The 56,711-nt window shown below is 65.6% G+C and carries 52 protein-coding genes and 1 riboswitch (1 of these 53 running past the window's edge); of the genes, 38 read left to right on the top strand and 14 right to left on the bottom strand.

The genetic code is table 11. From position 1 onward, the window contains the following. From ACFFJK_RS05920 to ACFFJK_RS05895, 6 genes are all read left to right on the top strand, one after another. A protein-coding gene (locus ACFFJK_RS05920; protein WP_379678230.1) for a DNA-binding transcriptional response regulator crosses the window boundary here: on the top strand, positions 1 to 51 show its final stretch. It extends 378 nt beyond the left edge of the window; only the last 51 of its 429 coding nucleotides appear in the window; the start codon falls outside the window, past its left edge; the stop codon is at positions 49 to 51. Between the two features lie 395 nt (positions 52 to 446). After that, positions 447 to 3,113 (top strand): DNA topoisomerase III, encoded by a 2,667-nt coding sequence (locus tag ACFFJK_RS05915; protein ID WP_379678229.1) that lies wholly within the window; start codon positions 447 to 449, stop codon positions 3,111 to 3,113. Between the two features lie 409 nt (positions 3,114 to 3,522). After that, the gene (locus ACFFJK_RS05910; protein WP_379678228.1) at positions 3,523 to 5,250 is read left to right on the top strand and encodes a methyl-accepting chemotaxis protein; all 1,728 of its coding nucleotides are present in this window, start codon (positions 3,523 to 3,525) and stop codon (positions 5,248 to 5,250) included. Between the two features lie 131 nt (positions 5,251 to 5,381). Next, positions 5,382 to 5,774 carry a hypothetical protein gene (locus ACFFJK_RS05905; RefSeq protein WP_379678227.1) on the top strand — a complete coding sequence of 131 codons (393 nt, stop codon included), beginning with the start codon at positions 5,382 to 5,384 and terminating at the stop codon, positions 5,772 to 5,774. 9 nt (positions 5,775 to 5,783) lie between these two features. Next, a complete protein-coding gene (locus ACFFJK_RS05900; RefSeq protein ID WP_379678226.1) occupies positions 5,784 to 6,548 on the top strand; it encodes an alpha/beta hydrolase in 765 nt (254 codons plus the stop codon). 40 nt (positions 6,549 to 6,588) lie between these two features. Beyond that, the gene (locus tag ACFFJK_RS05895; RefSeq protein ID WP_379678225.1) at positions 6,589 to 6,903 is read left to right on the top strand and encodes a Dabb family protein; all 315 of its coding nucleotides are present in this window, start codon (positions 6,589 to 6,591) and stop codon (positions 6,901 to 6,903) included. Between the two features lie 80 nt (positions 6,904 to 6,983). Here the strand turns inward: ACFFJK_RS05895 and ACFFJK_RS05890 are convergent, their stop codons facing one another. Genes ACFFJK_RS05890 through ACFFJK_RS05880 form a run of 3 tightly spaced genes read right to left on the bottom strand, consistent with a single transcriptional unit; the run spans position 6,984 to position 11,750 of the window. Then, complete coding sequence (locus ACFFJK_RS05890) at positions 6,984 to 7,190, bottom strand: addiction module protein (RefSeq protein WP_379678224.1); 207 nt, start codon at positions 7,188 to 7,190, stop codon at positions 6,984 to 6,986. A gap of 43 nt (positions 7,191 to 7,233) precedes the next feature. Continuing rightward, positions 7,234 to 10,812, bottom strand: coding sequence for an ABC transporter permease/M1 family aminopeptidase (locus ACFFJK_RS05885; protein WP_379678223.1), 3,579 nt, complete (start codon positions 10,810 to 10,812; stop codon positions 7,234 to 7,236). A 32-nt stretch (positions 10,813 to 10,844) separates the two neighbouring features. Continuing rightward, the gene (locus ACFFJK_RS05880) at positions 10,845 to 11,750 is read right to left on the bottom strand and encodes an ABC transporter ATP-binding protein (protein ID WP_379678222.1); all 906 of its coding nucleotides are present in this window, start codon (positions 11,748 to 11,750) and stop codon (positions 10,845 to 10,847) included. A gap of 194 nt (positions 11,751 to 11,944) precedes the next feature. Between ACFFJK_RS05880 and ACFFJK_RS05875 the strand changes: the two genes are divergently transcribed. Together ACFFJK_RS05875 and coq7 are read left to right on the top strand one after the other, a co-directional pair. Then, on the top strand, positions 11,945 to 12,379 hold the full coding sequence (locus ACFFJK_RS05875) for a hypothetical protein (RefSeq protein WP_379678221.1): 435 nt from the start codon (positions 11,945 to 11,947) through the stop codon (positions 12,377 to 12,379). Between the two features lie 85 nt (positions 12,380 to 12,464). After that, positions 12,465 to 13,109 (top strand): 2-polyprenyl-3-methyl-6-methoxy-1,4-benzoquinone monooxygenase, encoded by a 645-nt coding sequence (gene coq7, locus ACFFJK_RS05870; RefSeq protein ID WP_379678220.1) that lies wholly within the window; start codon positions 12,465 to 12,467, stop codon positions 13,107 to 13,109. 151 nt (positions 13,110 to 13,260) lie between these two features. Here coq7 and ACFFJK_RS05865 read toward each other — a convergent pair whose 3' ends face one another. From ACFFJK_RS05865 to ACFFJK_RS05850, 4 genes are all read right to left on the bottom strand, one after another. Continuing rightward, positions 13,261 to 13,683 carry an OsmC family protein gene (locus tag ACFFJK_RS05865; RefSeq protein ID WP_379678219.1) on the bottom strand — a complete coding sequence of 141 codons (423 nt, stop codon included), beginning with the start codon at positions 13,681 to 13,683 and terminating at the stop codon, positions 13,261 to 13,263. 74 nt (positions 13,684 to 13,757) lie between these two features. After that, a complete protein-coding gene (locus tag ACFFJK_RS05860; protein WP_379678218.1) occupies positions 13,758 to 14,942 on the bottom strand; it encodes an ABC transporter permease in 1,185 nt (394 codons plus the stop codon). Then, positions 14,939 to 15,670, bottom strand: coding sequence for an ABC transporter ATP-binding protein (locus ACFFJK_RS05855; protein ID WP_379678216.1), 732 nt, complete (start codon positions 15,668 to 15,670; stop codon positions 14,939 to 14,941). The genes ACFFJK_RS05860 and ACFFJK_RS05855 overlap by 4 nt, the downstream gene beginning before the upstream one ends. Positions 15,671 to 15,682: 12 nt before the next feature. Further along, entirely contained in the window at positions 15,683 to 17,140 is a 1,458-nt protein-coding gene (locus ACFFJK_RS05850) for an alpha/beta fold hydrolase (RefSeq protein WP_379678215.1), read from the bottom strand. Between the two features lie 303 nt (positions 17,141 to 17,443). Between ACFFJK_RS05850 and rplM the strand changes: the two genes are divergently transcribed. From rplM to erpA, 6 genes are all read left to right on the top strand, one after another. After that, positions 17,444 to 17,872, top strand: coding sequence for a 50S ribosomal protein L13 (gene rplM, locus ACFFJK_RS05845; protein WP_225239175.1), 429 nt, complete (start codon positions 17,444 to 17,446; stop codon positions 17,870 to 17,872). Between the two features lie 9 nt (positions 17,873 to 17,881). Continuing rightward, positions 17,882 to 18,274 carry a 30S ribosomal protein S9 gene (gene rpsI, locus ACFFJK_RS05840; protein WP_028102305.1) on the top strand — a complete coding sequence of 131 codons (393 nt, stop codon included), beginning with the start codon at positions 17,882 to 17,884 and terminating at the stop codon, positions 18,272 to 18,274. Positions 18,275 to 18,690: 416 nt separating this feature from the next. Further along, a complete protein-coding gene (locus ACFFJK_RS05835) occupies positions 18,691 to 19,758 on the top strand; it encodes a patatin-like phospholipase family protein (protein ID WP_379678213.1) in 1,068 nt (355 codons plus the stop codon). A gap of 96 nt (positions 19,759 to 19,854) precedes the next feature. Further along, on the top strand, positions 19,855 to 20,892 hold the full coding sequence (gene argC / locus ACFFJK_RS05830; RefSeq protein ID WP_379678212.1) for an N-acetyl-gamma-glutamyl-phosphate reductase: 1,038 nt from the start codon (positions 19,855 to 19,857) through the stop codon (positions 20,890 to 20,892). A gap of 183 nt (positions 20,893 to 21,075) precedes the next feature. After that, positions 21,076 to 21,480, top strand: coding sequence for a bactofilin family protein (locus ACFFJK_RS05825; RefSeq protein WP_379678211.1), 405 nt, complete (start codon positions 21,076 to 21,078; stop codon positions 21,478 to 21,480). Positions 21,481 to 21,552: 72 nt separating this feature from the next. Further along, a complete protein-coding gene (gene erpA, locus ACFFJK_RS05820) occupies positions 21,553 to 21,921 on the top strand; it encodes an iron-sulfur cluster insertion protein ErpA (RefSeq protein WP_379678209.1) in 369 nt (122 codons plus the stop codon). A gap of 143 nt (positions 21,922 to 22,064) precedes the next feature. On the opposite strand, the gene ACFFJK_RS05815 is transcribed toward erpA, so the two are convergent. Next, entirely contained in the window at positions 22,065 to 23,162 is a 1,098-nt protein-coding gene (locus ACFFJK_RS05815) for an anhydro-N-acetylmuramic acid kinase (RefSeq protein ID WP_379678208.1), read from the bottom strand. Positions 23,163 to 23,580: 418 nt separating this feature from the next. Here ACFFJK_RS05815 and ACFFJK_RS05810 point away from each other — a divergent pair, with 418 nt between their 5' ends. Next, positions 23,581 to 25,218 carry a methyl-accepting chemotaxis protein gene (locus ACFFJK_RS05810; RefSeq protein ID WP_379678207.1) on the top strand — a complete coding sequence of 546 codons (1,638 nt, stop codon included), beginning with the start codon at positions 23,581 to 23,583 and terminating at the stop codon, positions 25,216 to 25,218. Positions 25,219 to 25,703: 485 nt separating this feature from the next. On the opposite strand, the gene ACFFJK_RS05805 is transcribed toward ACFFJK_RS05810, so the two are convergent. Next, positions 25,704 to 27,068, bottom strand: a complete 1,365-nt coding sequence (locus ACFFJK_RS05805; protein ID WP_379678206.1) for a M23 family metallopeptidase — start codon at positions 27,066 to 27,068, stop codon at positions 25,704 to 25,706. A gap of 148 nt (positions 27,069 to 27,216) precedes the next feature. Between ACFFJK_RS05805 and tyrS the strand changes: the two genes are divergently transcribed. From tyrS to ACFFJK_RS05740, 13 genes are all read left to right on the top strand, one after another. Further along, entirely contained in the window at positions 27,217 to 28,482 is a 1,266-nt protein-coding gene (tyrS, locus tag ACFFJK_RS05800) for a tyrosine--tRNA ligase (protein WP_379678205.1), read from the top strand. Between the two features lie 10 nt (positions 28,483 to 28,492). Beyond that, complete coding sequence (gene dtd, locus ACFFJK_RS05795; RefSeq protein ID WP_379678203.1) at positions 28,493 to 28,951, top strand: D-aminoacyl-tRNA deacylase; 459 nt, start codon at positions 28,493 to 28,495, stop codon at positions 28,949 to 28,951. A 59-nt stretch (positions 28,952 to 29,010) separates the two neighbouring features. Continuing rightward, positions 29,011 to 29,670 carry a YbhB/YbcL family Raf kinase inhibitor-like protein gene (locus ACFFJK_RS05790; RefSeq protein WP_379678202.1) on the top strand — a complete coding sequence of 220 codons (660 nt, stop codon included), beginning with the start codon at positions 29,011 to 29,013 and terminating at the stop codon, positions 29,668 to 29,670. Between the two features lie 59 nt (positions 29,671 to 29,729). Then, complete coding sequence (locus tag ACFFJK_RS05785; protein ID WP_379678201.1) at positions 29,730 to 30,398, top strand: histidine phosphatase family protein; 669 nt, start codon at positions 29,730 to 29,732, stop codon at positions 30,396 to 30,398. A gap of 320 nt (positions 30,399 to 30,718) precedes the next feature. After that, positions 30,719 to 31,756 carry a tRNA dihydrouridine synthase DusB gene (gene dusB, locus ACFFJK_RS05780; RefSeq protein WP_379678200.1) on the top strand — a complete coding sequence of 346 codons (1,038 nt, stop codon included), beginning with the start codon at positions 30,719 to 30,721 and terminating at the stop codon, positions 31,754 to 31,756. Between the two features lie 92 nt (positions 31,757 to 31,848). Then, positions 31,849 to 32,082: a helix-turn-helix domain-containing protein gene (locus tag ACFFJK_RS05775; protein WP_027865797.1), complete on the top strand. Its 234-nt coding sequence runs from the start codon at positions 31,849 to 31,851 to the stop codon at positions 32,080 to 32,082. A 90-nt stretch (positions 32,083 to 32,172) separates the two neighbouring features. Then, positions 32,173 to 33,759: a bifunctional phosphoribosylaminoimidazolecarboxamide formyltransferase/IMP cyclohydrolase gene (purH, locus tag ACFFJK_RS05770; RefSeq protein WP_379678199.1), complete on the top strand. Its 1,587-nt coding sequence runs from the start codon at positions 32,173 to 32,175 to the stop codon at positions 33,757 to 33,759. A 231-nt stretch (positions 33,760 to 33,990) separates the two neighbouring features. Next, positions 33,991 to 34,527, top strand: a complete 537-nt coding sequence (ruvC, locus tag ACFFJK_RS05765; protein ID WP_379678198.1) for a crossover junction endodeoxyribonuclease RuvC — start codon at positions 33,991 to 33,993, stop codon at positions 34,525 to 34,527. Positions 34,528 to 34,546: 19 nt separating this feature from the next. Beyond that, complete coding sequence (ruvA, locus tag ACFFJK_RS05760; RefSeq protein ID WP_379678197.1) at positions 34,547 to 35,125, top strand: Holliday junction branch migration protein RuvA; 579 nt, start codon at positions 34,547 to 34,549, stop codon at positions 35,123 to 35,125. A 94-nt stretch (positions 35,126 to 35,219) separates the two neighbouring features. Next, a complete protein-coding gene (gene ruvB, locus ACFFJK_RS05755) occupies positions 35,220 to 36,287 on the top strand; it encodes a Holliday junction branch migration DNA helicase RuvB (RefSeq protein WP_379678196.1) in 1,068 nt (355 codons plus the stop codon). A 117-nt stretch (positions 36,288 to 36,404) separates the two neighbouring features. Further along, complete coding sequence (locus ACFFJK_RS05750; RefSeq protein ID WP_379678195.1) at positions 36,405 to 38,198, top strand: CIA30 family protein; 1,794 nt, start codon at positions 36,405 to 36,407, stop codon at positions 38,196 to 38,198. 32 nt (positions 38,199 to 38,230) lie between these two features. Beyond that, positions 38,231 to 39,361, top strand: a complete 1,131-nt coding sequence (locus ACFFJK_RS05745; RefSeq protein WP_379678194.1) for a sensor histidine kinase — start codon at positions 38,231 to 38,233, stop codon at positions 39,359 to 39,361. 8 nt (positions 39,362 to 39,369) lie between these two features. Beyond that, a complete protein-coding gene (locus tag ACFFJK_RS05740) occupies positions 39,370 to 39,975 on the top strand; it encodes a response regulator transcription factor (protein WP_379678193.1) in 606 nt (201 codons plus the stop codon). Here ACFFJK_RS05740 and ACFFJK_RS05735 read toward each other — a convergent pair. The 3 genes from ACFFJK_RS05735 to ACFFJK_RS05725 all read right to left on the bottom strand — a co-directional run bounded on the left by ACFFJK_RS05735 (position 39,942) and on the right by ACFFJK_RS05725 (position 41,391). Continuing rightward, the gene (locus tag ACFFJK_RS05735) at positions 39,942 to 40,415 is read right to left on the bottom strand and encodes a hypothetical protein (RefSeq protein ID WP_379678192.1); all 474 of its coding nucleotides are present in this window, start codon (positions 40,413 to 40,415) and stop codon (positions 39,942 to 39,944) included. The two genes, ACFFJK_RS05740 and ACFFJK_RS05735, sit on opposite strands and share 34 nt — an antisense overlap. 108 nt (positions 40,416 to 40,523) lie before the next feature. Beyond that, the gene (locus ACFFJK_RS05730; RefSeq protein WP_379678191.1) at positions 40,524 to 40,865 is read right to left on the bottom strand and encodes an SMR family transporter; all 342 of its coding nucleotides are present in this window, start codon (positions 40,863 to 40,865) and stop codon (positions 40,524 to 40,526) included. A gap of 79 nt (positions 40,866 to 40,944) precedes the next feature. Beyond that, positions 40,945 to 41,391 (bottom strand): DUF2147 domain-containing protein, encoded by a 447-nt coding sequence (locus ACFFJK_RS05725; protein WP_379678190.1) that lies wholly within the window; start codon positions 41,389 to 41,391, stop codon positions 40,945 to 40,947. Between the two features lie 198 nt (positions 41,392 to 41,589). Between ACFFJK_RS05725 and ACFFJK_RS05720 the strand changes: the two genes are divergently transcribed. Further along, positions 41,590 to 42,579: a hypothetical protein gene (locus tag ACFFJK_RS05720; RefSeq protein ID WP_379678189.1), complete on the top strand. Its 990-nt coding sequence runs from the start codon at positions 41,590 to 41,592 to the stop codon at positions 42,577 to 42,579. Positions 42,580 to 42,662: 83 nt separating this feature from the next. Here the strand turns inward: ACFFJK_RS05720 and ACFFJK_RS05715 are convergent, their stop codons facing one another. After that, on the bottom strand, positions 42,663 to 45,461 hold the full coding sequence (locus ACFFJK_RS05715; RefSeq protein ID WP_379678188.1) for a valine--tRNA ligase: 2,799 nt from the start codon (positions 45,459 to 45,461) through the stop codon (positions 42,663 to 42,665). A gap of 122 nt (positions 45,462 to 45,583) precedes the next feature. Continuing rightward, positions 45,584 to 45,687: riboswitch (TPP riboswitch) on the top strand. A 68-nt stretch (positions 45,688 to 45,755) separates the two neighbouring features. On the opposite strand from ACFFJK_RS05715, the gene thiC reads away from it, so the two are divergent. The 9 genes from thiC to ACFFJK_RS05670 all read left to right on the top strand — a co-directional run bounded on the left by thiC (position 45,756) and on the right by ACFFJK_RS05670 (position 54,922). Beyond that, on the top strand, positions 45,756 to 47,669 hold the full coding sequence (thiC, locus tag ACFFJK_RS05710) for a phosphomethylpyrimidine synthase ThiC (RefSeq protein WP_379678187.1): 1,914 nt from the start codon (positions 45,756 to 45,758) through the stop codon (positions 47,667 to 47,669). Beyond that, positions 47,669 to 47,872, top strand: a complete 204-nt coding sequence (thiS, locus tag ACFFJK_RS05705; protein ID WP_379678186.1) for a sulfur carrier protein ThiS — start codon at positions 47,669 to 47,671, stop codon at positions 47,870 to 47,872. The genes thiC and thiS overlap by 1 nt, the downstream gene beginning before the upstream one ends. Before the next feature lie 136 nt (positions 47,873 to 48,008). After that, positions 48,009 to 48,803 carry a thiazole synthase gene (locus tag ACFFJK_RS05700; protein ID WP_379678185.1) on the top strand — a complete coding sequence of 265 codons (795 nt, stop codon included), beginning with the start codon at positions 48,009 to 48,011 and terminating at the stop codon, positions 48,801 to 48,803. Next, complete coding sequence (gene thiD, locus ACFFJK_RS05695; protein ID WP_379678184.1) at positions 48,800 to 49,555, top strand: bifunctional hydroxymethylpyrimidine kinase/phosphomethylpyrimidine kinase; 756 nt, start codon at positions 48,800 to 48,802, stop codon at positions 49,553 to 49,555. Before ACFFJK_RS05700 ends, thiD begins: the two co-directional genes overlap by 4 nt. A 43-nt stretch (positions 49,556 to 49,598) precedes the next feature. Continuing rightward, complete coding sequence (gene thiE, locus ACFFJK_RS05690) at positions 49,599 to 50,210, top strand: thiamine phosphate synthase (RefSeq protein ID WP_379678275.1); 612 nt, start codon at positions 49,599 to 49,601, stop codon at positions 50,208 to 50,210. Positions 50,211 to 50,390: 180 nt separating this feature from the next. After that, positions 50,391 to 52,019, top strand: a complete 1,629-nt coding sequence (locus tag ACFFJK_RS05685) for a methyl-accepting chemotaxis protein (protein ID WP_379678183.1) — start codon at positions 50,391 to 50,393, stop codon at positions 52,017 to 52,019. Between the two features lie 117 nt (positions 52,020 to 52,136). Then, complete coding sequence (locus tag ACFFJK_RS05680; protein WP_379678182.1) at positions 52,137 to 52,850, top strand: ion channel; 714 nt, start codon at positions 52,137 to 52,139, stop codon at positions 52,848 to 52,850. 115 nt (positions 52,851 to 52,965) lie between these two features. Next, positions 52,966 to 54,393: a M28 family metallopeptidase gene (locus ACFFJK_RS05675; RefSeq protein WP_379678181.1), complete on the top strand. Its 1,428-nt coding sequence runs from the start codon at positions 52,966 to 52,968 to the stop codon at positions 54,391 to 54,393. Positions 54,394 to 54,403: 10 nt separating this feature from the next. Next, positions 54,404 to 54,922, top strand: a complete 519-nt coding sequence (locus ACFFJK_RS05670; protein WP_379678180.1) for a GNAT family N-acetyltransferase — start codon at positions 54,404 to 54,406, stop codon at positions 54,920 to 54,922. A 73-nt stretch (positions 54,923 to 54,995) separates the two neighbouring features. Here the strand turns inward: ACFFJK_RS05670 and ACFFJK_RS05665 are convergent, their stop codons facing one another. Next, positions 54,996 to 56,516 (bottom strand): S8 family serine peptidase, encoded by a 1,521-nt coding sequence (locus ACFFJK_RS05665; RefSeq protein WP_379678179.1) that lies wholly within the window; start codon positions 56,514 to 56,516, stop codon positions 54,996 to 54,998. Between the last annotated feature and the right edge of the window lie 195 nt (positions 56,517 to 56,711).

Here is a 56,711-nt window from a genome sequence, read left to right as displayed (position 1 = left end):
TATCTGCCGCCGTCCCAGGACCGCCGCCGCCGCCGCGCTATCGTGCGCTAAGGACACCTCCTTTGCGCGATGCGCATGCATGAGTGGCCTCGTTCGCGCGAATGGGACCACCAGCATCAACACTTTTCATCCTCAGCCGGCACAGCCCCTTCCTCGTGGTTCGCGGCCGCCGGTGCAGACCTGCACAAGGTTTTTTAAATTCTTTTGATCATCATATGACGGCTTCACGGCCTATGGGACGAGGGTAGGGAAGGGTGGTCGCCGGGGAAAATGGCGAAAATGGCATTGGCGTGTGCACTTGCGGGAGGCGCGGCATCGCGCTTATCATTGGCCGCTCAATCCAGACTGTTACTATCCAGACACTACGGCTTCACAACTGTCCAGCCTGCAAGCATGTATGATGCGCGGGCAAAAGCCATTTATATATAGAGCACCCGAGAAACACTATGACCAAATCCCTCATCATCGCCGAGAAGCCGTCGGTCGCGAACGACATCGCGAAGACGCTGGGCGGCTTTACCAAGCACGATGAGTACTTCGAGTCCGACGAATACATCCTGTCGTCCGCGGTCGGCCACCTGCTGGAAATCACGGTGCCCGAAGAATACGACGTCAAGCGCGGCAAATGGAGCTTCACGCACCTGCCGGTGATTCCGCCGTACTTCGCGTTGAACCCGATCGCCAAGACCGAATCGCGCCTCAAGGTGTTGAACAAGCTGATCAAGCGCAAGGACGTCACCACCCTGATCAACGCATGCGACGCGGGCCGCGAAGGAGAACTCATCTTCCGCCTGATCGCGCAGGCCGCCAAGGCCAAGCAGCCGGTCAAGCGCCTGTGGCTGCAGTCGATGACCCCGGCCGCGATCCGCGAAGGCTTCGCCCACCTGCGCAGCGACGAAGAGATGCTGCCGCTGGCCGACGCCGCGCGCTGCCGCTCGGAGGCCGACTGGCTGATCGGCATCAACGGCACCCGCGCCATGACCGCCTTCAACTCGAAGGAGGGCGGGTTCTACTTGACGACGGTAGGCCGGGTGCAGACGCCGACCCTGTCGATCGTGGTTGAGCGCGAAGAGAAGATCAAGAAGTTCGTGCCGCGCGACTACTGGGAAGTGCGCGCCGAGTTCGTGTGCGCGGCCGGCGTCTACGAAGGTCGCTGGCTGGATCAAGGCTTCAAGAAGGACGAGAACGATCCGGAAAAGCGCGCCGAGCGCCTGTGGAGCCGCGCCGCCGCCGATTCGATCGTCGCCGCCTGCCGCGGCAAGCAGGGCATCGTCACCGAGGAATCGAAGCCGACCACCTCGATGGCGCCGGCGCTGTTCGACCTGACTTCGCTGCAGCGCGAGGCCAACGGCCGCTTCGGCTTCTCGGCCAAGAACACGCTCGGCCTGGCGCAGGCGCTGTACGAGAAGCACAAGGTCCTGACCTACCCGCGTACCGATTCGCGCCACCTGCCGGAAGACTACATCGCTACCGTCAAGAGCACGATGGAGTCGCTGGGCGAGACCAACAACTACCAGCAGTTCTCGAAGCAGGTGCTGAAGAACGGCTGGGTCAAGCCGAACAAGCGCATCTTCGACAACACCAAGATCTCGGACCACTTCGCGATCATCCCGACCGGCGTCATCCCCAAGAATTTGACCGAGCCGGAACAAAAGCTGTATGACTTGGTCACGCGCCGCTTCCTGGCCGTGTTCTTCCCGGCGGCCGAGTTCCTGGTCACGACCCGCTTCACCGAAGTGTCGGGTCACCAGTTCAAGACCGAGGGCAAGGTGATGACCAACCCCGGCTGGCTGGCGGTGTACGGCAAGGACACCACCGGCGACGACAAGGATGGCGCCACCCTGGTGCCGGTGCAGAAAGGCGAGAAGGTCCTGGCCGACAAGGTGACGCCGAACGGCCTGGTCACCAAGCCGCCTGCGCGCTACACCGAGGCGACGCTGCTGTCGGCAATGGAAGGCGCCGGCAAGCTGGTCGACTCCGACGAGCTGCGCGACGCCATGGCCGGCAAAGGCCTGGGCACGCCGGCGACGCGCGCGGCCATCATCGAGGGCCTGCTCACCGAAAAATACCTGGTGCGCGAAGGCCGCGAGCTGATCCCGACCGCGAAGGCATCCCAGCTGATGACGCTGTTGCGCGGCCTGGGCGTGAACGAACTTACTGCACCCGAGCTCACCGGAGAATGGGAGTTCAAGCTCTCGCAGATGGAGAAGGGAAAAATCTCGCGCGACGAGTTCATGCGCGAGATCCAGCAGATGACGCAAGTGATCGTCAAGCGCGCCAAGGAATACGACAACGAGACCATCCCGGGCGACTACGCGACGCTCAAGACCCCGTGCCCGAACTGCCAGGGCGTGGTCAAGGAAAACTACCGCCGCTTCGCCTGCACCAAGTGCGATTTCTCGATGTCGAAGACGCCGGGCAGCCGCCAGTTCGAGATCGAGGAAGTCGAGGAACTCCTGAAGAACCGCACCATCGGTCCGCTGCAGGGCTTCCGCTCGAAGATGGGCCGCCCGTTCGCGGCGATCCTGCGCATCGTGCGCGACGAAGAGATCAAGAACTTCAAGCTGGAGTTCGACTTCGGCCAGGACCAGGACGAGGGCGAGGAAGGCGAGGGCGTCGACTTCAGCGGCCAGACCGTGCTCGGCCCGTGCCCGAAGTGCAATGCCGGCGTGTACGAGATGGGCCTGGCCTACGTGTGCGAGAAGACGGTGGCCAAGCCGAAGGGTTGCGACTTCCGCAGCGGGCGCATCATCCTGCAGCAGGAGATCCTGCCGGAGCAGATGGCCAAACTGCTCAATGACGGCAAGACCGACCTGCTGCCGGGCTTCGTCTCGCAGCGCACCCGCCGTGCCTTCAAGGCCTTCCTGGTGCGCGGCAAGGACGGCAAGATCAGCTTCGAGTTCGAGGAGCGCAAGGGCAAGCCGGCGGCAAAGGGCAAGGCGGCCGCGGCCGACGGTGCCGCCGATGGCGCGGCGAGCGGCGACGGCGCTGATGGCGCCGCAGCGCCGGTGAAGGCAGCGCGCAAGGCGCCGGCCAAGAAGGCGGCCGCGACCAAGACGGCGGTGCGCAAACCGGCGGCCAAGAAGATTGCGTCGGCGGCGGCGAAGAAGTAAGCCGGCCGTTCCAGCTGGTATCGGAAAACGCGAACCCTCGGGTTCGCGTTTTTTTTGCGCTAACGGTTTGCACGCAAAATTGGACCCCGGCCTGCGCCGGGGCGACGGTCTTGAGCGTGGCTGACGCATTCGGCGCCGCCAGCCTTCGAACTTCCGCACCCTTTCCAACGTCATCCCGGCGACGGACGGTATCGAATGCCCACCAGTCCACCACACACTCCTGCATTTCTACCAACGTACACTCCCCCACGAGCGTGCATTCCTCGCACTATCTTTTCCTTCTTTGTTGCAATTATTTTCTTTTCAACAAGCACGCGTTCAAGTAATAATCGACTGGTAATCAAGTTTCATCATTCGGCCCCCGGTACACCCGGACATACCTATAACTATTTCGATCCGTCTGACCCCCATGAAGCTCTCCGACCTGAAAATCGCGACCCGCCTGTACCTCGGCTACGGCATCCTCATCGGCATTACCGGCATCGTGACCGCCATCGCCTATGCCAATTTCACTGCGCTCGGCACGGCCAACGAGACCAACCTGCGCGGCTACCGGGCGCTCGGCGAGGTGGATGCGGCCATGCAGGCGCTGACGGACATCGAGACCGGCCAGCGCGGTTTCGCGCTGACGGGCCACGACGCCTCGCTCCAGCCCTATGCCAGGGGCAAGCAGGATTTCCAGCGGCACGTGGACGCGGCGCTGGCGCACACTGCCAGCGACGACGTCCAGCAGGAACGCTTCAGGCAGCTGGCCCGGCACCAGCGCGACTGGCTCGCGCAGGCCATCGACCCGGTGATCGCGCTGCGCCGCGGCACGGCGGACGCCGACCTGGCCCAGGTGGTCGCTGCCGAGCAGGCGGGCAAGGGCAAGGCCGGCATGGATGCGATGCGCGGCCTGGTCGACCAGATCAAGGATGCCGAGAACGAGGGATTGGCCCAGCGTGCCGAGGAAGTGGCCGCATTGCAGTCGGCCATGCGCCGCACCCTGGTCGGCGGCGGCCTGGTCGCGGCGGTGCTGGCGGTATTCATGGCCTACCAGCTGGGCCGCAACATCAGCATCCCGCTGCGCCGGGCGGTCCAGCTTGCGCGTCAGGTCGCGCAGGGCGACCTGACCACGGAAGTGAAGGTGCGCACCAGGGATGAAGCGGGCGAGCTGATGGCCGCGCTGAAGGACATGAACGCGTCCCTGGTGGCCATCGTGTCGAAGGTCCGTTCGGGCACCGGCACCATCGAGACCGTGGCCGGGGAAATCTCGGCCGGCAACCAGGACCTGTCCGCGCGCACCGAACAGCAGGCCGGCTCGCTCGAGGAGACCGCATCGTCGATGGAGGAGTTGACCTCGACGGTCAAGCAGAACGCCGACAATGCGCGCCAGGCCAACCAATTGGCCGCCAGCGCCGCCGACACGGCCGCGCGCGGCGGCGAGGTGGTGGCCGAAGTGGTCACGACGATGGGTTCGATCAACGAATCGGCGCGCAGGATCGCCGACATCATCGGCGTCATCGACGCCATCGCCTTCCAGACCAACATCCTGGCGCTGAACGCCGCCGTGGAAGCGGCGCGCGCCGGCGAGCAGGGACGCGGTTTCGCGGTCGTGGCCTCGGAGGTGCGCAACCTGGCGCAGCGTTCCGCCGGCGCGGCCAGGGAGATCAAGGCCCTGATCGGCGACTCGGTGTCGCGCGTGGAGGCCGGTTCGCGCCTGGTGGACCAGGCCGGGCGTACGATGGACGAGGTGGTGGCGAGCGTCAGGCGCGTCTCCGACATCATCGGCGAAATCGCGGCCGCGAGCGAAGAGCAGCGCGACGGCATCGAACAGGTCAACGGGGCGATCGCCCAGATGGACCAGGTGACGCAGCAGAACGCCGCGCTGGTGGAGCAGGCCGCGGCTGCGGCGTGCGCGATGCGCGAGCAGGCCGGCGGGCTGGCGCAACTGGTGGGAACTTTCCGGCTGGCGCCGCAATCGCCCGCAACGGCGCAGGCCGCACCGCGGACACAGCAGGCGCTGCCGCGTCCACCGGCGCGCAACGCCTTGCCGCGTAGCCTCCGGCGGCCCCATGTTGCCAAAGCCGGCATGTCGCGCACCGCGGCGGCAACCGCGGACGAGGTGGACGAAAAGGCCGACACTGCCGACGCCTGAGCGGCCCGCGCCGGCATGGCGGGCGCGGTCCGCGCCGATTCTCCGTGTAAGATCACGAAGCGTTCTTTGTCGGTTCATCCGCCAACGCATGTGCCAACACATGTGTCAACTTCGCCGCCATGGAGACAGGTATGCTCAGCCTCGACGATTTCGCGCAGTTGCAGTTCCTGGAAGGCCGCTGGAAGGGCGCCAGCCCGGATGGGAAAGAGTTCTTCGAAGAATATACCCGGCCGGAGCCGGCCGTGTTCCAGTCGCGCCGCTTTCCCGACGCCGGTTTCACCGAGCATAACGACGGCGCCACCATCAGTTTCAAGGATGGCGAGGTCATCTCGCAGTGGGGCGAATTCACCTGGAAGGCGTCCAGCATCGGCCCCGACTCCGCGGCCTTCGAACCGGTGAGCGCGCCGAGCCGCTTCCTCTGGCGGCGCGTGGACGCGTCCACGCTCGAGGCAGAGCAACACTGGCATGCCGACGGGAAGGAACAACAGCTGACGATCCGCCTCACCAGGCTGGACCAGGGCTGACCGCCGGGCATGCGCAGGGCCTTGGGCACCCTCCTGTTGATCATGCTCGGCCTGTACGGGGCAGCCTGCCTGGCGCTGTTTTTGCTGCAGCGCTCGCTGATCTATTATCCGCCAGCCACTGCCGCCTACCCGGCGCCATCGACCTCGGTGCTCGAGGTCGATGGCGCCGCGGTAAAGGTTTCCGAGCGTCCCCTGGCCGGGGAGCGGGCGCTGATCTACCTCGGCGGGAACGCGGAAGACGTGACCGCCAGCCTGCCCTTGCTGGACCAGGCCTACCCGGAGCGCGCCCTGTACCTGCTGCATTACCGCGGCTATACAGGCAGTTCCGGCAGCCCCAGCGAAAAAGCGCTGGTGGCCGATGCGCTGGCGCTGTTCGACCGCGTCGCGCGCGAGCACAAGGACATCGTGGTGCTCGGGCGCAGTCTCGGCACCGGCGTCGCAGTCCAGCTGGCGAGCCAGCGCCCGGTGAGCCGCCTGGTCCTGATCACGCCTTTTGTCAGCTTGCAGGATTTGGCTGCCCGGCAGTTTCCTTATTTCCCAGTGCGCTGGCTGCTGCGCGACCGCTATGCGTCCAACCAGTACGCGCCCCGGGTGACGGCGCCGACCCTGATCCTCGCCGCCCGGCACGACGAGATCATTCCCGCGCAGAGCGCGGAACTGCTGCTGTCCCGTTTCCCCAAGGGCGTGGCGACCATGCGCGTGCTGGAAGGCGTGGGACACAATTCGATTTCCGACAGCGCCGACTATATTCCCGCGCTACAGTGGGCCAGATAGATTAACCGTTCAGCAATACCACCATCGACAAGGAGCCTGCATGCCTGCCACTTCCACCCTGCGTCACGTCGTGCTGTTCTCGTTCAAGGATGACGCCCCGGCGGACGCCGTCAATGCCGTCGTGTCCGATTTCGGCAAGCTGCCACAGGAGATTCCCGGCATCGCGGCCTACGAATGGGGGACGAACGTGAGTCCGGAAGGCCTCAACAACGGCTTTACCCATTGCTTCACCCTGACGTTCGCGTCCGACGAAGACCGCGATGCCTACCTGGTGCATCCGGCCCACCAGCGTTTCGTCGGCACGCTTGGGAGTTGCCTCGAACGTTCGCTAGTGATCGACTACTGGACGCAGTAAGCCGGGTCGCGCCGGCCAGAATGCAAAAAACCGCGGCCAGCCGCGGTTTTTCATGTCCATCGTATGGTTCGGCAGCGTTCCTACTCCTGCCACTCCTTCAGCGCGCGGATGGCCGCTTCGCCATTGCGGATCGCCTTCACACGGCGTACCACTTCGTTGCGCCACGCCTCGTCCGCGTCCTCGCCGGGGCCGTCGATATCCTGGAGCAGCATGCGCATCAGGGTGTGCTTCTCATCTGCACTCAGCAGCTGGATCTTCTCGGCGATCTCGGCAACCAGGGTCGACATGATGCTCCTCATTTGAAATATTTTTTAAATAATAACGTGGGAATCATTGGTTGTCGACAGGAACCATATTGTCTGATGGCTTTCTGTCGATTAATTTGTTATCGGGGTCGATACCGGCCCGTCCCGGCCGTGTGTCGACCACCAGCGTCACGGTCTGCTCCGCCCTGTCGACCAGGCGCCGCTCGCGCACCAGGGGGTTGCCGTTGCGGTCGTCGACGCCGAATTCGATGTAATCCCGCAGCCGCGCCGGCTTCTCGTCGCCGAGTTCGCCCGCGCGCACCTTGCCCGCGTGGGCCCGGATCGCGACCTCGAATTTCCCGTCCTTGCGCTGGCGCGCGGTGGCGCTCACCGCGCGGTTTTCGTACAGGACGATCGATTCGAACAGGTCGTCGATCAGGTAAGCCTTGTCCGGCGGGGTCACCGCGCGCAGCGCGTCGACCAGGCCGGAGGCGGTCGGGTAGGGAGCACCCTTGAAGGCATGTTCCTTGAGCAGGCCGCGCAGCACGCCGTTGATGGTGTCCTCGCCCAGCAGGTCCTGCAGCAGGTACAGCGCCAGGCTGCCCTTGCGGTAGTGGATGTAGTCCTGGTGTTCGTTGCGGGCCAGCGGCAGTTCCTTGCGGCGCTCGGTGGCGCGGCCCATCAGGTAGGCGTCGAGGTTGTAGCGCAGGAAGCGGCGCATCTTCTGCGGACCGACCGCGCGCTTCATGACCATCAGCGCCGTGTACTCCGACAGGGTTTCCGACAGCACGGTGGCGCCGCGCGTGTCTGCCCCCGCCACCTGGTGGCCCCACCACTGGTGCGCCGTCTCGTGGGCGCTGACATAGAACGGATAGTCGATGTCCTTCGGCGAATCGTTGTCGATGCGGGCAATGAAACCGGCGCTTTCCGAGAACGGGATGGTGCCGGGGAAGGCCTGCGCATGACGGGCGTAGCGCGGGAACTCGACGATGCGCAGCTCGCGGAAGGGGTAGGGCCCAAAGCTGCGCGCCGCGTAGTCCAGGCCCGCCTGCGCGCCGCGGATCATGCGATCGACGTTGTACTCGTGGCCCGGGTGGTAGAAAACGTCGATCGTCACGTCCTGCCAGCGGTCGTGGCGCACTTCATACCTGGCCGACTGGAACGAATAGAAGTTCAGGATCGGCTTGTCCATCCGGTAGTGGAAGTGGCGCCGGCCCTTGTCCATCCACTCGCGTTCCAGCGTGCCCGGCGCGATCGCGACCTGGTCCGGGCTGGTGCCGACGATGGCGTCGAAGGTGATCCAGTCGGCATCCACGCCCAGGCTGTTGTTGGCGCGCGCCCTTGGGTCGTCGTGCGCGGCCATCGGGTCTTTCGGAGGCAGGCCGCGGCGCTTGCGGTCGCGGTCGTCCACCAGTTCGACCGAAGGCTGGTAGCCGATGCGTGGCATGACCTCGTTGGTGAAGAAGCTGCCGTTCGCGACGACCGGGGTCTCGCGGCCCAGGCCCAGCAGGCCGCCCGGGGCGTACGCGAGGGTGAACTCGAGCGCCATGCGCGCGCCCGGCTGCATCGGTTGCGCCAGGCGGTAGTGATAAAAGCCGCGTTCGGGGTCGGCCAGCACGCGCCGCGCCGGCTGCGAGAAGCGCAGCTCGATCGCCGCGCCGCGCTGCTGGTACAGGACGATGTCCGAAATCGGCGCGCCGCTGCGGTTTTCCAGCTGGTAGAAACCCTTGACGGCGAGCGTGCGCTGCTCGGGGCGGATCTGCACGTCGAGGTTGACGTCGGCGATGCGCGGCTGCGGCAGCTTCGCGAAACGGCGGTAGCGCAGTTCGTATTCGGCGCGCTGGCGCTCCACCTGGGCGCTGGTCTGCCAGCCGCCGGCATGCAGTTCATAGGCGAGCAGCGCGCCGGCACCGGCGAATACGGCGAAGCCCGCGCCGAAGCCGGCCAGCACCGGCATGGACAGGTTGCGGCGCGCCAGGCGCAGGCGCTCGCGCCAGCCGGATTCCACGCCGCGCGCCCACAGTACGCGCGCCGCCACCATCAGCATCAGGGCAAAGCCTGCCCAGTACAGCTGGAACAGGTACTCGCGCAGCAGGTAGTGGCCGAAGCCGTTCATCGCCGAATAGGTGAAGGGCGGGGTATAGCCGTACACCAGCATCGGATGGTCGAAGCCCATCCCCTGGGCGGTGCCGGCCACGAGGTAGAGCGCGATCAGGATGAAGTAGGCCAGGTAGCGGTTGTTGACGATGACCTGGACGGCGATCGCCGCCACCGCCAGCAGCGCGTACTGCGGCAGCAGCACGGTGAACAGCACACGCACGTACAGGCCCGGTTCCAGTCCGAAGTACCCCTTGAACAACTGGATGAGCATGCCGACCACCATCGCCATCACGAGCAGCAGCGCCTGCAGCCCGACCAGCGCGAGCGTCTTGCCCGCCAGCGGCAGCCAGGTCGGGGCGGGCAGGGCGTCGAGCATCTGCGACATGCGCGCCTCGCGCTCGCGCCAGACCATTTCGCCCGCAAACAGCGTCGTCACGACCAGCATGTAGAGCTCGAAGACGTCGCGGATCATGTCCAGCACCATGTAGGTGACCGGGTAGGTATTGGTGCCGTAGATGGAGCCGAGGTCGATGGCGCTGGCCACCAGGATCAGCGCACCGGCCAGGGCGAGCGCCAGGAAGTAGATGTTCCTGCACGCTTCGCGCAGGTTGTACCAGGCCGACTTCCCAAGCAGGAAGGCCAGGCTGCGGCGCGCGAAGTCCGGCGCTGCGCGGGTATCGACGGCAGTATGCGACAGTTGCACCGGCTCCTCGGCGAGCTGCTGGTTCTTGCGCTGGCGCGTGTCGATGCCGCCGGTGGTCTGGAAGCGCCAGTAGCCGAGCAGCAGGACCACCAGCCCGAATCCGACCCAGAGCAGGCGGTTGACGAGGTAGACCCCTTCCAGCGTCACGAGGCGCGTGTTGCGCTCGGCGACCGGCCAGTATTCGGTGAGGCGCAGCAGCGCCGTGGTGCCGAACGGGTCGATCAGGGCGGCCAGGGTCTTGTAGTCGAGGTCGCGCGCCAGCGAGGGGGCGACGATGTAGCCGATCATCATGACGATGCTCGCCACGTACACCGGCAGCATGCGGCGCGACAGCGCGGCCAGCACGAAGAACAGGGCGCCGAAAATGAAGGTGTTCGGCAGCAGCGTGAACAGGTAGGGCAGGGCGAAGGACGAGACCGGATTCGGCCCCAGGCGGTCGGGCTCGATGCCGGGGATGAAGGTGCCTAGCCAGGCGCCCAGCACGATGCTCGACAGGATCACCGCCAGCGTCGCGAAGGCGCCCAGGAAGCGGCCCAGTGCGTAATGGTGCTTGCGGATCGGCGCACTGAAGAAGAAATGGTGCATCTCGTATTCGAAATCCTGCTGCACCGAGCGGCCCATCACGGCCGCCACCACCACCACGCCGAAACAGCCGAGGAAGGATGCGGTCAGCGCGATCTGGCGCGGCGCATTGATCAGGACCCGGCCGCCGAAGGTGACCACCAGGTCGCGGAACACGCCGCCGGCGGCGGCCATCCACAGCATCGCCAGCGCCAGGAAGATGCCGAAATAGATCCAGGTCGAGAGCAGGCGCAGGCGCTGCGCCGCCTCGAAGCGGGCGATGACGAACAAAGGGCTCATCGGACCTGCACGCGTTGGTCGGCACGCATCGTTCAGCAGGCCCCCGCGGCGGCGCCGGAGGTGGCGAAGGCGCGGCCGGCGATGGTGGCGAAGTACACGTCTTCCAGGCTGGCGCGGGCCGGCTCGAAGCCGTCGCCCGGATCGTTTTCGGAATACACGTGGATCAGGGTGCGGCCGGTGAGCAGGCGGGTGGAGATGACCTGGTGGCGCTTCTGGAACACCGGCAGTTCCTGGCGCGTGACGAAGCGCGCCCAGATGTAGTCTTCGATCTCGTAGATGAGTTCCTGCGGGTCGCCGCACAGCAGCACGTGGCCCTTGTTGATGATCGCCATGTTGGCGCACAGGTCGGCCACGTCCGAGACGATGTGGGTGGACAGGATGACGGTCTTGTCCTCGCCGATCTCGGACAGCAGGTTGTGGAAGCGTACGCGCTCCTGCGGGTCAAGGCCGGCAGTCGGTTCGTCGACGATGATCAGGCGCGGGTCGCCCAAGAGCGCCTGGGCGATGCCGAAGCGCTGGCGCATGCCGCCCGAATAGGTGCCGAGGCGCTGGTTGCGCACTTCCCACAGGTTGGTCTGCTGGAGCAGGCCGTCGACGACTTCGCGGCGGCGGTGCTTGTGCGACAGGCCCTTGAGCTGGGCAAAATGGTCGAGCAGTTCGTAAGCGGTCACTTTCGGATAGACGCCGAAGTCCTGCGGCAGGTAGCCGAGCATGCGGCGCACTTCGTCCTTTTCGTCGAGGACGTCGATGTCGTCCAGGAAGACCGAGCCGGAATCGCATTCCTGCAGCGTGGCCAGGATCCGCATTAGCGTCGATTTGCCGGCGCCATTGGGGCCGAGCAGGCCGAACATCCCGGCCGGGATGGTAAGCGTGACGCGGTCGAGCGCGACCACGCCATTGGCATAGGTCTTCGACAGATTGCGGATTTTCAATTCCATCTCATGCTCCCGAGCGCGCATATAAACTTTTCTCAACACTTGCATTGTATTAAATTGTCACCGCGCCTGTGGCATCTCTGCGACGCACGGGCGCTTTGATGGGCTGGACTGCATATTCCGGTGACAGGACGCATGTGCTGTTTCCATGTATTAATATCACTCGCTTTGCTGGCGGAAACGTGGATAATGGCAGGATGAACACTGCCACCCAGGACAAGCTGCTGGCCCTGATGCGCGAGGGCCGCGACCGGACCGAGTCGACCGACTGGTTCCGGGTGGCCCTGGGCCTGGTCTACCTGGCGGGCCTGATGACCAAGGAGACGATCGACTTCAAGAAGGTCGACCGCAGTTTCAACCGCTTCATCTACCACGCGCTGGGCAAGGGCCACAGCATCGCCAGCGTGCTGCAGTACATGAGCGGCGAGAAGGTGATGCCGGTGGTCGAATCCGGCCGTTTCATGGATGCTTTCCGGCGTCACTGCCCGGAAGTGCCGCCCGAATCGATTCCCTTCCTGCTCGAGCTGAACCTGGGCGTGGCGAAGAACATCTCGGGGCTGGACCCGGCCGGGCCGTTGGCGGACTGGATCGCGCGCCAGAAGGCGGCGCAGGGGCCGGCAGAGGGGCCGTAGCGGGCCGGTGCGGGCGGCCCACGCTGGCGCAAGGCCCGCGCATCAGGCTCTATAATGGTGTTTTGAGATACCGGATCGACCTATCATGAGCGCTTACCGTTCCAACTCCCCCCTCGACGACCTGATCAGCGGCTTCGACAAGGCTTTGCGCGTGGTCGGCGGCGTGGCGTCGTCGTCCCGTCCCAATCCCGGCGCGCATGCGACCGACTGCGAACTGAGCGACGAAGAGCGCCGCCACAGCGCGGGCCTGATGCGCGTGAACCATGTCGGTGAAGTGTGCGCCCAGGCGCTGTACGACGCGCAGGCGCGCTTCGGCAAGAGCCCGGCGATCCGCGCGCAGTTCGCGAAGTCGGCGCGCGAGGAAGAAGACCACCTGGCATGGACCGCCGAGCGCCTGTCGGAACTGGGTTCGCAGCCGAGCATCCTCAATCCGCTGTGGTATGCGGGTTCCTACGTCCTGGGCAGCATCGCGGCCAAGCTGGGCGATCCGCACAGCCTGGGCTTCGTCGTCGAGACCGAGCGCCAGGTCGAGGCGCACCTGGACCGGCACCTCGAACACCTGCCGGTGCAGGATGCGAAGTCGCGTGCGATCGTGGAGCAGATGCGGGTCGACGAGATCGCCCATGGCGCGTCGGCGCAGGCGCTGGGGGCGGCGGATACGCCGATGCCGGTCAGGATGCTGATGCAGGCGATGTCGAAGGTGATGACGACGACGGCGTATCGTATTTGATACGTACGCTGACTGCACGCACAGATTCGTTTCGCGCTACCTCAGTACGTCGTTCCGGCGAAGGCCGGAACCCAAATTTGCTTGGGTAATCGCGACGCAAACAATATCGGATCCCGGCCTTCGCCGGGAGTCATGGCGCAAGCGGCGGCGATCAGACTTCCACAATCTCCACCGTATGCGTGATCTCGGCCGTCTTGGCCAGCATGATCGACGCCGAGCAGTATTTGTCGTGCGACAGGGTGACGGCGCGCTCCACCGCGGCCGGCTTGAGGTTGCGGCCGGTGACGGTGAAGTGGAAGTTAATCTTCGTGAACACCTTCGGCTCGGTCTCGGCACGCTCGGCCTGCAGCGTCACGTCGCAGCCGCGCACGTCCTCGCGGCCGCGCTTGAGGATCAGCACCACGTCGTACGCGGTGCAGCCGCCGGTGCCGGCCAATACCATTTCCATCGGCCGCGGCGCCAGGTTATGGCCGCCGCCTTCCGGCGCGCCATCCATCACCACCATGTGGCCGCTGCCGGTCTCGGCGCGAAAACTCATGCCCGACGGGCCGTTCCAGCTGACTTTCACTTCCATTCGATTTCTCCGCTAGGTTCAATGCCGGGCCATTGTAAGGCAGGCGGGACGCCTGCGCAGGCGTCCCGGCAAACTCACACCGCCAGCACGTAGCGCTCGCTCTTCATGCGCCAGCTCGCGAAGGCCACGATCAGCAGGGCGGGAATCGCCGAGCACAGGAAGGTCAGCAGGTAGGGCATGGCGCCGAGGTCGCCCCCTTTGGACAACTCCTTGACCAGGGTCTGGTTCGACATCATCGGCACCAGGTACATCCAGTCCGCGGTCTTCAGGTCGAGGAAGGACACCACGAAGCCGGGAATGAACGGCACGATGATGACGATGCTGAGGATGGTCTGCGCTTCCTTGAAGGTCTTGGCGTTCATCGCCAGCGCAACGTGCAGTGCGCCCGCCAGCAGCGACAGCGGCACCGTGACCAGGCATACCAGCAGCAGGTCGCCCCAGCCCAGGCTCCATGACATGCCGATCTCCTCCAGCGGCAGCCACTTGAGGATGACGTGCGCCAGGATCAGCTCGAGGGTCACGCCGACGATGCCCAGCGTGCTGGCCGCCAGCCACTTGCCACCGATGAGTTCCCAGGTATGGGCCGGCTGCGCCATCAGCACTTCGAGCGAGCGGCGCTCGCGCTCGCCGGCGGTGCTGTCGACCGCAGCCGACAGGCTCAGCATGAAGGCCGGGAAGAACAGGATGCCCATGATGCTGCCTACCACCACCGCCGAGCGCGCCGCATTGGTGCCGGTGTCGTAGCGCTGCACCTGGATCGGGGTCAGCGCCGCGGGCGACACGCCATGCGCCAGCAGGCGCGCACTGGCGACGTTGGCCCCGTAGGCTTGCAGCACGTCCTCGACTTCGCGGCGCTGGGGGCCGGTATCGGTGGCCGAGTCGTACCACACCTCGACCCGGGCCGGACGCATCGCGTAGTAGTTCTCGATGAAGTCCTCCGGCAGGCGCAGCACGGCCACTACCTTCTTGCCGCGCAGCAGCTCGCCGATCGCCTCCTCGTCCATCGGCGCCGTCTCCTTGACCGTGATGTTCTTCTGGCCCAGCTGGGCCATCAGGGTCGGCGCCTTCGCGGCCCCGATGACGGCCAGCTCGATGCCTTCGCGCTCGCCCTTGGTGCTCTTGTCGATACCCTGGTGCAGCATGAAGCCGATCATGGCCGGATACAGGAGGGTGAACAGGGCGAGCATGCCCAGCGTGCGCTTGTCGCGCAGCGTCTCGAGCAGCTCTTTCAGGTAAACGATCAGCAGCCTGGATTTCATGCGATTCCTTCCTCGGTGCCGACCAGGCTGACGAAAGCGTCTTCCAGGTTGGCGATGCCGGTACGCCGGCACAGTTCATCGGGCGAACCCTGGGCCACGGTGTGGCCGCCGGCGATGACGATCACGTCTTCGCACAGGGCCGTCACTTCCTGCATCACGTGGGTGGCCATGATCACGCAGCAGCCGTCGGCGCGCAGCGCGCCCAGCGCAGTGCGCAGCGCGCGCGTGGACATGACGTCCAGGCCGCGGCTCGGTTCGTCCAGCAGCAGGTGGCGCGGGCGGTGCAGCAGCGTGCGCGCCAGCGCGACCTTGATGCGCTGTCCTTGCGAGAAGCCCTTGCTGCGGCGCGCCAGGATGTCCTCCATGCCGAGCAGCCCGGATACTTCGTCGATGCGCTTGTTCAAGGCGCCGCGCTCCATGCCATTGAGCTCGCCGAAATAGGTGAGGTATTCGCGCGTGCTGAGGCGTTCGTACAGCCCGAACTGGTCGGTCAGGAAACCGATGCTGCGGCGCACCGCCATCGGGTCTTTTTCCGGATCGACGCCGTCGATCGAGATCGTGCCATGGTCGCGCTTGAGCAACCCGACCAGGGTGCGCAGCAGGGTGGTCTTGCCGGCCCCGTTGGGGCCGAGCAGCGCGGTGATCTGGCCGTCGCGCGCGGTGAAACTGACGCCGCCCAGCGCCTTGACGGCGCCGAAGCTCTTGCGTACATCGTGGACTTCAATCATGTTCTGTCGCCTTCAGGGTTGCGGACCGGCGCTGCCGAGCTGGAAAGTCGGGGCCGGGATCTCGTTCAGGCACGCGGCGTCCAGCCTGGCCTGCGGCTTGTCGAGGAATGCGCGCAGCAGGCGTGGCGCGCAGCCGAGCTGCGACACGCCATGGCCGGCGTTGGCCACGACGACGTGCTGGGCGCGCGGCATGTACTTCGCGGCGGTGGCGGCGCGGTGCGGCGGCGTGATCGGGTCGAGCGCGCCGGACAGCAGCAGGGCCGGCGCGTCGATCGGGGTCGGCGCCCGTGCGGCAACGGCGGGCACGTTCATCGCCTTGCACATGGCCGGGAACCGGTCGGTCAGCAGCCTGGTCACCTGGGTGTCGTCAGACTTGCGCAGTTCGGGCGTCAGGCGCGGCACGTCCTCGGCGCACACCACCGCCAGCTGCAGAAGGATCGCCACGTTGCCCTCGAGGCCGAAGTCGCTGGCCAGGTTCTGGCGCGCGACGAAGGGTTGCCAGCGTCCCTGCGCCGCGTTATGGATCAGGAAGGGCAGGCGGCGTGCGTCCGCCGGCGAGTACAGGATGTTGTGGATGGTGCCGTAGAAGCGCGCTGCGGTCATGTTGACCTCGACCGGCTTCGCGGTGCGCGGGTTGGACAGCGACAGCTTGATGGCGCCGGCTTCCAGCTTCGCGGCCAGGGCGTCGAACTCCGCGCGCAGGTTCGGGAACGCCTCCTTGCACCCGGCGTCCTTGGCGCACTGCTCGAACATCTTGTCGAGGGTGGCCTGGGCGTCGCGGCCGGCGGCCGGGATGACCTGGTCGGGGGCGGCGACGCCATCGAGCACGAGGGTGCGCACGCTGGCCGGGTACAGGCGCGCATAGGCCTGGCCGAGGCGGGTGCCGTAGGAGCCGCCCCAGACGTTGACGGCGCCATAGCCCAGTGCGCGGCGCACCAGTTCGGTATCGCGGGCGGCGGCATCGGTGGTATAGGCGCCAAACGGGGCGCGGGTAGCAGCGATGCAGGCGCGCAGTTCCGCGTCGAGCTGCGCTTCGCTCATGAGCTCGTGTTCCGGCTTGCTCTTGCAATCGAGCTTGCCCGAGCGGCCGGTGCCGCGCTGGTCGATGAACACGATGTCGCGGGTGGCGCGGACGCGGTTGAACGCCAGCGTCAGCATCTGCACCACCTCGCTGCCGGCCTGGCCGGGGCCGCCGGCAAGGATGAACAGCGGGTCGTTACGGGTATTCGCGCGGTGTGCCGGGGCGACGGTGACATGCAGTGTCAGGCTGCCGGCCTGCGGGTTGGCATGGTCGAGCGGAACGTCCATGGTCACGCAGCGCAGGGCGTCGGTGACGCCGGGCAGGTGGCAGCTGCGGGTCGATGTGGCTGGTTTTGAGGCGGCAGGCTTGGCGCTGTCGGGCGCGGCCGCCATGACGCTTGACGCCGCCAGCCAGAGGGCGGCGGCGGGCAGGAACGATCTTGTCTTCACACAATCTCCTCAAAGGATGCATGCATAGTAGATTGGCATCGTTTTGCGGGTCAATGGATTAGTTGCACTACCGCATGAAATTATGCGATCCGGGAAGCTTCGGACTGGAGAAACAACAAGGAGGAAAGCAGGCACGGCAAAAACCACAGTCGCGCGGATCGGACTGACACGCGGATTGACGAGCGGGTTCCTGTTCGGCTATCATCGTGGGCTTTCCCTTTGCTCGGGGAAGATAATAAGGCAGAGTCCGCTGCAGCAAGGGCGGAACCACCACAGTGAGCATTAACCTATTAGGAAGTCAACATGAAAACTTTTTCCGCTAAGGGCCATGAAGTCCAGCGCGACTGGTTTGTGATTGACGCGACGGACTTGGTCCTCGGACGTGTTGCCAGCGAAGTGGCACTCCGACTGCGCGGCAAGCACAAGCCGGAGTTCACTCCGCACGTCGATACCGGCGACTACATCATCGTCGTCAATGCAGGCAAGCTGCGCGTGACCGGCACCAAGGCCACCGCCAAGACCTACTACCGTCACTCGGGCTACCCGGGCGGTATCTACGAAACCAACTTCCTGAAAATGCAACAGCGCTTCCCGGGCCGCGCCCTGGAAAAGGCTGTCAAAGGCATGCTGCCGAAGGGCCCGCTGGGCTATGCAATGATCAAGAAGCTGAAAGTGTACGCGGAAGGTTCGCACCCGCACGCAGCACAGCAACCACAAGCACTGACCCTCTAAGGAACTGACATGATCGGTAACTACAACTACGGCACTGGCCGTCGCAAGAGTGCAGTCGCTCGCGTGTTCATCAAAGCTGGCACCGGCCAGATCATCGTGAACGGCAAGCCGGCCGCCGAATACTTCTCGCGCGAAACCGGCCTGATGGTCATCCGTCAGCCGCTGGAACTGACCGGCAACGTCGAGCGTTTCGACATCAAGGTCAACGTGCATGGCGGTGGCGAGTCGGGCCAGGCAGGCGCCGTCCGTCACGGCATCACCCGCGCCCTGATCGACTACGACGCAGGCCTCAAGGGCGACCTGGCACGTGCCGGTTTCGTCACCCGTGACGCCCGTGAAGTCGAGCGTAAGAAAGTCGGCCTGCGCAAAGCACGCCGCGCAAAGCAGTTCTCGAAGCGTTAATCAGTTTTACTGCGCGTTTCCCCTGCTGTCTGGCAGCGCCTCCGGGTGCTGCTGCAGAAGCCGTCCTCCGCAAGGTGGGCGGCTTTTTAATTTGGGGACCGTTCCGGGATGGTTCATGCGTAGCGGGTGATGGGCTGCCGGATTCTGCTCGATGAACAGGGAAAGACCAGCAAGTCCATCACGCCCGGCTCAACGGAGTGAGACGGTCCTTTGGTTGTGCAAACAATATTTGCCCTCTAAGCCCTGGAAGCAAATATCTTTTGCATACTGGCATTCCTGTCATGCGCTTGCTGGCATCAAGCCGCTGCTGAAGGCGCCGCGACAGGGGCTGCGCCGCCGTCGGCACGCTGGCGCGCGTCGGCGCCTGCGGCGCCGGAGTAGACTCGTCACACGACTCCTCTTTGCCGGAATCTCCTGTGACGATAGCGACCAAAAAAATCAGCCTGGGCCTGCAGGGCGGAGGCGCGTATGCCGCGTTCGGCTGGGGTGTGCTCGACCGCATCCTCGAGGACGGGCGCTTCGATATCGCCGCCATCAGCGCGACCAGCGGTGGCGCGATCAACGCGTCGGTGCTGGCCGACGGTTATGCGCAGGGAGGCGGGCGCGAGGGCGCGCGCCAGGCACTGCGCCGCTTCTGGCAGGCGCTCAGCGGCGCCCACATGTTCAGCCCGCTGCGGCGCACGCCGGTTGACTACTTGGCCGGCGCCGGTTCGATGCAGGCTTCGCCCGCCTATCACCTGCTGCAGATGATGAGCGGGATGCTGGCGCCGCAGTCGGCGCCGCAGTTACCCTCCATGGGCCCGCATCCACTGCAGGCGCTGCTGTCCTCGCTGATCGATTTCGAACGGGTGCGCAGCTGCGAGGAGATCCGCCTGTTCGTTCCCGCCACCAACATCCGCACCGGCAAGGCCAGGATGTTCGTGCGCGATGAACTCGACGCCCGGCGGGTGGCGGCATCGGCCTGCCTGCCGCAGGTTTTCGCCGCGATCGAGGTCGATGGCGAAGCCTACTGGGACGGCAGCTTCGTCGGCAACCCGGCGCTGTCACCGCTGGTGCGCGGCGGCGACGGATCCGACATCCTGATCGTCCAGAACAACCCCATCGCGCGCAGCAAGCTGCCGCACAGCGTGGCCGACGTCAGCAATCGCGCCACCGAAGTCGCCTTCAACATCAGCTTCATACGCGAAGTCAGCGCCATCCAGCACTTGGGAGCCGTGATCGACGAGGAGCGCGGCGAGCAGGTCCATGCTGCGGACGTGCGCCTGCACATGATCACTGGGAACGGGACGCTGTCGAACCTCGACATCTCGAGCAAGTTCAATGTCGAGTGGCCGTTCATCCTGCAGGTGCACGAGGCCGGGCGGGAGGCCGCCAGCCGCTGGCTCGACGAGCATGCCGGACAGGTCGGTGTACGCTCCACGCTCGACGCGCAGGCAGTCTACTACCCCGAGCGCGGTACGGTGGCGGGCGCCGCGGGCACCTAGCGCCGGCGCCCGCTCTGCGCAAGGCTGTTAAAATTGCAGCCTCGTCCCAAAGGCAGCTGTCGAAAGGGCTTCATTATCACTATTGAAGGATTGAACATGATCAAAGTTGGCATCGTTGGCGGAACCGGATACACGGGCGTGGAATTGCTGCGGCTGCTGGCCGTGCATCCCGATGTGCAGCTGACCGCGATCACCTCGCGCAAGGAAGACGGCCTGCCGGTGGCCGACATGTTCCCGTCGCTGCGCGGCGTCGTCGACCTGGCGTTCTCGAGTCCGGACAAGGCCGACCTGAGCCAGTGCGACGTGGTGTTCTTCGCCACCCCGCACGGCGTCGCCATGGCGCAGGCGCCGGCGCTGCTGGCGGCCGGCGTCAAGGTCATCGACCTGGCGGCCGACTTCCGCCTGAAGGACCAGGCGACGTTCGAAAAGTGGTACAAGATTCCGCACACCGCGCCCGAGCTGATCGAGGAAGCCGTGTACGGCCTGCCGGAACTGAACCGTGAGGACATCCGCGGCGCGCGCCTGGTCGCCAACCCGGGCTGCTACCCGACCACCATGCAGCTGGGCTTCTACCCGCTGCTCAAGGCCGGCATCATCGACGCGGGCAACCTGATTGCCGACTGCAAGTCGGGTGTCTCGGGCGCCGGCCGCAAGGCCGAGATCGGCACGCTGTTCTCGGAAGCGAGCGACAATTTCAAGGCCTATGGCGTGCACGGCCATCGCCATACGCCGGAAACCTCGGCCCAGCTGGCGCGCTACACCGACCAGCAGGTCGGCCTGATCTTCACGCCCCACCTGGTGCCGATGATCCGCGGCATGCACGCCACCATGTATGCGCGCCTGACCAAGGACATCGACGACGCCGCGCTGCAGGCCCTGTTCGAGAACGAGTACAAGGACAGCGAGTTCGTGGACGTGATGCCCTTCGGCTCGCATCCGGAAACCCGCTCGACCCGCGGCTCGAACATGCTGCGCATTGCGCTGCACCGTCCGGAACCGGGCAACACCGTCGTCATCCTGGTGGTGCAGGACAACCTGGTGAAGGGCGCGTCCGGCCAGGCCGTGCAGTGCATGAACCTGATGTTCGGTCTTGACGAAGCGACCGGCCTGAAGCAAGTCGCACTGCTGCCTTAAGCCAACAACGCCGCGCGGCGCACGTCCGCGCGGCCCTGCCATCCGCAGCATTCCGGCAACACGCCGATCCTCCCGATCTAGATCAAGGCCGCCCCTGTTGAGCACGGTAAATTGACCGATGCACAGGTTCAATTTGCCGCCGCGGCATTCGCCGTCGGCGTCTACCTAATTAGGGGCGAAAACATGTTCGGTCGACAACCCAAGAGCGAAATAGACAGCCTGGTCGGGATCTCGGCCCGGATCGAGGGCGATCTTTGTTTTACCGGTGGCCTGCGCATCGACGGGGAAGTGCATGGCAACGTGTATGCGGCCGACGGGGCCGACAGCATGCTGATCGTGTCGGAACACGCCCGGATCGAGGGCGAGGTGCGCTGCGCCAACCTGGTGGTCAACGGCTACATCGCCGGCGCGGTGCATTCCACGGAACTCCTTGAATTGCAGCCGAAAGGCCGCATACATGGTGATGTCCATTACCGTTTGCTCGAAATGCACGGGGGAGCCCTCGTGACCGGGAAGCTGACGCACGAACCCGCGGGCGAACCGGTGTTTCATCTGGCCGACGCCGAGGCCGGGGCGGCAGCCGGGTAGCCAACATGAGTTGCGCCAACGGTCTATAATGGGCGAAGTTCGTATTTCACGTATTTCACCAGGAGTTATTCCATGACCGCAGTCGCCGAAGTGCAAGAGCACGACACGATCCCCACGCCGATCAACTTCACCGACAGCGCCGCAGAAAAAGTTGCACAGCTGATCGAAGAAGAGGGCAATCCCGACCTGAAACTGCGCGTCTTCGTGCAGGGTGGCGGCTGCTCCGGCTTCCAGTACGGCTTCACCTTTGACGAGATCGTCAACGAAGACGACACCACGATGGAAAAGAACGGCGTCCAGCTGCTGATCGACTCGATGAGCTACCAGTATCTGGTCGGCGCCGAGATCGACTACAAGGACGACCTCGAAGGCGCCCAGTTCGTCATCAAGAACCCGAACGCCACCTCGACCTGCGGTTGCGGTTCGTCGTTCTCCGCGTAACGGCCTCCGTACGCCCGTCACTCCCCCAGGCAGCCCGGTAGGCCGGGCAGTCGACGGCCCGGTTCATCCGGGCCGTTCCTTTTGCAGCCCAGGGTAGCGGGGCTTGCCCTCTCCATGGCCCGGTACGTCCGGGCCATGTGCGTTTAGGCAGGATACAAGGCCCCGAGGATGCGCGCGCCGCGCGCGCCGGTGACGGCGGGCAGGTTGCCCGGCTGGCGCTGCATGAAGCGGTAGCCGAGCCAGGCAAAGGCCAGCGCCTCGACGCGGTTCGGCGCAATGCCGAGCGCCGCCGTCGATTCCACCCGTACGCCCCCCAGCGCCGCGCCGATCTCCCGCAACAGCGTGCCATTGCAGGCGCCGCCGCCGCACACATACACCGCATCGACCTGCGCGTCCTCGTTCCGGATCGCGTCGGCAATTGTCACGGCCGTCAGGCGGGTCAGCGTCGCCATGACGTCGCTCGGCGCGGCGTCCTCGAATCCCTTCAGCTTCGCATCCAGCCATGCGTCGTGGAACAGGTCGCGGCCTGTACTCTTGGGCGCCGGCTGGCGGAAATAGGCTTCGTCCAGCAGGGCATCCAGCAAGGGCTGGTGCACCCTGCCGCTGGCGCCCCAGGCGCCGTCCTCGTCGTAGGGCTTGCCCAGGTGGCGGCCGATCCATAGGTCCATCAAGACATTGCCCGGGCCGGTATCGAAACCGGTGACGCGGCCATCGCCACGCAGCACGCTGATGTTGCCGATGCCCCCGATGTTCACCACCACGCGCGCAGTGCCCGGCTTGCCGAAGGCGGCTTCGTGGAAGGCCGGCACCAGCGGCGCGCCCTGGCCGCCGGCCGCGATGTCGCGGCTGCGGAAGTCGGCGATGACATCGAGACCGGTCAGTTCGGCCAGCAGGGCGGGGTTGTTGGTCTGGCGGGTGAAGCCCAGTTCCGGGCGGTGGCGGATCGTTTGCCCGTGCACCGCCACCGCAGCCACCGGTCCGTCGCTCGACGGCAGCAGCTGGCGCACGCATTCGGCGTAGCACAAGGCCAGGCCGTTCGCGGCCAGGGCCTCGCGTTCGAGCTCGTTTTCGCTGGCGCCCTGCAGGGCCATCAGCTCGCGGCGCAGTTCGGCGGGGAAGGGCGTGAAAGCGGCACCCACGGTGCGGATGGCGCCGCCGGCAAAGTCGGCAAGCACGCCGTCGACGCCATCGAGGCTGGTGCCGGACATCAGGCCGATGTACAGGGAAGAAGTCTCGCTCATGTTCTCACTCGTAATAGGGCAAACCGGCATCGGTCTGCACAGCGGTTGCAAGGCGCCTGCACCCGGCGCCGACCTGCATACTAATCGGTTGAGGGCGATAGCGGAAGGTCGCTGCAAGCTTCTCCAGGCTGGCAGTCGGACAAGGGAAGAGGACCGGCAGTGATGTGATTTACCCTTGCGGCAATGACAAGAACGTGAATTTTCTACCCATACTGCATGATGACAAGTTAATAAACCGTTGTTTATAAACAGCTTTTAGTTATTGAACAGCTACCGTTTCAAAGATTTTGAAAAGTTTTGTTGTGGAAAATTGTATTTACTAGAGTAAAGTCTCTAAACCATGCATGCCGGGTTGACGTCTTGACGCCGGCCCGCTCCCGGCTGGCAACCTTGTAGACCACTTCCGCGCAGAGTAGATATGAAATTCTTCAGCGATCTTAAAATCGGTACCCGTCTCGGCAGCGCGTTCGCTGCCATCCTCGTCCTGATGGCCGTCATGCTGGCGAGCGCCCTGTGGCAGCTTGCGCGGATCGACGAGGCAAAATCCGTCATGGCAGAGACGAATCACAAGTCGAAACTCGCCGACGACTGGCTGGAGGGAATTGCGACCAACAGCGTCCGTACCCTGGCAAAAGTGAAAAGCACGGATGCAGCCGATGAGCAGTATTACGACGACGAAATGAAAGCCGTCAGTGCCCGGGTGAGCGAGGTGCAGAAAGAACTCGCATCGCTCGTGAGCAGCGAGCAGGGCAAGGCGTTGATGCAGGCGGTGGCCGAACAGCGCCAGCGCTACGCCGCCATCCGCGATGAGGCGTTCAGGCGCAAAGCCGAGCTGGGCGCAGGCCATGAAGAGCTCAAGGCCTTTGTCAACGACAAGCTGCTGCCGGAAATGAAGCGGTATGTCGGCGCTGTCGAAGAGGTGGCGGCTTACCAGAAACAGCTGTTCGATGCCGCCGACGCCAGCATCGATGCCTTGCAGGCGAGCGCAAAGCGGCTGCTCATCGCCATCGGCCTGGTTGCCCTGGCATGCGGCGCCACGTTCGGCTGGCTGCTGACCCGCAGCATCACGCGTCCCCTGGCGCGTGCCGTCGAGCTGGCCCGGCAGGTCGCGTCGGGCGACCTGACCGCCGAGATCCAGGTCTCGACGCGCGATGAGGTCGGTCAACTGCTGTCCGCCCTCAAGCGCATGAATGCCTGCCTGCTTGCGACCGTGCACGAAGTGCGCGCAGGGACCGAGACGATCGTGACCGCATCCCAGCAGATCGCGTCGGGCAACCTCGACCTGTCGTCGCGTACCGAACAGCAGGCCAGCGCGCTCGAGGAAACGGCTTCGTCGATGGAAGAGCTGACCAGCTCGGTCCGCCAGAATGCCGACAATGCACGCCAGGCCAACACGCTGGCACAGTCGGCCTCCGAAATTGCCGTGCGCGGCGGCGCCGTGGTGTCGCAGGTGGTCACCACCATGGCGTCGATCAACGAGTCCTCAAAGAAGATCGGCGACATCATCGCCGTCATCGATGGTATCGCCTTCCAGACCAACATCCTTGCGCTGAACGCCGCAGTCGAGGCGGCGCGCGCGGGCGAACAGGGCAGGGGCTTCGCCGTCGTCGCTTCCGAGGTGCGCAACCTGGCGCAACGCTCGGCCGGCGCCGCCAAGGAGATCCGCGGCCTGATCACCGATTCGGTCGCCAAGGTCGACGCGGGCGGGCGCCTGGTGGACGAAGCCGGCGCGACGATGCAGGAGATCGTCCAGGGCATCACCCGGGTGACCGATGTCATGGCCGAGATCACTTCCGCCAGCGCGGAGCAGGCGCTGGGCATCGAACAGGTCAATGCCGCGATCACCCAGATGGACGACGTCACCCAGCAGAATGCGGCACTGGTCGAAGAGGCCGCCGCCGCCGCGGCATCGATGCAGGACCAGGCGGCATCGCTGGCCCAGCTGGTGAGCACCTTCAAGGTCGACGGTGCGGCGCAGGGCCGGCGCGACAGCGCGCAAGCCTCCAGCCTGCATGCCGGTCCACGCGCCGGGCAACTGGCCCTCGCTTCGGCCTGACGTTCGCCGGGCGCTATATTCCCGCAGCCCTTGCAGGAATATAGCGCCATGGCCGCTTGACCCATCCCGGCCGACGCTTGCCTGCCGACAGCTCAGGCGCCAGCCTCCAGTCGCCAGCGATGGGAGGCGTGTGGCACACAAGCTTGCGCCTGTGCTGGTTTATCGCTCGTGCATTCCAGCAGTTTGCACTACGGCGCCGGCATCGGGTCCATATAGACGATGAGCAAGCATCGAAGCACCACTTCCTATTTTCGTAGCTGAACTGTTCGGTCATGCAGGGAAGGTGTTTTAGCGCACTTCTTTTGTGTCCGGCCGTACGCCAGTGCTCGGCGGAACAACTGCCCGATGTATTCCGCTGGACGGCAGCTGTTGCCCACGATACGGCAACAAAGCAGCGTACCGATGCGTCCGCTGATAGAGGAAAAAAGAAAACGCCCCGCGGCATCCAACGATGCGGCGGGGCGTTCTGACGTCTGGATGACGGTTTAGCGTGCAGCCATGGCGTTGCCGCTTGGCGCCATCAGCGAGAAGCGGTGGTTCATCTCGGCTGCGGCCATGCGGAAGCGGGCCAGTTCCGCCTGGCTCAGCGGCTGCTGGGCCAGCGATTTGAACTTGTTGGGATCCTGCGCCTGGCCGCCGACGCGGAATTCGTAGTGCAGGTGGGGGCCGGTCGACCAGCCGGTCGAACCGACGTAGCCGATCACCTGGCCCTGGCTGACCTTGCTGCCCTTGCGCAGGCCCGGGGCGAAGCGGCTCATGTGGGCATAGGCGGTGCTGTAGTTCGACCAGTGCTTCAGGACGACCTGGTTGCCGTAGCCGCCGCTGTTGCCGGCAAAATCGACGACGCCGTCCGCGGCTGCGCGGATCGGGGTGCCGGTGGTGGCGGCGTAGTCGACGCCCTTGTGCGCTTTCCACTTGCCCGAGATCGGGTGCACGCGCATCGAGAAGCCCGAGGAGATACGCGAGAACTCCAGAGGCGACTTCAGGAAGGCTTTCTTGAGCGACTTGCCGTCCAGGCTGTAGTAGCCGCCCTGCTTGGTCAGCGGGTCTTCATACCAGACCGCCTGGTAGCTCACGCCGCGATTGATGAACTCGCCTGCGAGGATGCGGCCGGTGTTGACCTGTTCGCCGTCGAGCCAGAAGGTCTCGTACACGACGCTGAAGCGGTCGCCGCGCCGCAGGTCCGAGCGGAAGTCGATGTTGGTGGAGAACATCTCGATGAGCTGGCCGACGACCGAATCCGGCATGCTGCCGCCGTCGACGTTCGAATCGGTGGCCGAGTACAGCGAGGTCTGGATCTCGCGCGAGCGCATTTCGACGCGACGCTCGAGCTTGGCAGGTGCCTCGGTCGCGACGAAACCGTCGCCCTTGCGCTCGACCGTGACCAGGCGGGCGTCGCCGCCCTTGCCGTCGGTGAACGTGGCGCGCATCGACAGCAGCAGGCCATTTTCATCGGTTTCGGCCTGCACGCGCTTGCCGGTCTTGAGCGACAGCAGGCGGCGGGCGGTCTTGTCGGCGCGAACGAATTTCTGGGCGTCGGCGTCGTCGACACCGAGGCGGTTGAAGAGGGAGCCGAGCGAATCGCCTGGGCGGATGCGCTCCTCGTGGATGAATTGCTGCTCGTTTTGCTGGAGGGCGGCGATCTGGTCTGCCAGGTTCGGCAATTCCAGGCTTTGCTCGATCGACGTGACCGGCATGTCGGCCGGGTCCGGTGCGATCGGGGCCACGCCGATGGCGCCGAAGGCGCACATGCTCAGGAACACGGCACCGGCGCTGACAATGCGCGCCTTGCGGGTTCGTGGCACCAGCTGGAGCAGGCTCTGACGGGTGATTTTATGTATAGGGTTCATGCAATCAGTTAAAATTTGCGGCTGAACTTCCAGGACTCTTGTTTCTTATCGTTTTGCAAAGTTTTCTGCAAGCAACAGAACAAGGATCGTGAATTATACCAAAAGAAGTGGTCCTACAACCGTCTTAGCAAATTTCCTACAGAAAAATATGACTTCTATTGCATCGTCCGGTAACGGCGCCCCGGTGAATCCTTCCGCCCCTTTGCCGCTGACGGACAAGGTGCTCGAGTCGCTGGCGATCGCCAAGCGCGGCGTCGACGAACTCCTGATCGAGAGCGAATTTGCCCAGAAGCTGGCGCGTTCCGAGCAGAGCGGCAAGCCGCTGCGCATCAAGCTGGGCCTGGACCCGACTGCGCCGGACCTACACCTCGGCCATACTGTGGTGCTGAACAAATTGCGCCAGCTCCAGGACCTGGGACACCAGGTCATCTTCCTGATTGGCGACTTCACGTCGATGATTGGCGACCCGTCGGGCCGCAATGCGACCCGCCCGCCACTGACGCGTGAACAGGTCGAGGCCAATGCCATGACCTATTTCCGCCAGGCGTCGCTGGTGCTGGACGCCGCGCGCACGGAAATCCGCTACAACTCCGAATGGTGCGACCCGCTGGGAGCGCGCGGCATGATCCAGCTTGCCTCGCGCTACACGGTGGCCCGGATGATGGAGCGCGATGACTTCACCAAGCGCTACAAGAGTGGGACACCGATCGCGGTGCATGAGTTCCTTTACCCTTTGATGCAGGGCTACGATTCGGTGGCTTTGCAGGCGGATCTTGAACTTGGAGGCACCGACCAGAAGTTCAACCTCCTGGTTGGTCGTGAGTTACAGAAAGATTATGGCCAGGAACCACAGTGCATCCTGACCATGCCGCTGCTCGAAGGCCTGGACGGCGTCGAGAAGATGTCGAAGTCGAAGAACAATTACATCGGCATCACCGAAGCCCCGAACACCATGTTCGGCAAGCTGATGAGCATCTCGGACGACATGATGTGGAAGTACTATAACCTGCTGTCCTTCCGCTCGATTGGCGACATCGAGAAGATCAGGGCCGAGGTGGCCGGCGGCGCCAACCCGCGGGATGCGAAAGTGGCGCTCGGCAAGGAAATCGTGACGCGCTTCCATTCGGCACAGGCGGCCGACGATGCGCTGGCCGACTTCGTCAACCGCTCGAAGGGCGGCATTCCGGACGACGTGCCGGAAGTCGCGCTGTCCGGCGCGCCGCTGGGCGTGGCCCAGTTGCTCAAGCAGGCCGGCCTGTGCGCCTCGACCTCCGAAGCGATGCGCATGATCGACCAAGGCGGCGTGCGCATCGATGGCGCCGTCGTCGGCGACAAGGGCCTGCAGGTCGAGGCCGGCACGTTCGTCATGCAGGTGGGCAAGCGCAAGTTCGCCCGCGTCACCTTCACGCAATGATCGGGCAGCCATGATCGGATTACTGCAGCGCGTCAGCGAGGCCAGCGTGCGCGTCGACGGCGAAGTCGTCGGTGCGATCCAGGCCGGCCTGATGGTGCTGGTCTGCGCGGAGAAGGGCGACACCGAGCGCGAAGCGGATGCCCTGCTCGCCAAGCTGCTGGGCTACCGTGTGTTTTCGGACGAGGCCGGCAAAATGAACCGCAGCCTCGCCGATACCGGCGGTGGCCTGCTGCTGGTGCCCCAGTTCACGCTGGCAGCCGACACGAAATCGGGCACCCGCCCGTCGTTTTCGCCGGCTGCCGCGCCGGAAGACGGCCGCCGCCTGTTCGATCATGTCGTGCGACAAGCCCGGGAGCGCCATGGCATCGTCGAGACCGGCAAGTTCGGCGCGGACATGAAGGTCGGTCTGGTCAACGACGGTCCGGTCACTTTCTGGCTGCAGGTTGATCCGGTCGGTGCTTCGCGCTGAATTGTGCTGCAACCCGCGTCGCCGACGAGGGTCAATAGCATGGAGGCCGGGGGGGACATATGCGAATCTGGAGCGATTCATTTACCGAGGGCGGGGCGATTCCACCCGCATATGCGTTTGCCGTCATCGATCCCGGCAGCCGCATCAGGCTGTCGAGCAACCGCAGTCCGCATCTGGCCTGGGACGACGTGCCGCCCGGCACCAAGTCGCTGGTGCTGATCTGCCACGATCCGGACGTGCCCTCCAGCGGCGACGACGTCAATCAGGAAGACAGGACCGTGCCGGCATCGTTGCCGCGGGTCGATTTTTTCCACTGGACGCTGGTCGACGTCCCGCTCTGTCTCAAGTCGCTGGCCGAAGGCATGTTTTCCGACATGGTCACGCCGCACGGCAAGCCCGGCCCGCTCGTGCCGTTCACCATCAAGAACGGTACCGAGCACCAGTTGCGCCAGGGCATAAACGACTACACCGGCTGGTTCGCGGGCGACCCCGACATGGCTGGCGAATACTACGGCTATGATGGCCCGTGCCCGCCCTGGAACGACGAGCGCGTGCATACCTATGTCTTTACGCTGTATGCGCTCGACATTCCGCGCCTGCCGCTGGAGGGGCGCTTCACCGGCGCCGAACTGCGGCTGGCGATCCGCGGCCATATCCTGGATGAAGCGCGCACCTTCGGCGTGTATTCGCTGAACCCGGATGTCGCCGCGAGCTTGTAGCTTATTTTCAGCGCTATTATTCAATCAACACCGCCCCGAGGTTCGGGCGAACGAACCTCATGCTTTCCAACGACAACGCCACACGCCCCACTACCATTCTCCTGATCCGGCATGGCGAGACTGCCTGGAATGCCGAAAAGCGGCTCCAGGGACACCTCGACATCGCCCTCAACGCCGAAGGCGAGCGCCAGGCGGCGCTGCTCGCTGCCGCGCTGGCATCGGAAACGATCGACCACATCGTTTCCAGCGACCTGCTGCGGGCTCGTCAGACTGCCGAAGCCATCGCCCGCGTGCGCGGCGCCGAGGTCGGTACCGATCCGCTGCTGCGCGAACGCTGTTATGGCGGTTTCGAAGGCTTGTTGTACAGCGAGATCGCAGCCCGCTTTCCGCTGGAGTTTGCAGCCTGGCAGGCGCGCGACGTCGATGGTGTCCTGCCGGCGGGCGCGAACCGGGGCGAGACCTTCCGCGAGTTCTTCGACCGCGCCACCGGCGCGATCCTGAAGCACGCGGCGGCGCATCCGGGCAAGACCCTGGCGCTGGTGGCGCACGGCGGCGTGCTCGAATGCGCCTACCGCATGGCGCTCGGACTGTCGCTGGAGACGCCGCGCGACTTCAAGGTGCTCAATGCGAGCGTGAACCGGTTCGTGGTGGAGGAGGGCGCGCTGAATCTGGTGAGTTGGGGGGAGGTTGCGCACCTTCAGCCTGCAGTGCTGGACGATGTGGGGTAAGCGGTTTCGGTAGGTAAATTGGATCCCGGCCTTCGCCGGGATGACGTTCTACTGCTGTCCAGGCAAGCAAACGCAGTTGCTGTTCCATCGTGAGCCGAAAAACCGTCGTGCCCGTCACTGGCGGCCGCCGCTCCCGGCACAGGCCGCAATCCAGTTGTGTTGCGTAATAGCACCGTTACCTTGCCCCGTAGCTGTCTACCCCCACTCTCCGCCCCTGCCAATATCACACGCACAACAGTACCGAAAAATTCTGCCGCTATTTTGAGCAACGATTGAGGTAAAATAATAGGTTCCCCGAGAAACTTCTTTGACTTTCTGCTGTGCAAATCGGACCTTATATCCTGCGTAATAACGTCTTCGTCGCTCCCATGGCCGGGGTGACGGACCGCCCGTTCCGCCAGCTGTGCAAGCAACTTGGCGCCGGCTACGCCGTGTCCGAGATGGCGGCGTCGAACCCGCGCCTGTGGGCCAGCGAAAAGACGTCGCGCCGCACCGATCACACCGGGGAAATGGAACCCAAGGCAGTCCAGATCGCCGGCGCGGACCCGAAGGACCTGGCCGACTGCGCGAAGTTCAACGTCGAGCGCGGCGCCCAGATCATCGACATCAACATGGGCTGCCCGGTCAAGAAGGTGTGCAACAGCTGGTGCGGTTCCGCGCTGCTGCAGCACGAAGACCTGGTCGAGCGCATCCTGCATGCCGTGGTGGAGGCGGTCGACGTTCCGGTGACGCTGAAGTTCCGCACCGGCTGGGATCGCCAAAACAAGAACGCTCTGCGCATCGCGCGCATGGCGGAGCAGGCCGGCATCCAGATGCTGACCCTGCACGGCCGCACCCGCGCCGACGGCTACAAGGGCGAGGCCGAATACGACACCATCCGCGACGTCAAGGCGGCGGTGAAGATTCCGGTGGTCGCCAACGGCGACATCACCACGCCGGAAAAGGCCAGGTTCGTGCTCGACTACACGGGGGCCGACGCCGTCATGATCGGCCGCGCGGCCCAGGGCCGCCCCTGGATCTGCCGCGAGATCGACCATTACCTGCGCACCGGCGAGCACCTGCCGGCCCCGCTGGTGGAAGAAGTGCGCGCCCTGATGAACGAACACCTGCCGGCCCACTACGCCTTCTATGGGGAGTTCATCGGCGTGCGTTCGGCCCGCAAGCACATCGGCTGGTACGTGGAGGACCTGCCGGGCGGCGAAGCATTCCGCCAGCGCATGAATTTGTTGGAATCGACTGCCGAGCAACTGGCGGCGGTCGACGCCTTTTTCGAATCGCAACTCGAGCATGGCGAGCGGTTACAATACCGGCCCGCGCCGCCTCCCGCGCACCGTGCCGACGCGGCGATGGCGGCATAAATCAAGCAGCAACAGCAAAAAAACAATTAGAAAAACGGGGACACGCTGCGTCAGCAGCGGCAATCATTAACCAGGATGAAGCAGCAGAGAACATGAGCAAAGAAAGTATCCAGGAAGTCGTCCAGAAGAGCCTCGAGGACTATTTCAACGATCTGGGCGAGCAGAAGCCGACGAACATCTACGACATGATGGTCCTGACGGTCGAAAAGCCGGTCCTCGAAGTGGTCATGACGCGCGCCGACGGCAACCAGTCGCACGCGGCGCAGATGCTGGGCATTAACCGGAATACTTTGCGCAAGAAACTGCAAGAGCACGGACTGCTCTAACCCGATTGCATGGCGTGGCCGTGCGTGTGGGCGCGGCCGGCAACAGGTCCGCGCGCCCGGACGCCCGAATTCTCAACAACAGGCCTCACCATGATCAAACAAGCACTGATTTCCGTTTCCGACAAAACCGGCGTCCTCGACTTCGCGAAGGCCCTGGCCGGCCTCGGCGTCAATATCCTGTCCACTGGCGGCACCGCCAAGTTGCTGCAGGAAAACGGTGTGCAAGTCACCGAAGTTGCCGACTACACCGGTTTCCCGGAAATGCTCGACGGCCGGGTCAAGACCCTGCACCCGAAGGTGCACGGCGGCATCCTGGCGCGCCGGGACCTGCCCGAGCACGTCGCCAAGCTCGACGAGCACGGCATTCCGCAGATCGACATGGTGGTGGTCAACCTGTACCCGTTCCAGCAGACCGTTGCCAAGGACGAGTGCTCGCTGGAAGACGCGATCGAGAACATCGACATCGGTGGCCCGACCATGCTGCGCTCGGCCGCCAAGAACCACCGCGACGTGGTCGTCATCGTCGACCCAAGCGACTATGGCGTCGTGCTGGCCGAGATGAAGGGCACCGGTACCACCGCCGGTCCGGTCAGCTACGAGACCAAGTTCCGCCTGGCCAAGAAAGTGTTCGCGCATACCGCGCAATACGACGGCGCGATCACCAACTACCTGACCAGCCTGGGCGAAGACCGCGCGCACGCGACCCGTTCGAGCTACCCGCAGACCCTGAACATGAGCTTCGAGAAGGTGCAGGACATGCGCTACGGCGAGAACCCGCACCAGGGCGCCGCCTTCTACCGCGACCTGGTCGCCATCCCGGGCGCGCTGGCCAATTACCGCCAGCTGCAGGGCAAGGAACTGTCGTACAACAACATCGCCGACGCCGACGCGGCCTGGGAGTGCGTCAAGTCGCTCGGTGGCCTCGGCCAGCCGGCCGGCTGCGTGATCGTCAAGCACGCCAACCCGTGCGGCGTGGCGATCGGCGTCGATGCGCTGGACGCGTACACCCGCGCGCTGCAGACCGACCCGACCTCGGCTTTTGGGGGCATCATCGCCTTCAACGTCGAAGTCGATGGCCGTGCGGCCGAGGCGCTGGCCAAGCTGTTCGTCGAAGTGCTGATCGCACCAGGCTTTACCGACGAAGCGCGCCAGATCATGTCGGCAAAGCAGAACGTGCGCCTGCTGGAAATCCCGCTGGGCGAAGGCCAGAACGCCTTTGACCTCAAGCGCGTCGGCGGCGGCGTGCTGGTGCAGGCGCCGGACGCGAAGAACGTCGGCCTGGGTGAACTGCGCGTGGTCAGCAAGAAGCAGCCGACCCAGCAGCAGCTGCAGGACCTGATGTTCGCATGGCGCGTGGCCAAGTTCGTCAAGTCGAATGCGATCGTCTTCTGCGGCAACGGCATGACCCTGGGCGTCGGCGCCGGCCAGATGAGCCGCATCGACTCGGCCCGCATCGCCTCGATCAAGGCGCAGAACGCCGGCCTGTCCCTGAGCGGTTCGGCGGTGGCCTCGGACGCCTTCTTCCCGTTCCGCGACGGGCTGGACGTGGTGGTCGATGCGGGCGCGACCTGCGTGATCCACCCGGGCGGCTCGATGCGCGACCAGGAAGTGATCGATGCGGCGGATGAGCGTGGCGTGGTGATGCTGTACACGGGTACCCGTCACTTCCGTCACTGATCTGGCAAAAATTGGGTCCCCGCCTTCGCGGGGACGACGTTGTTTTGGTTTGCGGTTGAATTCCAGCTAACGACTTTGTACCGCTAACGGTAAAACCGTCGTGCCCCCAAAGGCGGGAACCCAATTTTCTCAACCCACCACTAACGTTCGCCAGAACCACAAAGGCAACGCCACTGTGTTTTTGCACAGTATTTTTCCCACGAACACTCTCCAGCCGTATATCATTCCACAATGATTATCCTCGGCATCGACCCGGGCCTGCGCACGACGGGCTTCGGCGTCATCGAAAAACACGGCACCAAGCTGCGCTACATCGCGTCCGGCACCATCAAGACCGGCCTCGAGGGCGCCTTGCCGCCGCGGCTCAAGGTCATCCTGAACGGCGTCGGCGAAATCGTCTCCGCCTACCAGCCCACCTGCGCGGCCATCGAAAAAGTCTTTGTGAACGTCAACCCGCAATCGACGCTGCTGCTGGGCCAGGCGCGTGGCGCGGCCATCACGGCCCTGGTCGGCGCCGACCTCGACGTGGCCGAATATACGGCAGTGCAGGTCAAACAGGCCGTGGTCGGCACCGGCAAGGCCGCCAAGGCGCAGGTGCAGGACATGGTGGCGCGCTTGTTGAAACTGCCGGGCCTGCCCGGCACCGACGCCGCCGACGCGCTCGGCGTGGCGATCTGCCACGCCCACAGCATGGACACGCTGTCGATGATCGGCGCGCTGTCGCCCACCGCGCCCACGCTGCGCATGAAACGCAGCCGCCTCGTTTAAAGAACAATAGGAAAACACGATGATCGGTCGTCTCTCCGGAATCCTGCTTGAAAAAGCCCCGCCCCACGTGCTGGTGGACTGCAACGGCGTCGGCTACGAAGTCGACGTGCCAATGAGCACCTTCTACAACCTGCCGCACACCGGCGAAAAGGTGGTGCTGTTCACCCACCTGGTCGTGCGCGAAGACGCGCACCTGCTGTTCGGCTTCGGCACCGCCTCCGAGCGCGCGCTGTTTCGCCAGCTGATCAAGATCACCGGTATCGGCGCGCGCATGGCCTTGTCGATCCTGTCGGGCATGACCGTGGCCGAGTTGTCGCAGGCCGTCACGCTGCAGGAAACCGGCCGCCTGGTGAAGGTCCCCGGCATCGGCAAGAAGACCGCCGAGCGCCTGCTGCTGGAACTGAAGGGCAAGCTGGGCGCCGACATCGGCGTGGTCGGCGGCGCCGTGCGTGACGACGCGCAGGCCGACGTGCTCAATGCGCTGGTCGCTTTGGGGTATTCTGACAAGGAAGCGCTCCTGGCGATCAAGAACATGCCAGCGGGTTCGAGCGTCTCCGACGGCATCAAGTTCGCACTGAAGGCACTGTCCAAGGGGTGAGCAGGGGTTTCGCGCGGCACGCCGCGCGCCTGCGCACCGGGCCTGCCATGCAGGGCAGGCCGTGGTCAACTGATTGGTTTTTTTATTTCCATTGATGAGCATCCAGACCGACAATTTCACCGAGCACCGCGTCATCGACGCGGCGCCGGCCTCGCCCAACGAGGAGGCGATCGAGCGCGCCTTGCGTCCGAAGCAGCTCGAAGAGTACGTCGGCCAGGAAAAGATCCGCGACCAGCTCGAGATCTTCATCAGCGCCGCGCGCAAGCGCCGCGAAGCGCTCGACCACACGCTGCTGTTCGGCCCACCGGGCCTGGGCAAGACCACGCTGGCGCACATCATCGCGCGCGAGATGGGCGTCAACCTGCGCCAGACCTCCGGCCCGGTGCTGGAGCGCCCGGGCGACCTGGCCGCGCTGCTCACCAACCTCGAGCCGAACGACGTGCTGTTCATCGACGAGATCCACCGTTTATCTCCGGTGGTCGAGGAGATCCTGTACCCGGCGCTCGAGGACTACCAGATCGACATCATGATCGGCGAGGGCCCGGCCGCGCGCTCCGTGAAACTCGACCTGCAGCCCTTCACGCTGGTCGGCGCCACCACGCGCGCCGGCATGCTGACCAACCCGCTGCGCGACCGCTTCGGCATCGTCGCGCGCCTGGAGTTCTACAACGTCGCCGAGCTGACCAAGATCGTCGCCCGCAGCGCCGCGCTGCTGGAAGCCCCGATCAACGAGGAAGGCGCGCGCGAAGTGGCCAAGCGCGCCCGCGGCACGCCGCGCATCGCCAACCGCCTGCTGCGCCGCGTGCGCGACTACGCCGAAGTGAAGGGCACCGGCGAGATCACCGTCGAGATGGCCGACCGCGCCCTCAAGATGCTCGACGTCGACACGGTCGGCTTCGACGTCATGGACCGCAAGCTGCTCGAAGCCGTGCTGTTCAAGTTCGCCGGCGGCCCGGTGGGCATCGGCAACCTGGCGGCGGCGATCGGCGAGGCGGCCGACACCATCGAGGACGTGCTCGAACCCTACCTGATTCAGCAGGGCTATTTGCAACGCACCCCGCGCGGGCGCATCGCCACGCCGCTCGCCTACCAGCACTTCGGCGTCGCGGCGCCGCGCATCAGCCCGACGGGCGACCTGTGGGACAACCTTCCACCCGGCTGAAGCTTCCACCGCGTTTCCTCGCATGACAATTGTCATGCCAAACCGATGGCGCCTGCTTCTACCGGCGCCATCGCCGTTTTCGCATACTGGCTGCACACCAACCCATGCGAGGAACGTATGAAGCCCACCGCCCTGAAAGCCCTGTCCGCCGCTGCCATCCTGATGCTGGCGGGCGCCACCACCGCCGCTCCCACCCTGGTCCAGGACGTGCGCGTCTTCGACGGCGAGCGCGTGCACGAGCGGCGCTCGGTCCTGTTCGACAAGGGCGTCATCGTCGACGCCGATTACCGAGGCCCGGCGCCGGGCGATGCGCGCGTCGTGAACGGCGCCGGCCGTACGTTGCTGCCGGGCCTGATCGACGCCCACACCCACGCCTTCCGCCATGCCGAGCTGCCGGTGCTGTTCGGTGTGACGACCCAGGTCGACATGTTCACCGAGGTCGGCATGATGAAGAAAGCCAAGGGGGAAATGGCGCAGGGCGGGAACCACCGCCACGCCGACCTGTTCTCGGCCGGCACCCTGGTCACCGGCCCGAACGGCCACGGCACCCAGTTCGGCATCCCGATCCCCACCATCACGGGGCCGGAACAGGCCCAGGCTTTCGTGGACGCCCGCATCGCCGAAGGCTCGGACTTCATCAAGATCGTCGTGGAAGGCGGCCATGGCTTCAAGCCGCTCGACCTGCCTACCGCCAGGGCCGTGATCGCGGCGGCGCACAAGCGCGGCAAGCTGGCGGTGGTTCATATCGGTAACGAGCTCGATGCGCGCGCCGTGCTCGAGGCCGGCGCCGACGGGCTGGTGCACCTGTTTCCGGGCGAGTCGGCCGATGCCGAAGGGCTGGCGCGGCTGGCGGCCAGTCGCGGCGCCTTCGTGATCCCGACCTTCGCGGTGCTGGAGAGCATGGCAGCGTACCGCGGCGACGACCTGCTCGCCAACCCGGCCTTCGCCGGCCTGCTCGACAAGGATGCGCAGGCACCGCTCAAGGCGCGTTACGGCACCAAGGTGCGTCCAGCGCTGCTGGTCGCGCCCAAGCTTGTGACCGCGGCGCTGGTCAAGGCGGGCGTGCCGGTGCTGGCCGGGACCGATGCCGGCAATCCGGGCACGCAGTACGGCATTAGCATGCACCGCGAACTGGCTGCGCTGGTGGAGGCCGGCTTGACTCCCGCGCAGGCGCTGGCCGCCGCCACCAGCGCACCGGCCAGGGCATTCAGGCTGGGCCAGCGCGGACGCATCGCCAAGGGCTACAAGGCCGACCTGCTGCTTGTCGAGGGCAACCCGGCGGCCGATATCCGGGCCACCCGCCAGATCGTCGAGGTCTGGAAGGATGGCGAGAGCGCCAAGAGCTTGCTCGACGCCCAGCGCCGCAAGGTGGCGCAGGCCGTCCAGGCCGAAGGAAAGCCGCTGGCGCTGCCGGCGGACGGCCGCATCAGCCAGTTCAGCGAACAGCGCCTGGCCAGCCCCTTCGGCATGGGCTGGGGGCCGTCCACCGACAGCTTCGCCGGCGGCAAATCGACCGTGAAATTGGCCGTGCAGCCGGCACTGCCGGATGGCCAGGTACCGCTCGCGATCGAGGCGAAGGTCGAACCGGGCCTGCCTTTCGCCTGGGCCGGCGTGGCCTTCATGCCGGGCACCCAGCCGATGCAGTCGGTGAACCTGAGCGGCGTCCAGGCCGTGCGCTTCAAGGCACGCGGGGACGGCAAGACCTACCAGATGATCGCGATGTCGCAGGGCGTGCAGATCCCGGGCGCGAAAGCGTTTACCGCCGGACCGGAATGGCTTGACGTGACGATTCCCTTCAGCGACCTCAAGGGCATCGATCCGGCAGCGATCACCATGTTAGGATTCAACGCCGGTCCGCAGCCGGGCGACTACCGCTTCGAGATCGCCGACGTGCGCCTGCTGCAGCGATAGGCCAGCCCTGAACCACCAACCGGATAAAAGCAATGAACAAGATCGGGCAAGGGATGAAGAGAATCTGGACGGGGCCATGGACCCCGCCCGAACTGGGCAAGATGCCGTACTTCTGGCTGCTGAGCCTTGCCTACCTGGGCTGGAAGTACGTGTACGTGGCGCCAAGCGCGTTCGAGCTGGCCATGCTGGCCCTGACGCTGGCGCTGTTCGTGCCGCTCTACTTCGCCAGCTACTGGGCGCGCGGCTGGCAGGTGGCGGCCTGCATGCTGGCGGGCTGCCTGATCGGCGCCGTCTGGGTGCGCTGGAACATCGGCGCCGCCACTTTCTTCATCTTCGCTTGCGCCATGGCCGCCCGCATCGTGCATTTCCGGCATGCCATGCTGGCGATCGCCGGCGTGATCGCCCTGGGCCTGCTCGCGTCCCTGCAGGTGTCGCATGCGCAGATGCGCTTCATCTTCCTGATGCCGCTGCTGACCGCTGGGCTGCCGGTGGGGATGGGGGCCTTCATGGATGCCCGCCTGCGCCGCTCGCGCCAGGAGCTGCTGCGCAAGCAGGAAGAGGTCGAGCACATGGCCACCATCGCCGAGCGCGAACGCATCTCGCGCGACCTGCACGACCTGCTCGGACATTCGCTGTCCCTGATTGCGCTGAAGGCGGAACTGGCGCGCAAGCTGGCGCAGCGCGACCCGGATGCCTGCGGCCGCGAGATCGGCGACATCGAAACCTGCGCGCGCCAGGCCCTGGCCGAAGTGCGCGCCGCCGTCACCGGCTACCGCGAGAGTGGCCTGGCCAGCGCATTGGCGAGCGCGCGCGCCAGCCTGGCGGCGGCCGACGTTCAGATGGAGGAAAAGGTCGAACGCTTCGCGCTGGCGCCGGCCGCCGAGAACGTGGTGGCGCTGGCGCTGCGCGAAGCGGTCACCAACGTCGTGCGCCACGCCGGGGCCAGGCGCTGCAGCGTTTACCTGGGACTGGAGCAGGGCGTGGCCGTGCTGCGGGTCGCCGACGACGGCCGGGCGCGCAGCGAAGCCGACATCCGGCACGGCAACGGCCTGTGCGGCATGCGCGAGCGCGTGCAATCGGTCGGCGGCAGGCTGGCGGTACGCGCGGGCGCCGGCCCGGGCCTTCATCTCGAATTGCGCATTCCCGCCGAAAGTACGACATGAGCCACCCCATGATCCGCATTCTCCTGGCCGAAGACCAGAACCTCGTCCTCGGCGCGATGGCCGCGCTGCTGCGGCTCGAGCCGGACTTCGAGGTCGCCGGCGCCGCCACCAACGGCAAGGAAGCGCTGGCGCTGTGCGAGCAGCTTGCGCCCGACATCGTCCTGACCGACATCGAGATGCCCCTGATGACCGGGCTGGAGCTGGCGGCGCAGCTGAAGGAGCAGCGCCTGCCGCCGAAGGTCATCGTGGTGACCACTTTTGGCCGCAGCGGCTACCTGCGGCGCGCGCTGGAAGCGGGCGTGCGCGGCTACCTGCTCAAGGATGCGCCGGTCGATGCGCTGGCCAGCGCCATCCGCGCGGTGCATGCCGGTGGCCGCGCGATCGCCCCCGAACTGGCGCTCGAGAGCTGGAGCGGCGGCGGCGATCCGTTGACCGAACGCGAACGCCAGGTCTTGCGCCTGGCGGGCGAAGGACGCAGCAGCGGCGAGATCGCGCGCCAGGTGCACCTGTCCGAAGGGACGGTGCGCAACTACCTGTCCGAAGCGATCAGCAAGCTCGGCGCCGCCAACCGCGTCGAGGCCTACCGCATGGCGCGCGACGCCGGCTGGCTGTAGGGTTCGGCCGCGGCCCCGTCCGGCTGCGGCTTGCGTTTCGGGGTGTGCATCAGCGGATAGACAAAGCTCATGTACAGCACCAGCGTCAGCACCATCAGGAAGCCGCATACCCGCAACAGCATGGGATGGCCGCCGTGCCAGACGACGGTGGCGCTGGCGGCGAAAGGCATCTTCATCAGGAGCGAGGCGAGCGAGCGCAAGGCCGGCGAGCGGCGCATCCGGTGCCCGGCCAGGCCGATCACGAAATAGCCGCCGGCCGCGAGCAGCATCCCCGCCAGCATGACGAAGGGTTCGGCGATATCGGGAATGGCGTGCGCGACGGAGCGCAGCAGCAGGGGCGGATGGATGAGGGCCATCACCCCTGCCAGGAGGCTGAGCAGGCGGAGGTAACGCAGTGCGCGGCCCCGCACGACGGGACGCGCCGGATTGGGAACGCTCATCGGTATGCGGATGTGCAAAGCAGGCCAGGCCGGTCGTGCTTCGACGATAGCACACTCGCGCATGCCCCGCCTGCCGCACCTGCCACCAGGCGTGCGGGCAGGGCGGTATCAGTGCTCGACGCTCTTCGAGAACAGGTTGATCACCGCCACGCCGGCGATGATCAGGGCGAGCCCGGCGATGGCCGGCAGGTCCAGGCGCTGCTGGTACACGATCCAGCTGATCAGGGAAATCAGGACGATGCCCACACCCGACCAGATCGCATAGGCGATTCCCGTGGGCAGCACGCGCAGGCTGAAGGTCAGCAGGTAGAAGGAGAGGGCATAGCAGCCGACCGTGACGAGGCTGGGCAGCGGGCGGGTGAAGCTGTCGGAGGCCTTGAGCGCGGTGGTGCCGATGACTTCGGCCACGATGGCAAAGGCGAGGAAGAGATAGGCTTGGGTCTGGGTCATGCCGCCATGATACAGGCAGCCATGATGCAGGCGCCAAGGCGGCCGGCACGCCCGGGCGCGCCGGCCGGCGGTACGCCGCTTATTGCTCGCGCACCCAGGTCTGCGAACGGCCGAACATCGGCGCGCCGATGTAGCCGCGCACTTCCAGCTTGTTGCCGTTGTCCTTCAGGGTCGCCTTGCTCTTGTAGGTCTTGCCCTTGGCCGGGTCGAGGATTTCGCCACCGGTGTACTCGTTGCCTTCCTTCTTCAGGCCCGAGAGGATGGTCATGCCGACGATCGGCTGGTCCTTGCGCGCGCCTTCGCAGGCCGTGCACTTCGGGTTCTGGTCCTGGCCGGCCGGACGGAACAGCTTTTCGATCCTGCCGTTCAGGACGCCGTTTTCCTCGGTAACGCGCACCAGCGCCTTCGGCTGGCCGGTTTCGTCGTCGATGGTCTTCCACATGCCCGCTGGCGAGGCGTTTTGCGCCATTGCCGCCGGCATCGCAAACATCATGGCAATCAGGCCTGCCTGCATCAGTTGTCGCATCTTGGGTCTCCAGAATTGTTATTGGTATAGCAGAGTGTAGCAAACAGTACAGACGGCGGGAGACCCAAATTCCGAGGATTCCTTCCAATCGTCATGGCCCCATGCAACGGTCTGTCGACAATTTCGAGACAGTTTGTGGACAGGTTGACTATATTGCCTCGATACAATTTCGATTTTTTCGTAGAGGATGTGCCTACCGTGAAGAGCCTTTCCCGACTTCCCCTGATCCTGCTGGGCGCCGTGCTGGCGACCGGCGCCGCCGCTGCCACCACTGCCGCCAGCCCGGCCGCCGCGGCGCCCTTGTCCATGAAAGTGCATGACCTGGCGAGCATGTTCGCGCAGGTGTGGGACCGCAACGTCGGCAAGGCGGACGAGGAATTCCTGCGGGATTTCAAGGCTTCGGTGGTGCCGAAATTTCCGGCCTTCTACGGCGTCGAGCGCTACAACGGCAAGAAGACCGAAGCGCAGCGCGATGCCGAGATCCTGAAAGCCCGCGCCGAATTCCCGGCGCTGCGCGAGGCTTACGCGAAGAAGGTAGCGCGCTTCACGCAGGACTTGCCGGTCCACCTGGCGAGTTTCAAGGCGGTGTTCCCGGACTACGTACCGAACGACATCTGGTTTGTCCATTCCCTGGGCGAGATGGACGGCGGCAAGCGGACGTTCAAGGGCAAGTCGGAATTCATCTTCGGCGCGGACCAGATGGTCAAGCTCCATGGAAACAACGACGAGACCTTCTTCTTCCATCACGAGCTGTTCCACGACTACCAGCCGATGCAGTGCAAGAGCTGGCCGGTCTGGACCTCGTTATGGCAGGAAGGCATGGCCAGCTATGTGGCGAAAGTGCTGAACCCGAACGCGACGGATGGGGAAATGCTGCTGGACCTGCCGGTGAACATGGTGCCGGACACGCAAAAGCAGATGAAGCGCGCGCTCGACGACCTGTACGCCAAGCTGGACAGTACCGACCAGGAGGCCTACAGCGGACTGTTCCTGCGCAGGGGCGACAATTCCGGCATGCCGGCCCGGCGCGGCTATTACCTGGGCATGCTCGTTGCCGAGGAAGCGGCCAAGACCATGAGCCTGCAGCAGATGGCCAGGCTCGATTGCGACAGCGTGCGGCCGGTGGTGTTCGCCGCGGTGGAGCGGCTGCGCAGCGCGCAGGCTGCTGGCGGCAAGCGGGATGAATGACCGGTTTGTCGCAGGGTGGGCAGGTCTCCTGCCCACGCTACAAAAAACGCGGCCGAGGCCGCGTTTTCTTCTGCACTGACGGCTTACGCCGCCGGCAGCTTCGCCAGCTGTTCCTGCATCTTGGCCAGCGTCGCCGAGAAGTTCGCCACGCGTTCCTTCTCCTGCTCCACCACCGCGGCCGGGGCGCGCGCTACAAAACTCTCGTTGGCCAGCTTGCCGCTCGCCTTGGCGATCTCGCCCTGCAGGCGCGCGATTTCCTTCGAGAGGCGCTCGCGTTCGGCGGCGACGTCGATCTCGACCTTCAGCATCAGCTTGGTGGTGCCGACGATCGACACGGCGGCCGGCGATTCCGGCAGCGCGTCGACGATCTGCACCTCGGCAAGCTTGCCCAGCGACTGGATGTACGGGGCGAACACCGCCATGCGGGCGCGGTCTTCCTCGTTGCCCGGCTCGACGATCAGCGGCACGCGCACCGACGGCGACAGCGACATCTCGCCGCGCAGGTTGCGGGTGGCGTCGATCAGCGCTTTCAGCTGTTCCATCCAGCTTTCCGCCTCTTCGCTCACGAGCGAGGTGTCGGCCAGCGGGTAGGGCTGCAGCATGATGCTGTCACCGGTCTTGCCGGCCAGTGGCGCAATGCTCTGCCACAGCGCTTCGGTCACGAACGGAATGATCGGATGCGCCAGGCGCAGGATCACTTCCAGCACGCGCAGCAGGGTGTGGCGGGTGGCGCGCTGCTGCGCTTCCGTGCCCTGCTGGACCGAGACCTTGGCCAGTTCCAGGTACCAGTCGCAGTATTCGTACCAGGCGAAGTTGTAGATGCTGCTGGCGATGTTGTCGAAGCGGTAGTCGGCGAAACCCTTGGCGATATCGAGTTCGACACGGTTCATCAGCGAGATGATCCAGCGGTCGGCCTGCGACAGGTCTTCCGGCTGTGGTTGTCCGCAGTCCTTGCCCTCCGTGTTCATCATCACGAAGCGGGTGGCGTTCCACATCTTGTTGCAGAAGTTGCGGTAGCCCTCGCAGCGGCCGAGGTCGAAGTTGATGTTGCGGCCCAGCGAAGCGTAGCTCGCCATCGTGAAGCGCACGGCGTCCGTGCCGAAGGCCGGGATCCCTTCCGGGAATTCCTTGCGGGTGGCCTTGGCGATCTTGTCAAGAGCGCGCGGATCCATCAGGCCGGACGTGCGCTTGGCAACCAGCGATTCGACGTCGATGCCGTCGATCAGGTCGATCGGGTCGAGCGTGTTGCCCTTCGACTTCGACATCTTCTGGCCTTGCGAGTCGCGCACCAGGCCGTGCACGTACACGGTCTCGAACGGCACCTTGCCGGTGAAATGGGACGTCATCATCACCATGCGGGCGACCCAGAAGAAGATGATGTCGAAGCCGGTCACCAGCACCGAGGACGGCAGGAAGTGCTGCATGTCTTTCGTCTGCTCCGGCCAGCCCATGGTCGAGAAGGGCACCAGGGCCGACGAGAACCACGTATCCAGCACGTCGTCGTCGCGGCGCAGCGCGCCCGTGATGCCTTGTGCGGCGGCCTTGGCCTGCGCTTCTTCTTCGGTACGGGCGACGACGATCTCGCCGTTCTCGCCATACCAGGCCGGGATGCGGTGGCCCCACCACAGTTGGCGCGAGATGCACCAGTCCTGGATGTTGCCCAGCCACTGGTTGTAGGTGGTGGTCCAGTTCTCCGGCACGAACTTGATCTCGCCGCTGGCGACCTTTTCCAGCGCCACCTCGGTGATCGACTTGCCCGGGTTGAAGGTGCCTTCCGGCGCCGGCTTGCTCATCGCGACGAACCACTGGTCGGTCAGCATCGGCTCGATGACGACGTTGGTACGGTCGCCGCGCGGCACCATCAGCTTGTGCGGCTTGACCTGCTCCAGCAGGCCCTGGCTTTCCAGGTCGGCGACGATCTGCTTGCGCGCGGCGAAGCGGTCCAGGCCCTGATACTGCGCCGGGCCGTTCTCGTTGATCTTCGCATCCAGCGTGAAGATGTTGATCGGCGCAAGGCCGGCGCGCTGGCCGACCGCATAGTCGTTGAAGTCGTGCGCCGGAGTGATCTTCACGCAGCCGGTGCCGAATTCCTTGTCGACGTAGCTGTCGGCGATGACCGGGATCTGGCGGCCTGTCAGCGGCAGGGTGAGCATCTTGCCGTGCAGGTGGGTATAGCGTTCGTCGGTCGGGTCCACGGCCACGGCGACGTCGCCCAGCATGGTCTCGGGACGGGTGGTGGCGACCGTCAGGTGGCCCGAGCCGTCGCTGAGGGGGTACTTGATGTACCACATCGAGCCGTCTTCTTCCTGCGAATCGACTTCGAGGTCGGAGACTGCCGTGCCCAGCACCGGGTCCCAGTTCACCAGGCGCTTGCCGCGGTAGATCAGGCCCTGCTCGTACAGGCGCACGAACACTTCCGCCACGACTTTCGAGCGGGGCTCGTCCATGGTGAAGTATTCGCGGTTCCAGTCCGGCGAGGTGCCCATGCGGCGCATCTGGCCGGTGATGGTGTTGCCCGACTTTTCCTTCCACTCCCAGACCTTCTCGATGAAGGCGTCGCGGCCGAGGTCGTGGCGGGAGATTTTCTGGGCGTCGAGCTGGCGCTCCACCACGATCTGGGTGGCGATGCCGGCGTGGTCGGTGCCCGGGATCCATGCGGTGTTGTAGCCGCGCATGCGGTAGTAGCGGGTCAGGCCGTCCATGACGGTCTGGTTGAAGGCATGGCCCATGTGCAGGGTGCCGGTCACGTTCGGCGGCGGCAGCTGGATGCTGAACGACGGCTTGCCGTCTTCCATGGTGGCGGTGAAGTAACCGCGCTTTTCCCACTCGGTGCGCCAGTATTGTTCAATGTCTGCGGGCTCGAAAGACTTGGCAAGTTCCATGATGGTGAGATAAGAATGTTGAGTGCGTTCGAAAACAAACGCATAAAAACGTTTGCGAAAAGAACCATTATAGAGCAGATGGGGCTATAATCCGCCCCGCTGCGTTCCGGGAAGCCGGGCGCGGCACACGCTAGGGGTCCTGTTGTCGCAATTGCGACACGGGTGAGAAATACCCTCCGAACCTGATCTGGATAATGCCAGCGAAGGGAAGCAGTCAGATGCATGGCCGTGGGCACCCCACGCTCGTCCTGCCGTGTCTGGCGTACTCCTTTGCTGGCTCCGCAAAGGAGCCACATGAACGCACCTCTCAAGTTTGAAGCCGCGACCGCCACCGTCGACCAGGCGGCCATCGAACCCTTCCCGAATTCCCGCAAGGTCTACATCGAAGGCAGCCGGCCCGACATCCGCGTGCCGATGCGCGAGATTTCGCAATCCCCGACACCCGACAGCTTCGGCGGCGAGCCGAATCCGCCGCTGTTCGTCTACGACACCTCGGGGCCGTACACCGACCCGCTAGCGTCCATCGACGTACGCCGCGGCCTGGCCACGCCACGCCTGCCATGGATCCTGGAACGCGGCGACACGGAAGAGCTGTCCGGCCCCACGTCGGACTACGGCAAGGCCCGGTTGGCCGACCCGGCGCTCGCGGCCCTGCGTTTCGAACTGCAGCGCACCCCGCGCCGCGCGAAAGCCGGCCGCAACGTCACCCAGATGCACTACGCACGCCAGGGCATCGTCACGCCCGAGATGGAGTTCATTGCCCTGCGCGAGAACCTGCGCCGCAAGGAATACCTCGCCTCGCTCGTCGATTCCGGCCCGATGGGCGCGCGCGTGGCCGGCCTGATGGCGCGCCAGCATCCGGGCCAGTCCTTCGGCGCCAGCATCCCGCCTGAAATCACGCCCGAGTTCGTGCGCGACGAGGTCGCCCGTGGCCGCGCCATCATCCCGGCCAACATCAACCACCCGGAAATCGAACCGATGATCATCGGCCGCAACTTCCTGGTGAAGATCAACGCCAACATCGGCAACTCGGCCGTCACCTCGTCGATCGGCGAAGAGGTCGAAAAGATGACCTGGGCGATCCGCTGGGGCGCCGACAACGTGATGGACCTCTCGACCGGCAAGCATATCCATGAGACGCGCGAGTGGATCATCCGCAATTCCCCGGTGCCGATCGGGACGGTGCCGATCTACCAGGCGCTGGAAAAGGTCGGCGGCAAGGCCGAGGAACTCACCTGGGAGATCTACCGCGACACCCTGATCGAGCAGGCCGAGCAGGGCGTGGACTACTTCACCATCCACGCCGGCGTGCGCCTGGCCTACGTGCCAATGACGGCGAAGCGCCTGACGGGGATCGTCTCGCGCGGCGGCTCGATCATGGCCAAGTGGTGCCTGGCGCATCACAAGGAATCCTTCCTGTACACGCATTTCGAAGAGATCTGCGAGATCATGAAGGCCTACGACGTGTCCTTCAGCCTCGGCGACGGCCTGCGCCCGGGCTCGATCTACGACGCCAACGACGAAGCCCAGCTGGCCGAACTGAAGACGCTGGGCGAGCTGACCCAGGTCGCGTGGAAGCACGACGTCCAGACCATGATCGAGGGCCCCGGCCACGTGCCGCTGCACCTGATCAAGGAAAACATGGATCTGCAGCTGGAACAGTGCAGCGAAGCGCCGTTCTACACCCTCGGACCGCTCACCACCGACATCGCCCCCGGCTACGACCACATCACCTCGGGCATCGGCGCCGCCACCATCGGCTGGTACGGCACCGCCATGCTGTGCTACGTCACGCCGAAGGAGCACCTCGGCCTGCCCGACAAGCAGGACGTCAAGGACGGCATCATCACCTACAAGATCGCGGCGCACGCTGCCGACCTGGCCAAGGGCCATCCGGGCGCGCAGATGCGCGACAACGCGTTATCCAAGGCGCGCTTCGAGTTCCGCTGGGAAGACCAGTTCAACCTGGGCCTGGACCCGGACAAGGCGCGCGCCTTCCATGACGAGACCCTGCCCAAGGATTCCGCCAAGGTCGCCCATTTCTGCTCGATGTGCGGGCCGCATTTCTGCTCGATGAAGATCACCCAGGAAGTGCGCGAGTACGCGGCCACCAAGGGCGTGGGCGAGCAGGCCGCGCTGGCGAAAGGGATGGAAGAGAAGGCGATCGAGTTCGTGCGCGGCGGCGCGAAGCTGTACCGGGAGGTGTGATGACCGAGATCGAACTGAACGGGACGCCATACCGCGTTCCGGCCGGGCATTCGCTGCAGGAGCTGGCCGGCCAGCTCGGCCTGGCGGACCAGGCCGTGGCAGTGGCGGTCAACCGCGAGGTGGTGCCGCGCCAGCGCTGGCCCGAGCGGCGGCTGCAGGCCCGGGACAAAGTGGACATCGTGCGCGCCATCGGCGGCGGCTGAGTAGACCGTAGGGTGAACGGCTTCGCCGTTCGCGCGTTCAAACAGTGTGGGATGTGTGGCGAGGTAGCTCCATGCGGAAACGGTTTGAACGCGCGGTCGGCACAGCCGACCACCCTACAACGACGAGGAGATAACAATGAATGCAATGAATGACACTGATTTCCTGACCATCGCCGGCCGCCAGTACGCTTCGCGCCTGCTGGTGGGCAGCGGCAAATACCGCGACCTGGCCCAGACGCGCGAGGCGACCCTGGCGGCGGGCGCCGAGATCGTCACGGTGGCGATCCGCCGCGTGAACATCGGCCAGGACCCGAACGCCCCCAGCCTGCTCGACGTGCTGCCGCCCGACGAGTTCACGATCCTGCCCAACACGGCAGGCTGCTACACGGCGAAGGACGCCATCTACACGCTGCAGATGGCGCGCGAGCTGCTGGGCGGGCGCAAGCTGGTGAAGCTGGAGGTGCTGGGCGACGAAAAGACCCTGTTCCCGCAGATGCCCGAGACGCTCAAGGCCGCCGAGGTGCTGGTGCGCGACGGCTTCGACGTGATGGTCTACTGCAGCGACGATCCGGTGCAGGCGCGCATCCTGCAGGAGATCGGCTGCGTGGCCGTGATGCCGCTGGCTTCGCTCATCGGCTCGGGCATGGGCATCCTCAATCCGTGGAACCTGCGGCTCATCATCGAGCAGGCGAGCGTACCGGTGCTGGTCGATGCCGGCGTCGGCACCGCCTCGGATGCGGCCATCGCGATGGAGCTGGGCTGCGACGGGGTCTTGATGAACACCGCCATCGCCGCCGCGCGCGATCCGGTACGCATGGCACGCGCCATGCGCCACGCCGTGATCGCGGGGCGCGACGCGCACCTGGCGGGGCGCATGCCGAAGCGGTTTGCCGCCTCGCCTTCCTCCCCGGTCGAGGGGATCGTTACTTGAACGTGCCCACCGTACTCGTGTTCGCCGGGCTCGACCCCAGCGGCGGGGCCGGGCTGGCGGCGGACATTACCGCCATCGGGGCGCTCGGCGCCCATGCGCTGCCGGTGGCGACGGCGCTCACCGTGCAGGACAACAACCGCGTGCACGCGGTGCAGCCGGTCGATGCCGCCTTCGTCATCCGCCAGGCGGATGCCCTGGTCGATACCTGCCGCATCGATGCGGTGAAGATCGGCATTCCCGGCAGCGCGGACAACGCGGCCGCCATCGCCAGGCTGCTGCGCCGGCTGCGCGCGGCCAACCCGGGCCTGCCGGTGGTGCTCGACCCGGTGCTCGCCAGCGGCAACGGCGACGCGCTGGGCCGGGGCAATGCGACCGACGCGCTGGCGGAACTGCTGCCGCTGGCGACGATCGTCGTGCCGAACCTGCCCGAGGCGCAGGCGCTGGGACGGCTGCCCTGTGCGCACGTGCTGGTGACGGGCGGCCACGGCGAGGAAGACATCATCACCAACCGCTGGCTGCGCGACGGCGTGGAGGCGCGCGCCTGGCGCCTGCCGCGCCTGCCGCACACCTATCACGGCAGCGGTTGCACGCTGGCGGCCGCGATCGCCGCCCGGCTGGCGCTGGGCGACGCGGTCGAGGCCGCGCTCGACCAGGCGCAGGCGTACTGCCACCAGACGCTGGCCCATGCGTTCCGGATCGCGCCCGGTCAACGCATCCCGCGCCGCATCCTGCAACCACACCGAGCGCACTGAGTACGCCGGGTGCAAAGAAAGGACAACCATGGACAAACACTTCATGCGGGGGCTCTACCTCGTCACCCCCGACTGGGACGACACCGACCGCCTGCTGGCGGTCACCGATACGGCGCTCATGGCCGGCGCTGCATTGGTCCAGTACCGCCACAAGGGCGCCAGCCCGGCGCTGCGGGCCGAGCAGGGCTCCGCCCTGCTGGCGCTGTGCCGCGAGCATGGCCGCCCGCTCGTCATCAACGACCATATCGACCTGTGCCGCGACCTCGATGCAGACGGCGTTCACCTGGGCGGCACCGACGCGCCGGTGGCCGAGGCCCGTGCCCTGCTCGGACCCGACAAGATCGTCGGCGCCTCCTGCTACGGCGAACTGACGCTGGCCGAGCAGGCCCGGCAGGCCGGCGCGAGCTATGTCGCATTCGGCGGCTTCTATCCGTCGCCGGTCAAGAAATACACCTTCGTGACGCCGCCGGAGATCGTGGACGTCTGGCGCGAGCGGGTGTCCCTGCCGATGGTGGTCATCGGCGGCATGACACCGGAGAATGCCGCGCCGCTGGTCGGGCGCGGCGCCGCCATGGTGGCGGCAATCACCAGCGTGTATGCCGCCGATGACCCGGCCGCGGCGGTGCGCGCCTTCTGCGCACTGTTCAGGAGCTGAGCCGAAGAAGGAAATCGCCGGTTCGCCGCTTCACCAGTTGCGCCACGGAGACAGGTCCGGGCTGCCGTTGTTTATTGCTGACTGGCAAATATATAATGTGCCGGGCATTCTTTCCAATCACGGCCGGCCTGGCATCGGCCAAGGACAGCATCGCCGCATGACGCGGCAGCGGAGAACACGATGAAACATATGAAGGTGGGGACCCGCCTGGCGCTGGGTTTCGCCCTGGTGCTGGCGATGCTGGTGGCCGTGATCGGTTTCGGGATCGCCAAGCTCGGCACGCTCCATGAGGACACGCGGACGATGGCGCTCGAGGCCTACCCGAAAGTCGTCGTGGCGCAGGACCTGGCCGACCGCATCAACCGCACCGCGCGTACGGTGCGCGACCTGCTGCTGGCAAGCAGCGAGGAAGCGGACAAGAAGAACTTCGCGGCGCTCGCCACCAGCCGCAAGGAAACCGACGAGATGTTCGCCCGGCTCGACCAGGTCGTCAATACCGATACCGGCCGCGCGAAGCTGCAAGCCTACAAGGGCGCATACGCGCAATATATCGGGGCAATCGACCAGGTGCTGCAACTGCACGCCGCCGGCGAGCGCGAGGCGGCCATCGCCCACCTGCTCGGCCCTGCGCGCAAGCTGCAAAGTGCCGTGTTCATCGCATCGAACGAGCTGATCGCATTCCAGGGCGGCAGCATGCAGGCCACCTACGAGGAGGCGGAGCAGACCTATGCGATCGGCCGCAATGCGATGCTGGCACTGGGCGCGCTGGCGCTCCTGGGAGGCGCCGTGGCGGCCACCCTGATCACCCGCGGCCTGCTGCGCGAACTGGGCGGCGAGCCGGGCTACGCGGCCGAAGTCGCCGGCCAGATCGCCGCCGGCAACCTGGCGGTGCAGATCGACACGGCGGCCAACGACCGCTCCAGCCTGCTGTTCGCGATCCGCGGCATGCGCGACAGCCTGGCCGCCATCGTCAGCCAGGTGCGTAGCGCCACCGATGCCATCGCCACCGCTTCCGCCGAGATCAATGCCGGCAACCAGGACCTGTCCAGCCGCACCGAGCAGCAGGCGTCCTCCCTCGAGGAAACCGCGTCGTCGATGGAAGAACTGACGTCCACCGTGCACCAGAACGCCGACAACGCGCGCCAGGCGAACGGTTTGAGCACGGCGGCCTCGAACGTGGCGTTGCGCGGCGGCGAAGTGGTGGCCCAGGTGGTCGAGACCATGGGTGCGATCGATGCCTCCTCGCGCCGCGTGGTCGACATCATCGGCGTCATCGACGGCATCGCTTTCCAGACCAATATCCTGGCGCTGAACGCCGCCGTGGAAGCGGCGCGCGCCGGCGAACAGGGGCGCGGCTTCGCGGTCGTGGCTTCGGAGGTGCGCAACCTGGCGCAGCGTTCCGCCAGCGCGGCCAGGGAGATCAAGGCCTTGATCGGCGATTCGGTCGAGCGGGTCGAATCCGGCAGTGCGCTCGTGGCGCAGGCCGGCGCGACCATGCAGGAAGTGGTCGAGAGCGTGCGCCGCGTCACCGATGTGGTGTCCGAGATCAGCGCCGCCACGGCCGAGCAGAGCGAGGGCATCGAACAGGTCAACGGCGCCATCGCGCAGATGGACCAGGTGACCCAGCAGAATTCGGCACTAGTGGAAGAAGCCGCGGCCGCGGCCGCGTCGATGCAGGAGCAGGCTGCGCGCCTGGGCGCGCTGGTGGCCGTGTTCCGCCTGGCCGAAGGGCAGGGCGCGACGGTGGCGTCGATGGCGGCGCCGGCCGGGACCGCCTCCCCGGTACGTGCCGTCGTGGCGACCGCATAAGGCGCTGTCCATACCGGGAAGCACGGAGCCTTCCGGCAGAGGAGGCGCACGGCCATCGGCACGCCACGTTGCATGCCCTTGCATACAATAGGCGCATTCCCCAGCCGACCGAAGACCATGCGACCGCTGCGCCTGCTCATCCATACCCGCCGTCACCCGTCCGCTATCCTGCTCCTGGTGCAGCTGCTGGGCATGCTGCTGTACCCGTTCATCGAAAAGGCGCCCGCGGGGCATGGCGTGCTGAACGTATTCGGCGTCGTGGTGCTGGCGCTGACGATCCGCATGGTGCGGCGCACGCCGGGCGAGACCTGGATCAGCGTGGCGCTGGCGGTGCCGATCATCGTCCTGCTGGCGCTGCAGAGCCTGTTCGACCTGCGCAGCACGCTGCTGCCCTGGTCCTCGGCACTGGAGGCCGTGTTCTACTTCTACGCCGCCGGCAGCCTGATCGCCTACATGATGGGCGACCGCCAGGCCACCACCGACGAGCTGTTCGCCGCCGGCGCGACCTTCACGCTGCTGGCATGGGGGTTCACCCACCTCTATCTCATGGTGCAGGAACTGCAGCCCGGCACCTTTGCCGCCGCGGTCAACGGGGATGCCCCGCGCACCTGGAGCGAGCTGAATTACCTGAGCTTCGCGCTGCTGTCGAGCACCGGGATCGGGGACGTGATTCCGCTCACCGTCCACGCACGGGCACTGTGCAGCATCGAGATGCTGGTCGGCGTGATGTACCTGGCGGCCGTGGTGGCGCGCCTGATCGGCTTCACCACGCAGGGCAAGGTACACACGCGCCGCCCCGACGCACCGCGCGAGCAGTGGGGGCAGGACTAAGTACTCGCCCATTTAGCTCCTCTGATGTATGCATCAAATTGAACCTGCCGTGCATTGACCGCCTGCAACGCGTCATGCGATATTGCTTTTCTTGCCATTTCAACGACAACACCGCATGCGTCTTTACGTTTCCGCCCTCGTCATTGCGCTGGCCACTGCCGGCTGCGCCCAGCTTCCTCCCCTCGACGGCATCTCGCCCCAGGCCTTGCAGGGGCACGTGTCGTTCCTGGCTTCCGACCTGCTCGAAGGGCGCGGCACGCCCTCGCGCGGACAGGATGTGGCGGTCGAGTACATCGCGGCCCAGTTCCGCCGCGCAGGGCTGGAGCCGGCGGGCGACGACGGCTACTTCCAGACCGCGGCCTGGCAGTACGCCGAGCGCAAGGCGGACGACGTGTCGCTGACCGTGAGCGCCGGCGGCACCAGCATCGAGGTGCCGGGGGCAGCCGTCAGCGGCAACTTCCTCGACCCGGTGACGCTGGCGGCAACGCCGGCGGTCTTCATGACCTGGAAGGATGCCCTGGACAACAGCGAAGCGGCCAACGGCAAGGTGCTCGTGGTACCGGCCGCGCCGGTGCCGGGCGCGGCCCGGGTACTGCAGGAAAAGCTCAAGGGCAAGCCGGCGCTGGTCATCATGATCGACCGCGAAAAGCGCCATGGCGCCGGCAGCGGCGGCTGGCTGGTCGATCCGGAACAGCCGGTCGCGAAAGGCGCGCCGCCCGTGCTGGTGTTGCAGGCGCCGGATGCCGCCGCAACCCTGGAGCAGGGCGGAGCGATGGTTTCCGCGCGCGTGGCCGCGCCGGCGCTGCGTCCGGTCAAGCTGCGCAACGTGGTCGGCGTGCTGCGCGGGTCCGATCCGCAATTGAAGAGCACCTACGTGCTGCTCACCGCGCACCACGACCATGTCGGCATCCGCAACGGCGAGATCTACAACGGCGCCAACGACGACGCCAGCGGCGTGGTCTCGATCATCGAGATCGCCAACGCACTGGCTGCCCACAAGGAGCGCCCGCGCCGCAGCATCGCGTTCATGACCTTGTTCGGGGAAGAGCTCGGCCTGCTGGGCGCGAAGTACTACGCGCGCCACCCGGTGTTTCCGCTGAAAGACACGGTGGCCAACATCAACCTGGAGCAGCTCGGACGCACCGATGACAGCGAAGGCGCGAAGATCAACGCCGTCGCAATGACCGGTTTCGACTATTCGACCGTCAGCGACACGCTGCGCAAGGCCAGCGAGCGCACCGGAGTGCGCCTGTGGAAGCACCCGACCTATAGCGACCAGTTCTTCTCGCGCGCCGACAACCAGGCGCTGGCGGACGTCGGCGTGCCGGCGCACACGCTGTCGGTGGCCTACGCCTTTCCGGACTACCACGGCAAGGACGATACCTGGGACAAGCTCGACTACGACAACATGGCGCGCGTGACGCGCATGCTGGCGGTGGGCGTGTACGAGCTCGCCAACGACCGCGTGCGCCCCACCTGGACGAATGCGCCGAAAGCCGCCGGCTATGCCGCCAAGGGGCGGGCGCTGCAGGCGGCCCAGTGAGCGTGATGTGATGGACAGCGCGCCCGTCATCCGCCGCCTGCTGCCGCAAGAGTGGCAGGCCTACCGCGCCATCCGCCTGCGCGCGTTGGCGGACGCTCCCGACGCCTTCGGCAGCACGCTGGCGGCCGAGGGAGCGCTGGCGCCGGACACCTGGGCGGCGCGGGTCGCGAAGTCGGCGCTGTCGGGAATCGACTGCGCGCTGGTGGCGGAGCAGGCCGGTGGGTTCGTCGGCCTGCTGTGGGCCAAGGTGGACGCGCAGGACGCCGGGCGGGTGAACCTGTTCCAGATGTGGGTCGCGCCGGAATGCCGGGGCCGGGGCGTGGCCGCAGCCCTGCTGGGCGAGGCACTCGGCTGGGCGCGGGCGCGTGGGACGCGGGTGGTGCACCTGGGCGTGAACCGGGCGAACGGCAGTGCGGTCAGGCTGTACGAACGTGCAGGATTCGAGTCGATCGGCGCGCCTTATCCGCTGCGCGAGGGCGAACCGCACTTGGAGCAGGAAATGCGGCTGGCGCTGAGCCGTTCAGCGTAGGGTGGGCGGGAAACCCGCCCCACCCTACAAAAAAGGGACGCCGAAGCGTCCCTTTTTACTGTGCCGGTAAGGTTTAGTTACCGCAGCCCAGCGAAGCGATGCGGTCGCGGGCGGCTTTCGCCTGCACCAGGCCGAAGCCGTACTTGGTGTCGCGGCCGGCCGGGCCCAGGTCGAGCGCGCTCTTGGTCAGCGAAGCGCGCATCTGTGCGGCGGTACAGGTCGGGAAGTAGCTCCAGACCAGTGCTGCCACGGCCGACACGTGCGGGGTCGCCATCGAGGTGCCGTCGAAGTAGGCGTAGTTGCTGGTCTTGATGCCGACAGTCGCGCTCTGGCCCAGCTGCAGCTTCATCGCGGCGCCATCGGTATCGGTCGCGGTGACCGACGGGATGGTCGTCACGGTGGTGCCCAGGGTGCCGCCGAAGGCGCCCGCCGCGTTGTTGTACACGACCGCGCCGACGCCGCCGCTGTTCTGGCAATTCGAGACCTTGGTGGCGAAGTCCACGGTGCCGCGCTGGATCAGGCAGACCTTGCCGGAGACGGCGGTGTTGACCTTGTCGCCGATGCCGAAGTCGGCCAGCGGTGCGGTCGCGGTCTTGACCGGCGAGCCTTCCATCGCGCCCGGAGCGTAGGTGGTCGAGCCGACCGTCAGGATGGCTTCCTGGCCAGTGCCCATCGGGACGGTCGACAGCACGCTCACGCCGGGGCCGGCCAGCTCGACCTGGCTGTTGTACTGCGAGAAGGTGGCCCACTGCTTGTTCTCGTCCACGGCGCCGACCATGATCACGCTGTTGTAGCCGGCCGGGTAGGAGACCACGGTGTTGCCGTCGTTGCCGGCGGCGGCCAGGTTCAGCACGCCTTTCGAATACAAGGTATCGAAGGCCCGCTGTTCGGTGGTGCTCTTGCGGCCGCCGCCCAGCGACATGCTGATCACGTTGGCGCCGGCTGCGCCGCACTTGTTGGCGGCCGAGGCCAGGGTCGACGAATAGGCCCAGCCGTTCGCGCCGAACACCTTCACGATGTGCAGCTTGAGCTGCTTGTTGGCGGCCACGCCGACTACGCCGGTGCCGCTGTTGTTGATGGCGGCGATGGTGCCGGCAACGTGGGTGCCGTGGCCGTCTTCGTCGGTGTACCACCAGCCGGTGCCGGCGTCGTATTCACCGGTGGCCGGGTTGGCGGACAGGTCTTCATGGTTGCGGTCGTAGCCGGAGTCGATGATGCAGACCTTGCGATTGGCGGCGTTGGCGTCGCTCAGCTGGTCGGCCTGCACCTGCGAGATGCCGTACGGGACCTGCTGGCCCGCCAGGTAAGGGGTGCCGGTGGACGGGCTGGTCAGCGCGAACGGCTTGCGGATCACGTCCTCTTCGATGTATTCGACGTTCGGGTTGTTCTCCAGGCCCTTCAGCGCGACTGCCGGGACCTCGATGGCCATGGCGTTCATGCCGAAGATCTCGTGTTTCACCGAACCCTTGGCAGCGGCGACGGCCGACTTCATCTTGGCAGCGGCGCCCGGCTTGAAGGCGACGATGACGCGCGTGGTGTCGGCGGTGGCCGCTTGCGCGCTGCCGAAGACGCCCGCGGCGACCAGGGCCGCCACGCAAACACGAAGGGAGGTTGCGCGAGTATTCTTGTCTACCATTGATATTCTCCGTTTGAAAACAATCAGTTACGCCTCGGCTCTGACGGCCTTGTGCGCATTTTTATGGTCCGCATATTGACGCGGTAATTTAGTCTATTTCAAAAACATCTTTTTATGCATACGAAATTCAACTGTGCGCAGGAAATGCTTGAT

It is taken from the genome of Massilia consociata (assembly GCF_042432755.1).
In the GTDB taxonomy this organism is placed as follows: domain Bacteria; phylum Pseudomonadota; class Gammaproteobacteria; order Burkholderiales; family Burkholderiaceae_D; genus Telluria; species Telluria consociata.
The sequence above is the reverse complement of the archived record's forward strand: the minus strand, read 5'-3'. Positions and strand labels throughout refer to the sequence as shown.

Coding starts and splice junctions, on each gene's coding strand:
- ACFFJK_RS05810 (WP_379678207.1), top strand. CDS start 23,581: ATGAAATTCTTCAGCGATCTTAAAATCGGTACCCGTCTCGGCAGCGCG.
- ACFFJK_RS05885 (WP_379678223.1), bottom strand. CDS start 10,812: ATGAGCCCTTTGTTCGTCATCGCCCGCTTCGAGGCGGCGCAGCGCCTG.
- ACFFJK_RS05860 (WP_379678218.1), bottom strand. CDS start 14,942: ATGAAATCCAGGCTGCTGATCGTTTACCTGAAAGAGCTGCTCGAGACG.
- ACFFJK_RS05905 (WP_379678227.1), top strand. CDS start 5,382: ATGCTCAGCCTCGACGATTTCGCGCAGTTGCAGTTCCTGGAAGGCCGC.
- rpsI (WP_028102305.1), top strand. CDS start 17,882: ATGATCGGTAACTACAACTACGGCACTGGCCGTCGCAAGAGTGCAGTC.
- ACFFJK_RS05915 (WP_379678229.1), top strand. CDS start 447: ATGACCAAATCCCTCATCATCGCCGAGAAGCCGTCGGTCGCGAACGAC.
- ACFFJK_RS05730 (WP_379678191.1), bottom strand. CDS start 40,865: ATGACCCAGACCCAAGCCTATCTCTTCCTCGCCTTTGCCATCGTGGCC.
- thiS (WP_379678186.1), top strand. CDS start 47,669: ATGACCGAGATCGAACTGAACGGGACGCCATACCGCGTTCCGGCCGGG.
- ACFFJK_RS05685 (WP_379678183.1), top strand. CDS start 50,391: ATGAAACATATGAAGGTGGGGACCCGCCTGGCGCTGGGTTTCGCCCTG.
- ACFFJK_RS05735 (WP_379678192.1), bottom strand. CDS start 40,415: ATGAGCGTTCCCAATCCGGCGCGTCCCGTCGTGCGGGGCCGCGCACTG.
- purH (WP_379678199.1), top strand. CDS start 32,173: ATGATCAAACAAGCACTGATTTCCGTTTCCGACAAAACCGGCGTCCTC.
- ACFFJK_RS05775 (WP_027865797.1), top strand. CDS start 31,849: ATGAGCAAAGAAAGTATCCAGGAAGTCGTCCAGAAGAGCCTCGAGGAC.
- ACFFJK_RS05865 (WP_379678219.1), bottom strand. CDS start 13,683: ATGGAAGTGAAAGTCAGCTGGAACGGCCCGTCGGGCATGAGTTTTCGC.
- thiC (WP_379678187.1), top strand. CDS start 45,756: ATGAACGCACCTCTCAAGTTTGAAGCCGCGACCGCCACCGTCGACCAG.
- rplM (WP_225239175.1), top strand. CDS start 17,444: ATGAAAACTTTTTCCGCTAAGGGCCATGAAGTCCAGCGCGACTGGTTT.
- ACFFJK_RS05895 (WP_379678225.1), top strand. CDS start 6,589: ATGCCTGCCACTTCCACCCTGCGTCACGTCGTGCTGTTCTCGTTCAAG.
- ACFFJK_RS05880 (WP_379678222.1), bottom strand. CDS start 11,750: ATGGAATTGAAAATCCGCAATCTGTCGAAGACCTATGCCAATGGCGTG.
- tyrS (WP_379678205.1), top strand. CDS start 27,217: ATGACTTCTATTGCATCGTCCGGTAACGGCGCCCCGGTGAATCCTTCC.
- ACFFJK_RS05875 (WP_379678221.1), top strand. CDS start 11,945: ATGAACACTGCCACCCAGGACAAGCTGCTGGCCCTGATGCGCGAGGGC.
- ACFFJK_RS05890 (WP_379678224.1), bottom strand. CDS start 7,190: ATGTCGACCCTGGTTGCCGAGATCGCCGAGAAGATCCAGCTGCTGAGT.
- erpA (WP_379678209.1), top strand. CDS start 21,553: ATGACCGCAGTCGCCGAAGTGCAAGAGCACGACACGATCCCCACGCCG.
- ACFFJK_RS05725 (WP_379678190.1), bottom strand. CDS start 41,391: ATGCGACAACTGATGCAGGCAGGCCTGATTGCCATGATGTTTGCGATG.
- ACFFJK_RS05805 (WP_379678206.1), bottom strand. CDS start 27,068: ATGAACCCTATACATAAAATCACCCGTCAGAGCCTGCTCCAGCTGGTG.
- ACFFJK_RS05855 (WP_379678216.1), bottom strand. CDS start 15,670: ATGATTGAAGTCCACGATGTACGCAAGAGCTTCGGCGCCGTCAAGGCG.
- ruvB (WP_379678196.1), top strand. CDS start 35,220: ATGAGCATCCAGACCGACAATTTCACCGAGCACCGCGTCATCGACGCG.
- ACFFJK_RS05715 (WP_379678188.1), bottom strand. CDS start 45,461: ATGGAACTTGCCAAGTCTTTCGAGCCCGCAGACATTGAACAATACTGG.
- ACFFJK_RS05815 (WP_379678208.1), bottom strand. CDS start 23,162: ATGAGCGAGACTTCTTCCCTGTACATCGGCCTGATGTCCGGCACCAGC.
- coq7 (WP_379678220.1), top strand. CDS start 12,465: ATGAGCGCTTACCGTTCCAACTCCCCCCTCGACGACCTGATCAGCGGC.
- ACFFJK_RS05680 (WP_379678182.1), top strand. CDS start 52,137: ATGCGACCGCTGCGCCTGCTCATCCATACCCGCCGTCACCCGTCCGCT.
- ACFFJK_RS05675 (WP_379678181.1), top strand. CDS start 52,966: ATGCGTCTTTACGTTTCCGCCCTCGTCATTGCGCTGGCCACTGCCGGC.
- ACFFJK_RS05825 (WP_379678211.1), top strand. CDS start 21,076: ATGTTCGGTCGACAACCCAAGAGCGAAATAGACAGCCTGGTCGGGATC.
- ACFFJK_RS05790 (WP_379678202.1), top strand. CDS start 29,011: ATGCGAATCTGGAGCGATTCATTTACCGAGGGCGGGGCGATTCCACCC.
- ruvC (WP_379678198.1), top strand. CDS start 33,991: ATGATTATCCTCGGCATCGACCCGGGCCTGCGCACGACGGGCTTCGGC.
- ACFFJK_RS05900 (WP_379678226.1), top strand. CDS start 5,784: ATGCGCAGGGCCTTGGGCACCCTCCTGTTGATCATGCTCGGCCTGTAC.
- ACFFJK_RS05740 (WP_379678193.1), top strand. CDS start 39,370: ATGATCCGCATTCTCCTGGCCGAAGACCAGAACCTCGTCCTCGGCGCG.
- ACFFJK_RS05910 (WP_379678228.1), top strand. CDS start 3,523: ATGAAGCTCTCCGACCTGAAAATCGCGACCCGCCTGTACCTCGGCTAC.
- ruvA (WP_379678197.1), top strand. CDS start 34,547: ATGATCGGTCGTCTCTCCGGAATCCTGCTTGAAAAAGCCCCGCCCCAC.
- ACFFJK_RS05750 (WP_379678195.1), top strand. CDS start 36,405: ATGAAGCCCACCGCCCTGAAAGCCCTGTCCGCCGCTGCCATCCTGATG.
- ACFFJK_RS05745 (WP_379678194.1), top strand. CDS start 38,231: ATGAACAAGATCGGGCAAGGGATGAAGAGAATCTGGACGGGGCCATGG.
- ACFFJK_RS05700 (WP_379678185.1), top strand. CDS start 48,009: ATGAATGCAATGAATGACACTGATTTCCTGACCATCGCCGGCCGCCAG.
- dtd (WP_379678203.1), top strand. CDS start 28,493: ATGATCGGATTACTGCAGCGCGTCAGCGAGGCCAGCGTGCGCGTCGAC.
- ACFFJK_RS05670 (WP_379678180.1), top strand. CDS start 54,404: ATGGACAGCGCGCCCGTCATCCGCCGCCTGCTGCCGCAAGAGTGGCAG.
- ACFFJK_RS05785 (WP_379678201.1), top strand. CDS start 29,730: ATGCTTTCCAACGACAACGCCACACGCCCCACTACCATTCTCCTGATC.
- argC (WP_379678212.1), top strand. CDS start 19,855: ATGATCAAAGTTGGCATCGTTGGCGGAACCGGATACACGGGCGTGGAA.
- thiE (WP_379678275.1), top strand. CDS start 49,599: ATGCGGGGGCTCTACCTCGTCACCCCCGACTGGGACGACACCGACCGC.